51 protein-coding genes and 1 pseudogene (2 of these 52 running past the window's edge) are annotated in these 57385 nt (G+C 63.4%); 24 read left to right on the forward strand and 28 right to left on the reverse strand.

The window, feature by feature from the left end; translation table 11 throughout:
• Both AAC014_RS01755 and AAC014_RS01760 read left to right on the forward strand, forming a co-directional pair.
• Window positions 1-1145: the 3' portion of a parallel beta-helix domain-containing protein gene (locus AAC014_RS01755; RefSeq protein WP_339703445.1), read on the forward strand. Its footprint begins 58 nt before the window's first position; only the last 1145 of its 1203 coding nucleotides appear in the window; its start codon lies off the left edge, out of view; the stop codon is at window positions 1143-1145.
• Window positions 1142-2161 (forward strand): SO2930 family diheme c-type cytochrome, encoded by a 1020-nt coding sequence (locus tag AAC014_RS01760; protein ID WP_339703448.1) that lies wholly within the window; start codon window positions 1142-1144, stop codon window positions 2159-2161. Before AAC014_RS01755 ends, AAC014_RS01760 begins: the two co-directional genes overlap by 4 nt.
• Window positions 2162-2167: 6 nt before the next feature.
• Here AAC014_RS01760 and folE read toward each other — a convergent pair whose 3' ends face one another.
• Window positions 2168-2755: a GTP cyclohydrolase I FolE gene (folE, locus tag AAC014_RS01765; RefSeq protein ID WP_339703451.1), complete on the reverse strand. Its 588-nt coding sequence runs from the start codon at window positions 2753-2755 to the stop codon at window positions 2168-2170.
• A 47-nt stretch (window positions 2756-2802) separates the two neighbouring features.
• Window positions 2803-3303: an NUDIX hydrolase gene (locus AAC014_RS01770; RefSeq protein WP_339703454.1), complete on the reverse strand. Its 501-nt coding sequence runs from the start codon at window positions 3301-3303 to the stop codon at window positions 2803-2805.
• 98 nt (window positions 3304-3401) lie between these two features.
• Here AAC014_RS01770 and AAC014_RS01775 point away from each other — a divergent pair, with 98 nt between their 5' ends.
• Entirely contained in the window at window positions 3402-3815 is a 414-nt protein-coding gene (locus AAC014_RS01775) for a DUF4279 domain-containing protein (protein ID WP_339703457.1), read from the forward strand.
• A gap of 98 nt (window positions 3816-3913) precedes the next feature.
• Here AAC014_RS01775 and AAC014_RS01780 read toward each other — a convergent pair whose 3' ends face one another.
• The 3 genes from AAC014_RS01780 to AAC014_RS01790 all read right to left on the reverse strand — a co-directional run bounded on the left by AAC014_RS01780 (window position 3914) and on the right by AAC014_RS01790 (window position 7189).
• Window positions 3914-4642, reverse strand: a complete 729-nt coding sequence (locus tag AAC014_RS01780; protein ID WP_339703965.1) for a CsgG/HfaB family protein — start codon at window positions 4640-4642, stop codon at window positions 3914-3916.
• Window positions 4643-4833: 191 nt separating this feature from the next.
• Complete coding sequence (gene acs, locus AAC014_RS01785; RefSeq protein WP_339703460.1) at window positions 4834-6783, reverse strand: acetate--CoA ligase; 1950 nt, start codon at window positions 6781-6783, stop codon at window positions 4834-4836.
• Window positions 6784-6826: 43 nt separating this feature from the next.
• Window positions 6827-7189: a hypothetical protein gene (locus AAC014_RS01790; RefSeq protein WP_339703463.1), complete on the reverse strand. Its 363-nt coding sequence runs from the start codon at window positions 7187-7189 to the stop codon at window positions 6827-6829.
• A 102-nt stretch (window positions 7190-7291) separates the two neighbouring features.
• On the opposite strand from AAC014_RS01790, the gene AAC014_RS01795 reads away from it, so the two are divergent.
• Window positions 7292-8566 (forward strand): MFS transporter, encoded by a 1275-nt coding sequence (locus tag AAC014_RS01795; RefSeq protein ID WP_339703466.1) that lies wholly within the window; start codon window positions 7292-7294, stop codon window positions 8564-8566.
• Window positions 8567-8589: 23 nt separating this feature from the next.
• Here AAC014_RS01795 and argB read toward each other — a convergent pair whose 3' ends face one another.
• Complete coding sequence (gene argB / locus AAC014_RS01800; RefSeq protein WP_339703469.1) at window positions 8590-9492, reverse strand: acetylglutamate kinase; 903 nt, start codon at window positions 9490-9492, stop codon at window positions 8590-8592.
• A gap of 180 nt (window positions 9493-9672) precedes the next feature.
• Between argB and AAC014_RS01805 the strand changes: the two genes are divergently transcribed.
• On the forward strand, window positions 9673-10644 hold the full coding sequence (locus AAC014_RS01805; protein ID WP_339703471.1) for a cation diffusion facilitator family transporter: 972 nt from the start codon (window positions 9673-9675) through the stop codon (window positions 10642-10644).
• Here AAC014_RS01805 and AAC014_RS01810 read toward each other — a convergent pair.
• Complete coding sequence (locus AAC014_RS01810) at window positions 10641-11273, reverse strand: queuosine precursor transporter (RefSeq protein WP_339703474.1); 633 nt, start codon at window positions 11271-11273, stop codon at window positions 10641-10643. The genes AAC014_RS01805 and AAC014_RS01810 overlap by 4 nt on opposite strands.
• Before the next feature lie 82 nt (window positions 11274-11355).
• Between AAC014_RS01810 and AAC014_RS01815 the strand changes: the two genes are divergently transcribed.
• Entirely contained in the window at window positions 11356-12588 is a 1233-nt protein-coding gene (locus AAC014_RS01815) for a NupC/NupG family nucleoside CNT transporter (protein ID WP_339703477.1), read from the forward strand.
• Here AAC014_RS01815 and AAC014_RS01820 read toward each other — a convergent pair.
• The 3 genes from AAC014_RS01820 to AAC014_RS01830 are packed head-to-tail and all read right to left on the reverse strand — an operon-like array spanning window position 12585 to window position 15127.
• Window positions 12585-13448 (reverse strand): 3-hydroxybutyryl-CoA dehydrogenase, encoded by an 864-nt coding sequence (locus AAC014_RS01820; RefSeq protein ID WP_339703480.1) that lies wholly within the window; start codon window positions 13446-13448, stop codon window positions 12585-12587. The genes AAC014_RS01815 and AAC014_RS01820 overlap by 4 nt on opposite strands.
• Before the next feature lie 3 nt (window positions 13449-13451).
• Window positions 13452-14381, reverse strand: a complete 930-nt coding sequence (locus AAC014_RS01825; protein ID WP_339703483.1) for an FAD-binding protein — start codon at window positions 14379-14381, stop codon at window positions 13452-13454.
• The gene (locus AAC014_RS01830; RefSeq protein ID WP_339703486.1) at window positions 14378-15127 is read right to left on the reverse strand and encodes an electron transfer flavoprotein subunit beta/FixA family protein; all 750 of its coding nucleotides are present in this window, start codon (window positions 15125-15127) and stop codon (window positions 14378-14380) included. The genes AAC014_RS01825 and AAC014_RS01830 overlap by 4 nt, the downstream gene beginning before the upstream one ends.
• Window positions 15128-15293: 166 nt before the next feature.
• Between AAC014_RS01830 and AAC014_RS01835 the strand changes: the two genes are divergently transcribed.
• Entirely contained in the window at window positions 15294-17297 is a 2004-nt protein-coding gene (locus AAC014_RS01835) for a BTAD domain-containing putative transcriptional regulator (protein WP_339703489.1), read from the forward strand.
• On the opposite strand, the gene AAC014_RS01840 is transcribed toward AAC014_RS01835, so the two are convergent.
• The 4 genes from AAC014_RS01840 to AAC014_RS01855 all read right to left on the reverse strand — a co-directional run bounded on the left by AAC014_RS01840 (window position 17269) and on the right by AAC014_RS01855 (window position 19752).
• Window positions 17269-17976: a TfuA domain-containing protein gene (locus tag AAC014_RS01840; RefSeq protein ID WP_339703492.1), complete on the reverse strand. Its 708-nt coding sequence runs from the start codon at window positions 17974-17976 to the stop codon at window positions 17269-17271. The two genes, AAC014_RS01835 and AAC014_RS01840, sit on opposite strands and share 29 nt — an antisense overlap.
• Window positions 17967-19145 carry a YcaO-like family protein gene (locus AAC014_RS01845; RefSeq protein WP_339703967.1) on the reverse strand — a complete coding sequence of 393 codons (1179 nt, stop codon included), beginning with the start codon at window positions 19143-19145 and terminating at the stop codon, window positions 17967-17969. Before AAC014_RS01845 ends, AAC014_RS01840 begins: the two co-directional genes overlap by 10 nt.
• Window positions 19146-19164: 19 nt before the next feature.
• Window positions 19165-19437: a hypothetical protein gene (locus AAC014_RS01850; protein WP_339703495.1), complete on the reverse strand. Its 273-nt coding sequence runs from the start codon at window positions 19435-19437 to the stop codon at window positions 19165-19167.
• Window positions 19438-19521: 84 nt separating this feature from the next.
• Window positions 19522-19752: a hypothetical protein gene (locus tag AAC014_RS01855; RefSeq protein ID WP_339703498.1), complete on the reverse strand. Its 231-nt coding sequence runs from the start codon at window positions 19750-19752 to the stop codon at window positions 19522-19524.
• Window positions 19753-20101: 349 nt separating this feature from the next.
• Between AAC014_RS01855 and AAC014_RS01860 the strand changes: the two are divergent.
• A pseudogene (locus tag AAC014_RS01860) lies at window positions 20102-20670 on the forward strand (IS5 family transposase).
• Window positions 20671-20751: 81 nt separating this feature from the next.
• Here AAC014_RS01860 and AAC014_RS01865 read toward each other — a convergent pair.
• From AAC014_RS01865 to AAC014_RS01885, 5 genes are read right to left on the reverse strand one after another with little or no spacing between them, the layout of a single operon-like run.
• A complete protein-coding gene (locus AAC014_RS01865) occupies window positions 20752-21453 on the reverse strand; it encodes a TetR/AcrR family transcriptional regulator (RefSeq protein ID WP_339703501.1) in 702 nt (233 codons plus the stop codon).
• The gene (locus tag AAC014_RS01870; protein WP_339703504.1) at window positions 21446-23101 is read right to left on the reverse strand and encodes an AMP-binding protein; all 1656 of its coding nucleotides are present in this window, start codon (window positions 23099-23101) and stop codon (window positions 21446-21448) included. The genes AAC014_RS01865 and AAC014_RS01870 overlap by 8 nt, the downstream gene beginning before the upstream one ends.
• Complete coding sequence (locus AAC014_RS01875) at window positions 23098-24189, reverse strand: acyl-CoA dehydrogenase family protein (protein ID WP_339703507.1); 1092 nt, start codon at window positions 24187-24189, stop codon at window positions 23098-23100. Before AAC014_RS01875 ends, AAC014_RS01870 begins: the two co-directional genes overlap by 4 nt.
• Window positions 24190-25443 (reverse strand): acyl-CoA dehydrogenase family protein, encoded by a 1254-nt coding sequence (locus AAC014_RS01880; protein ID WP_339703509.1) that lies wholly within the window; start codon window positions 25441-25443, stop codon window positions 24190-24192. It lies immediately after the preceding gene.
• Window positions 25436-26314 carry an enoyl-CoA hydratase gene (locus AAC014_RS01885; protein WP_339703512.1) on the reverse strand — a complete coding sequence of 293 codons (879 nt, stop codon included), beginning with the start codon at window positions 26312-26314 and terminating at the stop codon, window positions 25436-25438. The genes AAC014_RS01880 and AAC014_RS01885 overlap by 8 nt, the downstream gene beginning before the upstream one ends.
• Before the next feature lie 309 nt (window positions 26315-26623).
• Between AAC014_RS01885 and AAC014_RS01890 the strand changes: the two genes are divergently transcribed.
• Genes AAC014_RS01890 through AAC014_RS01900 form a run of 3 tightly spaced genes read left to right on the forward strand, consistent with a single transcriptional unit; the run spans window position 26624 to window position 31406 of the window.
• The gene (locus AAC014_RS01890; RefSeq protein WP_339703515.1) at window positions 26624-28870 is read left to right on the forward strand and encodes a TonB-dependent receptor; all 2247 of its coding nucleotides are present in this window, start codon (window positions 26624-26626) and stop codon (window positions 28868-28870) included.
• A 23-nt stretch (window positions 28871-28893) separates the two neighbouring features.
• Window positions 28894-30552 carry an NAD(P)/FAD-dependent oxidoreductase gene (locus tag AAC014_RS01895; RefSeq protein WP_339703518.1) on the forward strand — a complete coding sequence of 553 codons (1659 nt, stop codon included), beginning with the start codon at window positions 28894-28896 and terminating at the stop codon, window positions 30550-30552.
• A 14-nt stretch (window positions 30553-30566) separates the two neighbouring features.
• Window positions 30567-31406, forward strand: a complete 840-nt coding sequence (locus tag AAC014_RS01900) for an SMP-30/gluconolactonase/LRE family protein (RefSeq protein ID WP_339703521.1) — start codon at window positions 30567-30569, stop codon at window positions 31404-31406.
• A gap of 14 nt (window positions 31407-31420) precedes the next feature.
• Here AAC014_RS01900 and AAC014_RS01905 read toward each other — a convergent pair whose 3' ends face one another.
• Window positions 31421-31834 carry a VOC family protein gene (locus AAC014_RS01905; RefSeq protein ID WP_339703524.1) on the reverse strand — a complete coding sequence of 138 codons (414 nt, stop codon included), beginning with the start codon at window positions 31832-31834 and terminating at the stop codon, window positions 31421-31423.
• Window positions 31835-31905: 71 nt separating this feature from the next.
• On the opposite strand from AAC014_RS01905, the gene AAC014_RS01910 reads away from it, so the two are divergent.
• The 5 genes from AAC014_RS01910 to AAC014_RS01930 are packed head-to-tail and all read left to right on the forward strand — an operon-like array spanning window position 31906 to window position 35658.
• On the forward strand, window positions 31906-32646 hold the full coding sequence (locus tag AAC014_RS01910) for an SDR family oxidoreductase (RefSeq protein ID WP_339703527.1): 741 nt from the start codon (window positions 31906-31908) through the stop codon (window positions 32644-32646).
• Between the two features lie 18 nt (window positions 32647-32664).
• Window positions 32665-33060: an EthD domain-containing protein gene (locus AAC014_RS01915; RefSeq protein WP_339703530.1), complete on the forward strand. Its 396-nt coding sequence runs from the start codon at window positions 32665-32667 to the stop codon at window positions 33058-33060.
• Entirely contained in the window at window positions 33047-33820 is a 774-nt protein-coding gene (locus AAC014_RS01920) for an SDR family oxidoreductase (RefSeq protein WP_339703533.1), read from the forward strand. The genes AAC014_RS01915 and AAC014_RS01920 overlap by 14 nt, the downstream gene beginning before the upstream one ends.
• Window positions 33821-33833: 13 nt before the next feature.
• Window positions 33834-34634, forward strand: a complete 801-nt coding sequence (locus tag AAC014_RS01925; protein ID WP_339703536.1) for an enoyl-CoA hydratase/isomerase family protein — start codon at window positions 33834-33836, stop codon at window positions 34632-34634.
• A gap of 1 nt (window position 34635) precedes the next feature.
• Window positions 34636-35658, forward strand: a complete 1023-nt coding sequence (locus AAC014_RS01930) for an NADP-dependent oxidoreductase (RefSeq protein ID WP_339703539.1) — start codon at window positions 34636-34638, stop codon at window positions 35656-35658.
• A gap of 141 nt (window positions 35659-35799) precedes the next feature.
• Here AAC014_RS01930 and traA read toward each other — a convergent pair whose 3' ends face one another.
• Window positions 35800-38667, reverse strand: coding sequence for a Ti-type conjugative transfer relaxase TraA (traA, locus tag AAC014_RS01935; RefSeq protein WP_339703542.1), 2868 nt, complete (start codon window positions 38665-38667; stop codon window positions 35800-35802).
• Window positions 38668-38841: 174 nt separating this feature from the next.
• On the opposite strand from traA, the gene AAC014_RS01940 reads away from it, so the two are divergent.
• The 5 genes from AAC014_RS01940 to AAC014_RS01960 all read left to right on the forward strand — a co-directional run bounded on the left by AAC014_RS01940 (window position 38842) and on the right by AAC014_RS01960 (window position 49453).
• Window positions 38842-39162, forward strand: coding sequence for a conjugal transfer protein TraD (locus AAC014_RS01940; RefSeq protein WP_339703545.1), 321 nt, complete (start codon window positions 38842-38844; stop codon window positions 39160-39162).
• A 16-nt stretch (window positions 39163-39178) separates the two neighbouring features.
• Window positions 39179-39562 carry a conjugal transfer protein TraD gene (locus AAC014_RS01945; RefSeq protein WP_339703548.1) on the forward strand — a complete coding sequence of 128 codons (384 nt, stop codon included), beginning with the start codon at window positions 39179-39181 and terminating at the stop codon, window positions 39560-39562.
• 146 nt (window positions 39563-39708) lie between these two features.
• Window positions 39709-45705, forward strand: coding sequence for a DUF3320 domain-containing protein (locus AAC014_RS01950; RefSeq protein WP_339703551.1), 5997 nt, complete (start codon window positions 39709-39711; stop codon window positions 45703-45705).
• Entirely contained in the window at window positions 45702-46829 is a 1128-nt protein-coding gene (locus AAC014_RS01955) for a DNA repair exonuclease (protein ID WP_339703553.1), read from the forward strand. The genes AAC014_RS01950 and AAC014_RS01955 overlap by 4 nt, the downstream gene beginning before the upstream one ends.
• Window positions 46829-49453, forward strand: coding sequence for a DNA-binding protein (locus tag AAC014_RS01960; RefSeq protein ID WP_339703555.1), 2625 nt, complete (start codon window positions 46829-46831; stop codon window positions 49451-49453). The genes AAC014_RS01955 and AAC014_RS01960 overlap by 1 nt, the downstream gene beginning before the upstream one ends.
• Window positions 49454-49710: 257 nt before the next feature.
• Here the strand turns inward: AAC014_RS01960 and AAC014_RS01965 are convergent, their stop codons facing one another.
• Window positions 49711-50634, reverse strand: a complete 924-nt coding sequence (locus AAC014_RS01965) for a nucleotidyltransferase and HEPN domain-containing protein (protein ID WP_339703558.1) — start codon at window positions 50632-50634, stop codon at window positions 49711-49713.
• Window positions 50635-50718: 84 nt separating this feature from the next.
• Entirely contained in the window at window positions 50719-51120 is a 402-nt protein-coding gene (locus tag AAC014_RS01970; protein ID WP_339703561.1) for a sigma factor-like helix-turn-helix DNA-binding protein, read from the reverse strand.
• Window positions 51121-51591: 471 nt separating this feature from the next.
• Between AAC014_RS01970 and AAC014_RS01975 the strand changes: the two genes are divergently transcribed.
• From AAC014_RS01975 to AAC014_RS01985, 3 genes are all read left to right on the forward strand, one after another.
• The gene (locus AAC014_RS01975; protein WP_339703564.1) at window positions 51592-51825 is read left to right on the forward strand and encodes an AlpA family phage regulatory protein; all 234 of its coding nucleotides are present in this window, start codon (window positions 51592-51594) and stop codon (window positions 51823-51825) included.
• A complete protein-coding gene (locus tag AAC014_RS01980; protein ID WP_339703566.1) occupies window positions 51812-51997 on the forward strand; it encodes a hypothetical protein in 186 nt (61 codons plus the stop codon). The genes AAC014_RS01975 and AAC014_RS01980 overlap by 14 nt, the downstream gene beginning before the upstream one ends.
• Before the next feature lie 97 nt (window positions 51998-52094).
• Complete coding sequence (locus tag AAC014_RS01985; RefSeq protein WP_339703568.1) at window positions 52095-53789, forward strand: recombinase family protein; 1695 nt, start codon at window positions 52095-52097, stop codon at window positions 53787-53789.
• Between the two features lie 22 nt (window positions 53790-53811).
• Here the strand turns inward: AAC014_RS01985 and egtD are convergent, their stop codons facing one another.
• The 5 genes in view from egtD to AAC014_RS02010 are tightly spaced (at most 55 nt apart) and all read right to left on the reverse strand, a layout consistent with a single transcriptional unit that may run on beyond the window.
• On the reverse strand, window positions 53812-54774 hold the full coding sequence (egtD, locus tag AAC014_RS01990) for an L-histidine N(alpha)-methyltransferase (RefSeq protein ID WP_339703571.1): 963 nt from the start codon (window positions 54772-54774) through the stop codon (window positions 53812-53814).
• 13 nt (window positions 54775-54787) lie between these two features.
• The gene (gene egtB / locus AAC014_RS01995; protein ID WP_339703573.1) at window positions 54788-55978 is read right to left on the reverse strand and encodes an ergothioneine biosynthesis protein EgtB; all 1191 of its coding nucleotides are present in this window, start codon (window positions 55976-55978) and stop codon (window positions 54788-54790) included.
• Between the two features lie 28 nt (window positions 55979-56006).
• Entirely contained in the window at window positions 56007-56567 is a 561-nt protein-coding gene (locus AAC014_RS02000) for a cob(I)yrinic acid a,c-diamide adenosyltransferase (protein WP_339703575.1), read from the reverse strand.
• A 4-nt stretch (window positions 56568-56571) separates the two neighbouring features.
• A complete protein-coding gene (locus AAC014_RS02005; RefSeq protein ID WP_339703577.1) occupies window positions 56572-56775 on the reverse strand; it encodes a twin transmembrane helix small protein in 204 nt (67 codons plus the stop codon).
• A gap of 55 nt (window positions 56776-56830) precedes the next feature.
• A protein-coding gene (locus tag AAC014_RS02010; protein WP_339703579.1) for a DUF481 domain-containing protein crosses the window boundary here: on the reverse strand, window positions 56831-57385 show its 3' portion. Its footprint extends 402 nt past the window's final position; only the last 555 of its 957 coding nucleotides appear in the window; the start codon falls outside the window, past its right edge; it ends in the stop codon at window positions 56831-56833.

The raw sequence follows: 57385 nt of genomic DNA on the forward strand, positions 1-57385 counted from the left end.
AGACGATAGCGGTCGCCCCCGGCGACAACGATCAGGAGGCGCTGCAGACCGCGCTGATCGAGGCGCAGCGCGGCGACGTGATCGAACTCGCCGCGGGCACCTACCGGCTCACGAACGGCCTCTCGCTCGATGTCGATAACGTCACCGTGCGCGGCGCCGGGCCGGGCGCGAGCGTGCTCAGCTTCAAGGGCCAGACAGGGGCGGGCGAGGGGCTGCTCGTCACGTCGGACCGCGTGCTGCTCACCGGCTTTTCGGTCGAGGACACCAAGGGTGACGGCATCAAGGCGAAGGGCGTCGACCGCATCACGATGGACAATCTACGCGTTGTCTGGACACGCGGGCCGCACAAGGACAATGGCGCCTACGGCCTCTACCCGGTCGAGGCGACGAACGTGCTCGTGCAGAATTCGGAGGTCGTCGCCTGTTCCGACGCGGGCGTCTACGTCGGCCAGTCCGAAAACATCATCGTCCGCAACAACCGCGTCAGCTTCAACGTCGCGGGCATCGAGATTGAAAACTCGAAGCACGCCGACGTCTATGGCAACCTCGCGCACCACAACACGGGCGGCATCCTCGTGTTCGATTTGCCAAACCTGCCGAAGATGGGCGGGCATTCCACGCGCATCTTCTCGAACACGGTCGTCGACAACGACACGCCCAATTTCGCCCCGCCCGGCAACATCGTCGCCGAGGTGCCGCAGGGGCTCGGCATCATGGTGATGGCGAACGAAAACGTCGAAGTGTCGGGCAACCGCATCGAAGGCAACCGCACCGCCGCCGTCATGGTCGTCTCCTACGTGCGGCCATTCGAGGATGCGAGCTACAACCCGCTGGCGCGAAACGTCCGCATCTTCGGAAATACGCTCGGCAAGAACGGCTGGGACCCCAAATTCCCCGGCGGTGCCGAGCTTGCCGCGGCGCTCGGCGGCGGCCTGCCGCCAGTTATGTGGGACGGTGTCACGCGTTTCGGCGACAAGCCCGACGACAGCACGACAACGCCCGCGAGCGACGTGCCGATGGTCTCGCTCGGCCTCGCCGTCGCGGGAACACCGCCCACGAAGGCGCAGCCCGCACCCGTCGCCCCGGCCGGCGCGTCCGCCGCGCTCGCGGCCGTCGTGCTTCCCGCCGATCAGCCGATGCCGTGACGCCGCGCGCAGCCGCCTTGCTCGCGGCCGCGCTGCTGGTCGCCTCCGCCGCGCCGCCGGCGGTGAACGACGCGGTTCTCGCAGGTGCGGCCGCGCCCGCGACGCTCGCCGAAACCGGCCTGTTCCTCGATAGCGGCGCGACCCGCCCGAAGGCGCGCGTCGTCCCATACGGCCTTGCGACGCCGCTGTTCTCGGATCATGCCGACAAGGCGCGCTTCCTCTATGTGCCGGAGGGGAAGGTCGCGCGGTACGATGGAGAAGGCCTGCTGGATATTCCCACGGGCAGCGTGCTCATCAAGCATTTCGGGTTCGCGCGCGCCGACGGCAGCCTCGATCTCATCGAAACACGGCTGCTCGTGCACCAGACGGATGGATGGAAGGCGTGGCCCTATGTGTGGAATGCCGACGACAGCGCCGCGACCCTGAAGCGCGCAGGCGCCCGCATCGCGGTAACGGGGCATGACGGGGCGGGAAAGCCGGTCGCGCTCGATTGGCAGGTGCCGAACGTCAATCAGTGCAAGGGTTGCCACGCTTCGGACAATGCGCTCGTGCCCATCGGCCCCAAGGCGCGGAACCTCAACCATGATTTCCAGGGCGAGAACAATCTCGCGCGTCTCTCGCGTCTCGGCCTTGTCACCGCCGTTCCCGGAAACGCGCCGCGCCTGCCCGATTGGAAGGACGCAGGTGAAACCCTCGAACATCGCGCGCGTGCCTATCTCGACGTCAACTGCGGCCACTGCCATAAGCCCGATGGTCCCGCATCGAATTCGGGCCTGTTCCTCACTTGGGAAACGCCTTCCGGTCCGCACATCGGCATCGGCAAGGGGCCGGTCGCGGCGGGGCGCGGCTCGGGCGGGCGCATGGTCTCGATCGATCCCGGGCATCCCGATCGCTCGATCCTGACCTATCGCATGGAATCAACCGAACCCGGCGTGATGATGCCGGAGCTCGGCCGCACGCAGCCCGACGAAGCCGGCGTCGCGCTGGTGCGAGACTGGATCGCTGCGATGCGGTGATGGGGCTTAAAGCCCCATCAGGCTCAGCACTTCCTTGCGGCTGCGTTCGTCGTCGCGGAACACGCCCATCATGCGGCTTGTCGTCATGGTGACGCCCGGCGTGTTGACGCCGCGTGCGGACATGCAGGCGTGTGCCGCTTCGATCACGACGGCGACGCCGCGTGGCTGCAGATGTTCCCAGATACAGTCGGCGACCTCGGCGGTCAGGCGCTCCTGCACCTGTAGGCGTGAGGCGAAGCCCTTGAGGACGCGCGCGAGTTTCGAGATGCCGACGACGCGGTCGCCCGGCAGATAGGCGATGTGCGCCTTGCCGATGATCGGCGCCATGTGGTGTTCGCAGTGCGACTGGAACGCGATGTCGCGCAGCAGCACGATCTCGTCATAGCCGCCGACCTCTTCGAAGGTACGCGAAAGGTGGCGCGCGGGGTCTTCGGCATAGCCGCGGAAATATTCGCGATAGGCGCGCGCGACACGACCGGGCGTATCGACAAGTCCCTCGCGGGCGGGGTCGTCTCCGGCCCATTCGATGAGACGGCGGACGGAGGCAAGAACGTCTTCCGGGATGCCGTTGTCGCGGTCGTTGGATGCGGTCATGGCACTCCCCTAGACGGCGACAGCGGTTTGCCGCAAGTCCCGCGCCCTTACAGAAGTGTCAGCGCGGCAAGCAGTCGAACGTCGATCATCACGCCTGCGCGGCGCTTTTCGGCGATGAAATCCGGCAATGTTCGAAGCGGAACGCAGTGAACGGTGATGTTCTCGCCGTCTACGCCGCCGCCCGCGCCGACCCGAACGAGCCCCGTCGCGCGGACCAGTGTGAAGTGCTCGCTCGTCATGCCGGGAGAGGAGGTGAACATGCCGAGGTCTTCCAGCGCTTCGGCGCGGAAGCCGGTTTCTTCCTCAAGTTCGCGGCGCGCCGCTGTCAACACCTCTTCGGGGCCGTCGTCACCAACAAGACCGGCCGGAAGTTCAAGGCACGTGGCGCCGAGCGGCACGCGGTACTGCTCGACAAGCACGAGCTCCCCAGCGTCCGTCACGGCAAGGATGACCGCGGCACCCATGCCGCCCGGGCGGCGCACATACTCCCAGTCGTTTTCGACGACAGCTTCGAGGAAGCGGCCTTTCCAGACGGTCTTTTCGGTCACGGGTATTTCCTGGTCAAAGAGAAGGCGACATTGTCGTTCGCAAATTGGAATCGCAGCCTCGATGTTGGAAGCTGCCGTTCGTTTGATACGAGGTGGTTATGGGGGAACTCTACAGAACCGAAGTTTCCTTGGGTTTCTACGGCGATGACCTTGATCCTGACGAGATTACTGAGCGCTTGAAATGCGAACCTACAGTTGGTGTCCGGAAGGGAGGAACTTGGCTAACCCCTCTGGGCAAGGAAAAGGTTGCTCACACCGGCTCTTGGCGCTTGAATGCCAAAACCAGCAGCCCCGGAAATCTTGATCACCAAATCAATAGCCTGCTCGATCGAGCCACGGGCGACGCAGCAACCTGGCAGTCTTTTGCAGGGCGCTTCCGAGGCGTGATCTTCTGCGGATTGTTCTTGGAAACCGAGAACGAGGGCATTGATATTCAGCCGGAAACACTTTTTCGCATGGCCGAGCGCGGGTTAAAGCTTGATCTCGACATCTATGGTCGGTCCGCCGATTGATAATCGGCCTGCGTAGAGGCCGCTTGCAAGCAATATGACCAATAAAGAAACAAGGGCGGCGTCATGGAGCGCCGCCCTCGCTCGGAACAGAGTTAAACTTACTGCGCGACCGGGGCCGCAGCGCTTGGGTCTACCGGCAGACCGCCGAGCTGCGTCACGAGCTGCTTGTAGGCATCGAGATAGGCGAGCGTGATGACCTGGCCGATCTCGGTGTTCGAATAGCCGCCGCCGCCGGCACCGCCGAAGCCGCCCCACCAGCCGCCGCCGCCGCCGGCCGCCCACGAAAGGTCCTTCTTGCGGAAGTAACCTTCGGTCAGGCGCTCCTGCTCCGTGGTGCGCGCGTTCACCAGCGTCAGCATGACGTTGGCTTCCTTGCTCTTCGTAGAAAGGCCGCCCGCGATCATGCCGAGCGTGCGGCTGCCGAGCAGGCCGCCCGCAATGGCGCCGAGGCCGCCGCCGCCCGAGTTCTCATTCTTCGAAACGAGATCGGGAACGATGAAATAGTCGGCTGCCTTCACCTGGCGCTTGCCGATATTCGAATTCGCCTGCAGTTCGCCGGAATCGGCAAGAGCGCGCTCGATGTTGCGGCTGGCGAGGCCCTTGCCGCGATCGACGAGGCCGAAGCAGCCGGATTTCATCACGAACAGCTTGATGATCGCTTCCGGGCTGCCGAGGCCAAGCTGCTGCCACCAGTTGGTGTCGGGCTCGACGATCGAAACCGTGCCGAGCCGCTTCTGGCAGACCGGGATTTCCTGCATGCTCTTCGTCTGCGCCTTGCGCCCCGAGGACTGGGATTGCGCGGATGCCGTGCCTGAAGCAACGGCCATGGCGGCTAAGGCAACGCCGAAGCCAAGTGTTTTCAGGATCTTCATAAACTTCCCCATGTTCAAATGTGCTGGTTAGCGAAACCCCTGTCGCCGTTTCCGGCGCCGCCCGCAGCCGGGACGCATATTGCCGGAGTTGGGCGGTTCCGGCAATCGGTCCCGGATAGTTTGCGGACGTTATGATTTGGTTGCAGCTAGCGGTTTTTTCGTCCCGCGATCAGGCTGTCGACCACCGACGGGTCGGCGAGCGTCGTCGTGTCGCCGAGCGATCCGAAATCGTTCTCGGCGATCTTGCGAAGGATGCGCCGCATGATCTTGCCCGAGCGCGTCTTGGGCAGCGCGGGGGCGAAGTGGATCTGGTCGGGTGTCGCGATCGGTCCGATCTCGCGCCGCACCTCCGCCTTCAACTCGGCTTCGAGCGCGGCGTCGCCCTCGACCCCCGCGATCGGCGTCACGTAGCAATAAATGCCCTGTCCCTTGATGTCATGCGGGTAGCCGACGACCGCCGCTTCGGCGACCTTCGCGTGCCCGACGAGCGCGGATTCGACTTCGGCGGTGCCCAGCCGGTGGCCCGAGACGTTGAGCACGTCGTCGACGCGGCCGGTGATCCACCAATAGCCATCTTCGTCGTGCCGCGATCCGTCGCCGGTGAAATAGAGGCCCTTGTAGGCGGAAAAATAGGTCTCGATGAAGCGCTGGTGATCGCCGTAGAGCGTGCGCGCCTGCCCTGGCCACGAGCGCGTGAGCACGAGGTTGCCCGAGGCCGGGCCTTCGACGAACTTGCCGTCGGCGTCGACCAGCGCGGGTGCGATGCCGAAGAACGGCTTCGTCGCACTGCCAGGCTTGGTCGGGATCGCGCCGGGCAGCGGTGAAATCAGGATGCCGCCGGTTTCCGTCTGCCACCATGTATCGACGATGGGCAGGCGCTCCTTGCCCGCAACGCGGTGATACCAGAGCCAGGCTTCCGGGTTGATCGGTTCGCCGACGGTTCCGAGCAGGCGGAGCGAGGAGAGATCGTGCTTCAGCACGGGTTCGTCGCCCTCGCGCATTAGCGCGCGGAGCGCGGTCGGCGCGGTGTAGAAGGTCGCGGGCTTGTGCTTTTCGATCACGGCCCAGAAGCGGTCGACCGCCGGATAGTTGGGGACGCCTTCGAACATCAGGGTCGATGCCCCGTTCGAAAGCGGGCCGTAAACGATGTAGCTGTGCCCGGTCACCCAGCCCACGTCGGCGGTGCACCAGTGGAGCGCGCCCTCGTCGCGCCAGTCGAACACGTATTTGAAGGTCAGCGTCGTCCAGACGAGATAACCGCCGGTGGTGTGCAGCACGCCCTTCGGCTTTCCGGTTGAGCCCGACGTGTAGAGGATGAACAGCGGGTCTTCGGCGTTCATCGGCTCGGCTGGACAGTCGGCGGAGACGGTTTCGCGCTGCTCGTGCCACCACATGTCGCGTTCATGCGTCATCGGCACGTTGGCGCCGGTATGGCGCACGACGAGGACGCCTTTGACGTCATGCCAGGCGTGGCAGATGGCGTCATCGATGGTTTGTTTGAGCGGGATCGTCTTGCCGCCGCGGCGGCCTTCGTCCGCCGTGATGATGAAGTCGCTTTTCGCGTCGTCGATGCGTCCGGCGACGGCTTCGGCAGAAAAGCCTGCGAAAACAACGCTGTGTACCGCGCCGATCCGCGCGCAGGCCAGCATGGCGACGGCGGCTTCGGGGATCATCGGCAGATAGATCGTCACGCGGTCGCCCTTGGCAACGCCCATCGCCTTCAGCACGTTCGCGAACCGACACACCTCTGCATGAAGCGCGGCATAGGTCAGCGTCACGGACGCAGCGTCCGGGTCGTCTGCCTCCCAGACGATCGCAGGCTGATCGGCCCGTGCGGGCAAATGCCGGTCGACACAGTTGGCGCAGGCATTCAGCACGCCGTCCTCGAACCATTTGATATTGACCGGCGCGTAAGACCAGTTGCCCATCACGTCCGGCGTCTTGATCCAGTCGACGATGCCGATCTGTTCGCGCCAGAAGCCGTCCGGGTCCTTAAGCGACCGCCGGTACATCGCCTCGTAGGTGTCGGCGTCGCAGATCGTCCGCGCGGCGGTATGCGCGGGCACGGGATACGTCGCGGTCGCGGCGTCGCTCATCGGTCAAACTCTCCCAAGGACATTTCGCGGCGCTTTGGCCGCATTACCACAAATACGTATTCGGATCAGGCATCGGCTCGTGGCGCTGCGCCTTCGCGATCGAAACGACGGCGCGCACGACAAGCCAGATCGAGATCACCGGAAACAGAAAACCGGCCAGCCCCAACGTGAGGAGCGTCAATACGGCCAATACGATCACGCAAACCACCGTGATCCAGAAACCGCGGATGTGATAAGCGTAGTGGCTGTCTTCCCACGCCGCGTTCTCCGCCGCGCCCCGCCACACGTATGCGAGGATCGCTCCCACCAGTGTCGGCACGCCTGAGACGGCGCCGACGAGGATCAGCAGCGCCACGATGGTCGGCCGGTTGAGATCGAAACCCTGTGTTTCCGGTCTGCTCGCCATGGTCCACACTCCCTGTTTTCAGGCGACAATTCTGGCCTGCGAAGAGCCATTCCGCAAGGATGGGCTTTCGCAGGTCAACGCGGCGCGCTAGCGTCCGACGCCGTGGGCATCCCTCTTCTCGCCGCGCGCCGGTTCGGGCCGCTGTTCGCCACCCAGTTTCTGGGCGCGTTCAACGACAATTTCTACAAGACGGCGATGCTGTTCCTCATCACCTACACGCTGCTCGCGGGGGATACAGCAGCCTCGGCGCAGATCGTTACTGTGGCGGCGGGTGTTTTCATCCTGCCCTTCGTGTTGTTTTCGGCGCTTGCTGGGCAGATCGCCGACAGTGTCGACAAGGCGCGGCTCGTCCGCATCATCAAGGCGGCCGAGATCGCCATCATGCTTGTCGGCGCTGCGGCGCTGACGCTCGGTTCGATGTCGCTGATGATGCTGGTGCTGTTCGCGATGGGGCTGCACTCCACCTTCTTCGGACCGATCAAGTACGCGATCCTGCCGCAGCATCTCGCGCCGAAGGAACTGCTCACGGGCACGGGCCTTGTCGAGGCCGGCACGTTCATCGCCATTCTTACCGGACAGGTCGCCGGCGGCCTCCTCGCGCCGCAGGTTTCGGCGTGGGCGATCGTCGGGGTCGCCGCGCTCGGCTATCTCACCGGGCGGCAGGTGCCAGCAGCGCCGCCAGCCGGACGTGCCCGCATCGAATGGAATATTGTTGCAAGTTCGCTGCGCATCACGCGGGAGGTCACGCGCGATCCACAGCTCGGCCGCGCCGTGCTCGCCGTCTCGTGGTTCTGGTCGGTGGGGGCGGTATTCACCAGCCTGTTCGTGCCGCTGGTGAAGGGCGATCTCGGCGGCGCGGAAACCGTGGCGACGCTGTTTCTCACCATTTTTTCGATCGGCGTCGCAACCGGATCGCTGGTGGTCGCGCGTCTCCTAAAAGGTGCGATTTCCGTTCGCTATGCCCCTGCGTCCGCTGTGCTCATGACGGCGTTCATCGCCGACCTCTATTTCGCGATCCGCGCGTTCGACGTGCCGCACGCCGAATTGATCGGCGTGGGTGAATTCCTCACCGATCCGGGGAGCTGGCGAATCGTGCTGGATCTTTTCGGGCTTTCCGTCGCGGCGGGCGCGTTCATCGTGCCGCTCTATGCGCTGCTGCAAACCGCGAGCGATCCTTCGGCGCGGGCGCGGACCATCGCGGCGAACAACATTATCAACTCGGGCTTCATGGTTGCCGCCGCGCTCGGTTCGGGCGTGCTGCTGAAGGCGGGGCTCGATGTGCCGCAGATCCTGCTCGCCGTCGGGCTCGCGAATCTAATGATCGTGATACCCTGCCTCGGGATTCACCGCATCCAGCGCGCGCTCGGCACTGCCTGAAAAGTTGCGCGGCGCAACTTTTCTTAAGCGCGAACGAGCGTTCCCACGCCCTTGCGCGTGAAGATTTCAAGCAGCAGCGCGTGCGGCACGCGCCCGTCGAGGATCACGGCGGCCTCGACGCCACCGGTGACGGCGGAGAGACAGGTTTCCAGCTTCGGGATCATGCCGCCCGAAATCGTGCCGTCCGCGATCAGCTCCCTGATGCGTGCGGGCGTAAGATCGGTGAGCAGTGACTTGTCCTTGGCGAGCACGCCGGGAACGTCGGTCAGCAGCATCAGCCGCGCCGCGCCCACGGCGCCCGCGATCGCGCCCGCCATCGTGTCGGCGTTAATGTTGTAGGTATGGCCTTCCGCATCCTCGGCGATCGGCGCGATGACCGGAATCACGTCGGAACGCGTCATCAGATCGAGGATCTTGGCGTTCACCGCCACGGGCTCTCCGACGAAGCCGAGATCGACGACACGTTCGATCGCGCTGTCGGGATCGCGCGCCGTGCGCGTCAGCTTGCGCGCCGTCACAAGGCGTGCATCTTTGCCGGAAATGCCGACGGCGGTGCCGCCTGCGCGGCCGATCCAGCTGACGAGATCCTTGTTGATTGCGCCCGCCAGCACCATTTCCGCGACCTCGGCGGTCGCGGCGTCGGTGACGCGCAGCCCGTCGACGAACTCCGACTTGATGCCCAGCCGTCCGAGCATGTTGCCGATCTGCGGCCCGCCGCCGTGCACGACGATCGGGTTGATGCCGATCGCCTTCAGGAGCACCACGTCCTCCGCGAAATCGATCGCGCGCTCGGGGTCGCCCATGGCATGGCCGCCGTATTTCACCACGAAGGTCTGGCCGACATATTTCTGGATGAAGGGCAGCGCCTCGGTCAGCGTTTCGGCCTTGGCGAGCATGGCCGGATCGGGCGTATGGTCGACAGACATTCGGCAGGGCTCCTCAGTGATCGTGCGCCGCTATAAAGGCTGGGCGTAAAAGGGGAAGAGAAGATGATGGGCGCTCGCGCCGGTCGATTGCGAACGGCCTCCGCGTGTCGTTCGCGGGGTGATATCTCGTAACATACTGTTTTTATTGACGTGAATGACAAAGGGGGTCAGAGTTTCAGCATGAGCCGCGACCATGACCTGCATACAGATCACGACCACGACCACGACCACGACCACGACCACAACCACGGGCATGGCCACAGCCATGGCCATTCGCACGCACCGACGGTGAGCGCGGGTAACGAGCGCCGCGTCGGCTTCGCTGCGCTGCTCACGGGCGGCTTCATGCTTGCCGAGGTGGCGGGCGGGATCGTTTCCGGCTCGCTGGCTCTGCTCGCGGACGCGGGCCACATGCTCACCGATTTCGCAGCGCTCGCGCTCGCCTGGTTTGCCTTTCGGCTGGCACGGCGGCCGGCGGACTGGCGACGGACGTTCGGTTTCGATCGCTTCTCGGTGCTCGTCGCCTTCGTGAACGGACTCAGTCTGTTCGCAATTGCCGCAGTCATCATCTGGGAAGCCGTGGAGCGCCTCCAGAACCCGCCCGCCATCGCGGCGCCGACGATGCTGGGCGTCGCGGTCGCCGGTCTCTTCGTGAATATTCTCGCCTTCTGGCTGCTCTTCGGCGCGGATCGGGGGAACCTCAACGTGCGCGGCGCACTCGCGCACGTGGCGGGCGATCTTCTTGGATCGGTCGGAACCATCACCGCCGCGATCGTCATCCTGTATACCGGATGGACTGCTGCAGACCCGCTGCTTTCGGTGTTCGTGGCGCTCATTATCCTTCGCAGTGCATGGGCGGTGACCCGGGATGCCGCGCATATCCTGCTCGAAGGCGCGCCGGCGGGGCTGGAGGCGGACACGGTTTCTGCCGATCTCTCTGCGAACATCGACGGGGTGGACAGCATCCATCACGTCCACGTCTGGTCGATCAGCGAAGAGCGGCCGATGGCGACGCTGCACGCGCGCATTCGCCCGGATGCCTCCTCGGCGCTGGTGAAAAAGGCCATTCGCGAACGGCTGCAATCGCGTTTCCATGTCGATCACGCCACCGTCGAGATCGAAGACGGCGATCACGCGCCGATCTGTCGCTAGCGCGAATCGAGTTTCCGGCCGATCGCGACGAAGCCGTGGATCAGCGGCGGCACCAGAACGACCGAAAGTACCACCTTCGTCAGCATCTGGCCGATCATCAGATCGAGAATCGGGAATACGCCGTAGAAGGCGAGCGTGATGAAGATCAGCGTGTCGACGATCTGCGAAAGGACGCTCGCGAGCGCGCCGCGCAGCCACAGCAGCCCGCCTTCGCGGCGCATCAGGCTGAACAGGCCCACGTTCAGAAACTGAGAGATGCCGTAGGCAACGATTCCGGCGCCCATCAGGCGCGGGCTCTGCGCCAGCACGAGCTGGAAACCGGCCAGCCGATCCGGGTCCATCTCTGGCGAGGCGGGCAAGGCGAGCACGGTGAGGATCAGCAGCATCGAGACGATCAACGGCACGAAACCCAGCACTACCAGCCGGTTCGCGGTCTCGCGGCCATGAAGCTCGGCGACCGCGCTCGACAGCACGACGAGCAGCAGAAAAGCGAAGATGCCCGCCTCCACCGCGAGCGGCCCCAGCGCGACCTGCTTGTTGCCGAGAATTCCGGCGATGCAGGTCATACCGCCGTAAAGGATCGAGAGCGCGAAAAGCGAGCGGGATATTGGCGGCGCGGCGGTCGACATCGTGCACGTTGCTAACGGCTTTTCGCTGTCTGAGAAAGCTATATAGCTTGGCGCTCGGGAGCGGACATTCGCCGGGGGAACAATGCGCATACTGATCGGTCTTGGCGGTATTGCGCTCATCCTCGCCATCGCCGTTCTGTTGTCTTCCAATCGCCGCGCTATTCGCCTGCGCGTCGTCAGCGCAGCCTTCGCGCTTCAGGCCGGAATTGCCGTGCTGGTGCTGTATGTCCCGGCCGGGCGACGGGTGCTCGCCTGGTTGTCGGGCGGCGTCGGGGAACTGCTGGGCTACGCGCGTGCGGGCTCCGAATTCCTGTTCGGCAGGCTGCTCGGCGATCCCCTCGGGCAGAGCTTCGCGTTTCAGGCGCTGCCGACGATCATCTTCTTCGCCGCGCTCATCGCCATCCTTTATCACATAGGCGTGATGCAGTTCGTCATCCGCTGGATCGGCGGTGCGCTCGAAAAGATCACCGGCATCAGCAAGGTCGAATCGCTCTGCGCGGCGTCCAATATCTTTGTCGGCCAGAGCGAATCGCCGCTTGTAATCCGGCCCTATCTCGCGGGTCTCAGCCCCGCGCAACTGTTCGCGGTGATGTCGTCCGGCATGGCCGGCGTCGCGGGCACCATCCTTGCGGCCTACGCCTCGATGGGGATCAGCATCGATTATCTGCTCGCGGCGAGCTTTATGGCGGCGCCGGGCGGCATCTTGATGGCGAAGCTCATCATGCCCGATGATCCTGCCGACCTCGCGCGCACGCGGGGCGAGGTCGTGGAGATGTCCGACCACGACGAGGAAAAGCCCGCGAACATCATCATGGCCGCGGCGCAGGGCGCGCAGACCGGCGTCAAGCTCGCGGTTGCAGTGGGGGCGATGGTGTTGGCGTTCGTGGCGCTGGTTGCGCTCGCGAACGGGCTGCTTGCAGGCGTTGGGGCCTGGTTCGGGCTCGAAGGCCTCACCTTCCAGCAGCTCATCGGGCACGTCTTTGCGCCGATCATGTACCTGCTCGGCGTGCCATGGGACGAAGCCGGGATCGCCGGCGGCCTCTTCGGCACCAAGGTCGTGCTGAACGAGTTCGTCGCCTACATCGATCTCAGCGCGCAGCAGGCGGTGCTGTCCCCCGCCACGGTGGCGATCGTCACCTTCGCGCTGTGCGGATTTGCCAACTTCAGTTCGATCGCGATCCAGATGGCAGTGACCGGCAGCCTCGCGCCGAGCCAGCGTCCGATGATCGCAAAGCTCGGCATCAAGGCGCTCGTGGCGGGCAGCCTTGCCAATCTGATGAGCGCCGCCCTCGCAGGGCTGCTCCTCTCGGTCTAGCGGGTGGGAACCGGCGTCTCGCCCGAATAGTCGTAGAACCCCTTGCCGGACTTGCGGCCGTACCAGCCCGCCTCGACATATTTCACGAGCAGTGGCGCCGGGCGATACTTGGGATCACCGGTCGCTTCCTGCATCACGTGCATGACGCTGAGCAGCGTATCGAGACCCACGAAATCGGAGAGCGTCAGCGGTCCCATCGGGTGATTGGCGCCGAGACGCATACCCTGGTCGATATCGACCACCGAGCCGACACCCTCGCCGAGCGCGAAGATCGCCTCGTTGAGCATCGGGCAGAGCACGCGGTTGACGATGAACGCCGGGCTGTCGAGCGCTTCCACCGTGGTCTTGCCGATCGCCTTGCAGAAGGCGTGCATCGCCGCCGTTGTGGCGTCCGAGGTCGCGAGGCCGCGGATGATCTCCACGAGCTTCATCACCGGCACGGGATTGAAGAAGTGCAGGCCGACGAAGCGGTCAGGCCGGTCCGTTGCCGCTGCAAGCCGCGTGATCGAGATCGACGAGGTGTTGGAGGCCAGAAGTGCCGAGTCTTTCAGGGCGAGGCCCTTGAAAATCGCCTTCTTGACTGCCTCGTTCTCCGTCGCGGCCTCGATAACGAGGTCGCAATCGGAAAAGGCGGCAGGATCGGTGGTCAGGCGGATGCGCGCGAGCGTGGCCTCCACTTCGTCCACTTGCATCGTGCCCTTGGCAACGGCGCGGCCGAGATTCTTCTCGATCACCGCCTTGCCTGCCTCGGCGCGCGCCAGCTCGACATCCGAAAGGATGACGTCGAAACCGGCGAGCGCGGAGACGTGCGCGATGCCGTTGCCCATCAGGCCTGAGCCGATGACCCCGATCGTCTTCATGGCCTAGAGCTTCTGCGTGAGTTCGGGGACGATGGTGAACAGGTCACCGACGAGGCCGAGATCCGCGACCTGGAAGATCGGCGCGTCCTCGTCCTTGTTGATGGCGACGATCACCTTCGAATCCTTCATGCCTGCGAGATGCTGGATGGCGCCCGAGATACCGATGGCGATGTAAAGCTCCGGCGCGACGATCTTGCCGGTCTGTCCGACCTGGTAGTCGTTCGGCACGTAACCAGCGTCGACCGCGGCGCGCGACGCGCCCACCGCTGCGCCGAGCTTGTCGGCGAGCGGGAAGATGACCTGCTGGAACGTGTCGCTATCCTTTAGCGCACGGCCGCCCGAGACAATGATCTTGGCGGAGGTGAGCTCAGGACGCTCGAGCTTGGCGATCTCGGCGCCGACGAAGCTCGAAAGACCAGCGTCGCCGCTGCCGGAAACCGCTTCGACGCTGGCCGAGCCGCCGTCACCGGCCTTCTCGAACGCGGTGCCGCGTACGGTGATCACCTTCTTCGCGTCGCCCGACTGCACCGTGGCAATCGCGTTGCCCGCATAGATGGGCCGTTCGAACGTGCTTGCGTCGACGATGCCCGTGATCTCGGAGATCTGCTGTGTGTCGAGCTTCGCGGCGACACGCGGCGCAATGTTCTTGGCCGATGTCGTGGCGGGCGCGACGAGCGCGTCGTAGTTCGCCATCAGGCCTTCGATCAGCGGCGCAATGTTTTCGGCAAGGCCGTTGGCATAGGCCGCATCGTCGGCGAGCAGCACCTTCGAGACGCCAGCGATCTTCGCGGCGGCGTCGGCCGCACCCTGTGTGCCCTGGCCCGCGACGAGCACATGCACGTCGCCACCGAGCTTGCCGGCAGCCGTCACTGCGACGCGGGTCGCGTCCTTGATCGAGGCGTTGTCGTGTTCAGCGAGGACGAGGACGCTCATGCGATCGCTCCCATTTCCTTGAGTTTGCCGATGAGGGCGTCGACCGAATCGACCTTGATACCCGCCTGCCGCTTCGGCGGCTCGCTGACCTTCAGCGTCTTCAGGCGCGGCGTGACATCGACGCCGTAGTTGTCGGGCGTCTTCGCGTCGATCGGCTTGGACTTCGCCTTCATGATGTTCGGCAGCGAGGCATAGCGCGGCTCATTGAGACGAAGGTCGGTGGTGATGATCGCCGGAGCCTTGAGGCTCAGCGTCTCAAGACCGCCATCGACCTCGCGCGTGACGTTCACCTTGTCGCCCGCGACCTCCACCTTCGAAGCGAAGGTGCCCTGCGCCCAGCCGAGCAGCGCGGCGAGCATCTGACCGGTCTGGTTGGCGTCGTCGTCGATCGCCTGCTTGCCGAGGATGATGAGTCCCGGGGCTTCGGCTTCGGCGATCTTCGCGAGGATCTTCGCGACCGCGAGAGGCTCGGTGGTGACGTCGGTGGTGACGAGAATGCCGCGGTCGGCGCCCATCGCGAGCGCGGTGCGGAGCGTCTCCTGGCACTGCTGAACGCCGATGGAAACCACGACGATCTCGGTCGCTGCGCCCTTTTCCTTCAGGCGGATCGCTTCCTCGACGGCAATCTCGTCGAAGGGGTTCATGCTCATCTTGACGTTGGCGAGTTCAACGCCCGACTGATCGGATTTCACGCGCGCCTTGACGTTGTAGTCAATCACCCGCTTCACGGGCACTAGGATCTTCATCGGCATCCTCCGGAAAGCTGGCCCGGCCCCCTGGAGCCGGATCGCGCGACGGACTGCGGCAACCGGGCGTGTGTGTCAACGCCCAAGGCACGCAACTCACCGTTTGACGTGAAGAATTCGCGTGCCAGAATGGTGCAACTCTAAAAAGAAGCAGTCGGGGTTGGTCGTGAACAGGGAGACATCGCCAAGCGGCGATGGCGTGCATTTGCGTTTGCAGCTCCTGGGAGAGGTGCGATTCAGCGTCGGCAGCGCGGATGTCACGCCGCGTTCCAAGCGTGCGCGCGCACTCGTTGCCTATCTTGCGCTGTCGCGCGGCTATACAGCCACGCGTGCTCGGCTTGCAGACCTGTTCTGGGGGGATCGCGGGGAAGCGCAGGCGCGCGGAAGTCTGCGGCAATGCCTGCTCGAGGTGCGCAGCGCTGCGGGCGATACCGGCATCGAAATTCTCTCTTCGGACCGGGAAAGCGTTTCTCTGGGCCCTGGCTGGACAAGCGATCTCGCCGAGATTGAGGCGGGGATCGCGGGGTCATGTGCCAGCATTGCGGATGCGATTGAAACCGTGGGGCGGGAACAACCGCTCGGCGGGCTGTTCGTCAGCGATGAGTATGACGAGTGGTTGACGCTCGCTCGCGCCGATTTTGACGCACGGCTCGCCGACGCGGCGCGGCGCGGACTTACCCGGGCGATAGAAACCGGCGATGCGGAGTCGGCCCGGCGCATTGCCGATCACTATCTGCTGCGCGATCCGGGCGACGAAGAGGTCACGGTGCTTGCCATGCGCGCGGATGCGATGCGCGGCGCGGCGCCGATTGCCCACCGCCGCTTTCAGAAACTGCGGGACTATCTCGCTGCCGAACTGGGCACGGCGCCCGGCCCCGCTGCGCTCGACGCGCTTGCCGCCGTTGCCAGCACGCCCGTGGCTGAGCCGGTTGCGCCGACAGCGCCCACCCTTCCTGTGCTTCCCGCACACGACGGGCCACCGCTGCTGCTGGTGTGCCCATTCGTCGAAACGGGCTTCGCGAGCAATCTGATGCACCTAGCGGATGGTGTGCGCGAGGAGGTCCTGTCGGGGCTCTCCCGCTTCAAGGATCTCCGCGTGCTTGTGGAAGACCGTATGCCTTCGTCGGATGAGGCGACGATGTTCGGCGCGGGAACGATCGCCTATGCGCTCACCGCGACGCTCCGGCAATCGGGCACGCACATGCGCGTGACGCCGGTGCTCACGCGCCTTTCCGATCGTTCTGTCGTCTGGTCGAATCCCGTGTCGATCGAGGTGAGCGACCTTCAGGAAGCGATCGATGCGATGGTGGACCGCATCATCGGTGCCGTAACGCCGCGCGTCGAACGTGATGCGGTTCCGCGCGCGCAGCCGAGCGCCGTGTACGACCGCTACCTCGTCGCCCGACACCGCGCCCGAACGGCGACCACGCTCCATGAAGCGAAAGCGGCGGCCGACCTTCTCGAAGGCGTGATCGCAGACGCGCCGGAGCTTGCGGTGGCCTATCCGCATCTCATCCGGCTTTATAACACCAACTATTTCTACAAGATCGCAGGCATCGATCCAGCGCCGAACCGGGTACGTGCCTTCGAGCTTGCGAAGACCGCGCTGTCGCTCGATCGCGGTCATATCCACGGTTACACGGTGATGGGTTGGTGCCAGCTTTGGCGCGGCGGATGGGACGCCGCGCGCGCGCATTTCGAAAAGGCGGTGGAGCTCAATCCCTACCATTCGGAGCGGATCAAGGAGGCCGCATTCGGCCTCATCTTCCTTGGCGAACATGCGAAGGGCGGCGACTACCTGCAGCGCTGTCTCGATCTCGATCCGCTGCCTAACGACAATTTTTTCGAGGACCTCGGCTTTCTGAAGCTGATGCAGCGGAAGCCCGACGAGGCCGTGGCCTATTTCGACCTTATCGTGGAACCGACGCTGTTTGCCGATCTCTACGGCGTACTGGCAAGCTGTGCGGTCGGGCATCCCGCCGGGCCGACGATGGCGGCGGCGTGGCGTCGGCGTATTGCGGCGATCTGGTCGCCCGATGTGCCGATGACGGACGGGAACATGGTGTCGTGGCTGCACACGCACCTGCCGTTCCGGAAACCCGAACACTGGTCGCTGTTCTCGTCCTACCTCAATCCCGTACTCAGGGACGCTCATCCCGAAGCCGCTTGAGAAACAGCGTTTCGGGTGGCGGCTCGTGGCGGCAGGCCGTGAACGGAGCATCGACGGCGGCAGTGATGGCGCCTTGTGCGTCGCGGGCCTTTTGCGACACGAAGCCTGTCGGCAACCATGCGATGAAACGCTCGGGGGTCGGTAGCAGATCTGCGGCGGCGGTGATCAGCGCCGGTATCGTGCGGTCCTTGAAGAAGAGCCCGTGCGACACGGCTCGAATGCGACGAGCCTCGTCCCCGGCCAGCACGCGGACACGGAGTGCTGCGGCGAGCGTGGCACGCACGTCGACCTGCGCGAGCGAAAGCGCGCGGTGGCCGAACTCAGCCGGGGCGTGGGCGACGGCGACCTCATCGTCGCCGATGATTCTTCCGGCGGCATAAGCCTCTGCGATGGCGCCTTGGGGGCGCATACCGAAAGGATGAAGCTCGGCGGCGCGAAGTGCGCCGAGGCTGGCGGCACCCCAGACATCGAAGCCCTCGGCGAGGAGCACGAGGATCTCTTTGTGCCACGGCGCTCTCGCGGCTTCGAAGATGCCGTCGATCAGGAGGACGCGGTGCGGCGGCTGTTTGGCAAGCGCGAGCAGGTCTCCGGCGGTGGCGGGGGGGAAGTATATGATGTTGTCGGCGGCGGGGCGATTTTCGGGGGGGAGCGTGGGGCCGATGTAGACGCTTAGAGGCATTGTTCGGCGCCCAGCAGGCCTGGAATCCAGAGCCGCACGACGCTGACGCCGGGCGGCGAGAGGTCGCATCGCAGCATGTTTCGCACGCCGTCTTCCGCAAGGCGCGTGCAGAGCGCATCGAGCGAAGGGCGCGTCGAATAGGCATCGCGCACGCGGCGCCAGTCCGTGCTTTGACCGGTCGGCGCGCCGAGTGCGCGGTGGCCGGCCTGCGTGGGTTCCTCGGGCGTGATATCGTCGCGCGCGCCGCTGATGATGGTGAGGCGCGACTGCGCTGCCTCTGCAAAGGCGCGGAACAGCGCGTCGTCGGGATCTGGGCGGCACGCGGCGCCGAGAAACGAGGGCGCATAACCGGGATCGTCGAGGCGGCACATCACGACGGGCAGCCGGCCGACGCCTTCGACGACATAGACGGCAATGGCGATGCCGAGGTCCGCGAGATGATCGACCAGCGCGTGGAACCACGGGACTTCGATCGTCTGCGGATCGACGCGCGCGCGGGCCTGCCCGGCCATGCCGCTCTTCAGCCAATAGGCCTGCGCGTCGCGTTCGATGCGTTCGAAAAGCGCCGCGCGCGTGGCGTCCTCAAGGGTCGCCCCGGCACCGAGGCCGAGGCTCGAGCGCGCGAAGGGACTGTCGCCATCGAAGGTGAAATCCACCGAAACCGTATCGAAGGGCACGAAGACGCGGCCGCCTTCGGGGAAGCGTTCCGCCGCGTGCCAGCGGATCGGTGCGTCCGGCCACTGCGTGCGGCTCGGCCGCACCTCGCCATAATCGAGGAAGCGGGGCAGGCGCACCTCTTCGGGAAGATCGTCAAAACGGCAGAAAGGCCCGTCGGCCTGCACGGACTCCGCGCAGGCTCCCTCGATTGCTTCCATCGCTGCAGAAATGCGCGCGTCGGCCTCGCACCGCCCCTTGCCCTGATGCACGGCGAGCGACCGGCTCATCGGCCGCACCGCCTGAAACACCGGCAGACCGATGCGGTCGAGGTGCGTCACCTCGCCGATCCGGGTAACGCCGCCCCAATCGAGCACCGGGCCAAGGCGTGCCAGCATTTCGGCGGCATCGACCTGCCGCCAGCGGTCGGAGGGCGGCACCAGCGTCAGCCATGCGGGCGCCGTCGGGCCATAACGAACCGCGCGCTGCCGGGCTCCGGCAGCGTCTCCGTGCATCACGAACCGGTGGCCCGTTTTACTTGCCGCCGCCCCAGGTCTGCTGGAAGGCCATGACGTTGTTGGACTTCGGCAGCTTCACCGCCTCAACCGAATCGCCGGCCTTCTTCGCGGCCTCGAAGATGCGGACGAGATTTTCGACGTCGGTCTTTTCCTGCGCGGTCTGGGCTTTCGCGAGATCGTAAGTCGCGACCGACTGGGTGACGTAATACGTCTCGCCATCCTTGATGATGAAGGTCGGGTCGCTGGAGCCGCCGAGCTCAACGCGTGTGATCGTCGGGGGTATGCTCATGGGTTTCTGCCTCCTGCCTGCTGGAATCAGGGCTTTTGCCTACGTCCAGCGGCGTGAAAGCGCCAGCGCTAAAGACGGCAAACGTCATATTTCCACAAGGCTGGTGAAAGGAACGCCATCCTCCTCAGCGCACTTTCCGATCCTGATGCGGCTCGGCCGGTGCTCGGCGATGAGCGCGGGCGGAGCCATTTCGGCGACGGCAGGCATGGGCGACGCGGCGGGCATGTGGGCAGCACGTCCGGCGGGCGCGGTGGCGTTGAACGCGGCGGCGGCGAGCGCGGCGGCAATGAGGATGCGCTTGAGATCGGACGGCATGGTTTGGTGCTTTCGAAGAGAACAACGTGCCGGCAGCGGCTGCGACCACCACCACCGACACGTGCCCTTCTAGGCCGCCAGCGTCAGCGGCCGCGCGAACGCTCCGTCAGATCATCGTCAAATCTGGGGTGTGTGGGGATTCGGCCTATGTCGGGCTGCAAACGGCGGCTTTCTCCGCTTGCCTTGGCTCACGTACCTTTAGGGACGCTGCGCTCCGGTTCCCCAGCGTACCTTTATCATAACGGTTTGGCGATCCAGATTTAATTTTCTGAGGCTCTAGGGATGGTGACATTTTAGGGATTCACGGCGTGGAAGATTTCTGATTCAACACTGGCTTTTGGAGGCTGGTGTGAAAGGCGAGGTTCTTCGGGACGATCAGTGGGAGCGGCTGCGGGCTTTTGTACCTGGTGGGCGCAAGGGCAAGCGCGGTCCACTCAGCGATGGGCGCCGGTTTCTCGATGCGTTGTTATGGTTGGCCCGTTCGGGCGGTCGCTGGCGTGATTTGCCCGAGCGGTTTGGTCCTTATCAGACGGCCAAGCGTCGCTATTATCATTGGGTCGAGCAGGGTGTGATCGACCGGATATTCGAGGCCGTGTCGGAGGATCCCGACATTGAGTGGCTGGCGATCGATGCGACCGTGGTCCGTGCCGAGGCCCAAGCGGCCGGGGCGCGGATAAAAAGGAGGGCGCTCAAGCCCAGGCTCTTGGCCGATCGCGCGGCGAGCCGGTCATCCCGCCCCGCCGCCATCGCAAACATCAGCACCGCTATGACCGCATCGCCTACAAGCAGCGTTGGGGCATCGAAGGCTTCTTCGCCAAACTCAAAGAATGGCGCCGGATCGCTACCCGCTACGACAAACTCGCCGCAAATTTCCTCGGCTTCCTCAAACTCGCAAGCATCATGCTTTGGATCATATAATTAAATCGTCACTACAGCCTAAGCCTGATGAGGTCTCTGTGACGAGTGCGCTCTTGCCGCGCAGCGGTCTGGAGGCGTCTCTCATTCCGCGTCCTGATCGCCGGCGACCGCGGCCTGGCCGAATCCGCCCAGGCCATGAGAAACAAACTTCAGATAAACCTCAAGCTTACCCGGCGGTAGCGAAGTCACTGTATTGTTCACAACTCCGTAGCGCATCAGCAGATGGGTGCGGGCACCAATTAACATTGTCGCGATCGTCTCCAGCTCTTCATCTGGATAATCATCAATATAACGTGAAAAGCGACTGCGGCGCAGCGAGCGGGCGTAGCCAGTCACCATTTTGTCCATATGTTGCTGAAATGCCGCCGGCGCGTAAAGTTCAGCCTCGGTCAGCACGCGGTACATATATGGATGCTTGGTCAGGTAATCGAAGTTCGCTTCGAACCCGCGGCGTTCCAGGTCGAGAATGTCCTTCGGATGCCGAATGGCCTGGCCGATGATTTGCAGCATCGACGCGCCCAGCGTTGGCAGCACCGTATCGAACAGGTCCTTTTGCGACGAAAAGTGCAGGTAGAAAGCGCCGTGTGCAATCTTGGCACGGGCCGTCACGCGGGCGATCGAACAGCCGGCATAGCCATATTTGCCGATCGTTTTGCCGGCCGCTTCGATCAGCTTGATCCGAGTTTGCTCGTTGCGCTGCGTTTTCGCGAGCGACGGCTCACGCTTCGCAGGCCGCGAACGGACGCGGGGGGCTGTGCCTGCAGCGGCTTCGCTGTTACGCATGTCTGGCTTGCTCCGCTAAGTGCTCACGTTCATCTGCAATCGCCGATGCGATTTGAGATCGCAACACGTCTTTGCGGACCTTTCCCGAAGCCGTTCGGGGCAATTCTTCCAGAACTTCGATCCGTTCCGGTGCTTTCTGGCGGGCCAAGCCACGCTCGGACAGGAAATGCTGCAGGTCCGGGATGGTTGGGGAAGCGTCGCCGCGAACAACCACGAACGCGCAAATGCCTTCGCCAAGGCGGGGGTGCGGCATGGCGACAACGGCAGCTTCCGAGATATCGGGATGATGAAGCAGTACGTCCTCGATCTCCTTGGCGCTGATATTTTCGCCGCCGCGGATGATCAGATCCTTCTTGCGATCGGTGATGATGAGCGCGCTACCATTTACATGCCCAATATCGCCTGTCCTAAAATAGCCGTCGGCCGTGAAAGCCTCGGCGTTCTGCGCGGCGTCCGCATAACCCATGAATAGGGCGGGCCCTTTGGCGAGGATTTCGCCGTCGGCTCCGCTTGGCAGCGGCCGGTCATTCTCGTCGACGATGCGGACGTCATAGTCCACGACTGCGCCGTCCGTGGTGGCGGCGAGTTCGCGCGTGTTTGTGCCAAGAAAGCCGAGCGTCACGAACGGCGCCTCGGAACTCCCATAAACGCGGAAGGCCGCTGATTCCGCGAAAACCGCGTTGGCGCGGCGGATCAGTGACGCCGGGATGGCCGCGCCTCCGCAGGCAAAACAGCGCATCGACGGCAGTCGCGAGCCGGCCCGCTCCGCTGCTTCGACAAGCTCTTGCAGAAACGGCGTTGCCGCCACCGTCATGGTCGCACCGTGAAGGTCAATCAGTCGCACGGCCTCGTCGGCATTCCACTCATCCATAAGTACCGTGCACGTGCCGCCAAGGAAAGGCCGTTCGAGGCCGTTTGAATAGCCGCTGACATGCGTAACCGGGGACGGCATCAGCACGACGTCGCCGATACCTATTCGCCAGTGTTCAGCGCTCGCCGCGACGGCTCTGGCGAGCGTCTCATGACTGTGCAGAACGGCCTTGGGGCGACCGGTCGTGCCCGACGTGTACATGACCATCTTGAGCGCGGCGGGATCGACTTTCGGAAACCTGGCTCGCGTGCTCCGCGCGCCAGCCAGCAGTTGCTCATAGCTCAGAGCATTGTCGGTACGGCCGCGCACGGTGACGAAGTGGCTTAGTGAAGGCAGTCGCGGTTGAATTCGCGCCATCATGCCCACGTAATCAAAACGCCGAAACAGCGTTGGCACGAAGATCAGCCGGCTTTCACAGTCCTCCAGAATGAGCGAGGTCTCCGCCTCGCGATAGATGGGGACGATCGGATTGATGACGAAGCCGCCCATTGCAGCGGCGAGGTTGATTGTTGCGGCTTCCAGCCAGTTCGGCAACATCATGCTGATAACGTCGCCGGTGCGCAGCCCCAAGTCGAAAAGTGCTGCCGCCAGGTTCTCGGCTTCGCTGACGAGAGTGCCGATGCTGCTGGGACGGTCTCCGCCCAGGAAGATGTCCTCATCGTCGCCGGAATCGGCACGACGCCACGCATCATCCGCGATTGTCCGGGAAACCCAAGCTCCGCTGGCGCGATACACGTCCGCTTCGGGCACTTGGCGCATCGAGAAGATACGCGTCACAAATCCTGTCCCAGCCGGCCAAGATGCCACTGGGCATCTCCGAACATGGTCATGTTCAACATGAGCCGCTTTACATAGTGCCCAACCATCAGCTCTTCCGACATGCCGACGCCGCCGTGAAGCTGGATCGCCTGCTCACTGACAAAGCGCGCAATCCGGTCCACGCGCGCCTTTGCGGCCGAGATAACCCGCCAACCCTCGGCGGCGCCATCGTCGAACGCGAATTGCGCGCAGCGGGTCACGGCCCAACCCTCCTGTTCTGCAGTCATCATGTCTACCAGTCGGTGTTGGACCACCTGGAAATCGCCGATGGCGTGGCCGAACTGCTTGCGCGTCCGCGCGTATTGCAGTGTGGCCGCGTTCAGTTCAGCTACGATCGCCATGCTCTCCGCACACAATGCCGTTGTGGCCAGATCGAGAAACCTGTCGATAGCGGCGCTGGCGTCGCCGGAGCCTAAGGGCTCCGCTGGCACATTATCAAGGCGGACATCGGCCGCCGGCCTGCCGTCAAGAGAAGGGTAGGTTTCGAAGGACACCCCCGGCATCCCCGCGTTCAATAGGTAGAGACCAAGCCCTCCGTCCGCGCGGCGGGCCGAAACGAGCAAAAGATCGGCCTCAGCGCCATGCAGCACGAAACGCTTGTCGCCGGTTAGTCCACTCTCCGTCGCACAAGCATTGACGACCAGCCGTTCATGACCTGCATTCGGTTCGGAATGCGCAAAAGCAAGAGCGATCTCGCCCGCAGCGATCCGGGGCAGCAAATCCGCCCGTTGCGTTTCGCTGCCGAGCAGGGAAATCAGCTGAGCGCCGAGCGCCAGCGTCGGCAGCAGCGGCTCCAACAGCAACGCGCGCCCGGACGCTTCGAGCAGCACACCCAGCTCGACCGCGCCGCCGCCCGCCCCGCCTTCCTCTTCGGCCAACGAAAGTGCAAGCCAACCAAACTCCGCATAGCGCGACCACATGGCCCGGCTATAGCCAGGCGCCTCAAGAGAAAAGGCGAGGCGCTGCTCAGGCGTATAGTTCTCCGCCACGAATCGACGCGTCATCTCCGCGAACTGGCCGAGTTCCTCATCTGCGAAAACGGCCACCTAGAGCTCCAATACTGTTTTGGCGAGGATGTTGCGCTGGATTTCGCTGCTTCCGCCATAGATGGTCGCCGCGCGACCATAGAGATACTCGCCGACGATACCGGCGCTCGCCCGGTCTGAGCGATGAGGCGCGGCCAGCCCGCCACAGCCGACTGCATCGGTCAGCGCGACTGCGATCGCCTGGATAAGCTCGGCGCCGATCAGCTTCAGGACAGACGCCGTTGCACCGGGGTCGCGGCCTTGCGCCGCGCTGCGAAACAACTCGTAGCATAGCGCTTCGAGGGCGATGGTCCGGGCGCCGAGATCGGCGACGCGCTGGACCCAGGCGGCATTGCTTGCCAGCGGCTGCCCTCCGGCGCCGGGGGTTGTGCGGAGCAGATGCTCCAGCTGCGCCATCATCCGCTGGCATTTGCCAATTTCCGCAGCCAACAGCCGCTCATTGCCAAGCAGAACCTTCGCATAGGTCCAGCCACGCCCCGGCTCACCGACGAGATTTTCGTGCGGAACCCGCACATTGTCGAGGAAGACCTCGTTTAGATGATGATCGCCATCGATCGACGCAATCGGCCGTACCGTCACGCCCGGGCTCTTCAGGTCGATCAGCAGGAACGAAATGCCGCGCTGCGCTTGTGCGTCCGGACTGGTGCGCACGAGCGTGAACATCATGTCCGCCCACTGCGCCATCGTCGTCCAGACTTTCTGCCCGTTCACGACATAGGCGTCACCCACATCGACGGCGGTCGTGCGCAGGCTGGCGAGATCGGAGCCCGCATTGGGCTCGGAATAGCCCTGCGCCCACCAGATTTCCGAGCGCGCGATCGGCCCAAGCCAGCGCCGCTGTTGTTCGGGAGAGCCAAACGAATAAAGGATTGGCGCAACATAGGTAATGCCGAACGGAACCAGCCATGGTGACCCGGCGCGATATACTTCGTTCTCGAACACCCAACGCTCGAGGCGCGTCCAACCGAGCCCGCCCATTTCGCGCGGCCAATGGCCGGTCAGCCAGTTGCGGGTGGCGAGAATGCGATGCCAGCGAACATGATCGGCTTTGTCCAGCAGACGACCATTCAGCACCTTGTCGCGAATGTCCTCCGGCAAATGATCGCGGCAGAAATCGCGCACATCCTTGCGCAGCGCGGCCAAACCGGCATCACGTCGCGTCGCCACGTCCATCACCGTGTCAATGGCAAAAATCGAGCGCCTGGGCACTAGAACCGGTTCCACGCTCGATTGATGATGGCTGGATTCATTCAAGATTGCCCCCCACCAGCTTGCTCAGCCCACCGGCTTTGCGCACCGTTTCGGGAATGCCGCTTGGATCAATCACCGAGCCGAACTCGACACGATTATGAGCGTGGCACAGCTGGTGGAACAGGAAGGCTTTGTCGATCGCGTCGGTTTGACCCTGCGACTCGATGGATGCGTTGACCGACTCTTTCACCATCTTCAGTGCGAACGCCGGCTTGGCCGCGATCTTTAGCGCAAGCGCAAGTGTAAAACTATCTAACTCAGCGCGCGGCACGACATGGTTCACCATTCCCCAGTCATGCGCTTCCTGCGCAGTCCAGCGATCAGCGGTGAACAGCATTTCCTTGGCCTTGCGCGCGCCCAGTTCCCATGCGTGTGCGAAGAACTCGACCCCGTTTGCACCGATATTGACAACGGGATCCGAAAAGAAGGCGTCGTCGGAAGCAACAATGAGGTCGCAGACCCAGGCCAGCATCAATCCGCCGCCGAAGCAGGCGCCCTGCACGGCCGCGATCATCGGCTTTGGGATGGAGCGCCAGCGGCGGCAGGTGTCCAGATAGACTTCGCGCTCCCAAGCATAGTAACCGGACACGGTCGCGGTATCGATGTCACCGTAGACGCCCATGCGATCACGATCGCGCACGACGGCGTCATGCGCCTGGTCCTTGAGGTCGTGGCCAGTCGAAAAATGCTTACCGTTGCCAGCCAGGATGATGACACGGACCGAATCATCATGCGCGGCCTGCATCAGCGCCGCGTTCAGATCATATGTCATGCGCGTATCCTGCGCGTTGCCCTGGCTCGGCCGGTCGAGCGAAATCCGGCATATGGCCGGCGCCACAATGTCATATCCGATGACTGATTGCACTTCGCTCATTGGTCTCTCTCGTTCAAATTGGATTTCATTTTTGTATGACTGATGACTCATCAATCGTAAAGTCAAGATACGTTCGGCGTCAATCCGGCATCAAGTTGAAAACAATTTTCTCATTTTATTTCAATTATATAAATCGACAACGTTGAACACTGGCGTGTGAGGAGGACGTGTCTTTCAAATCTCGTCTTGACGAAAACGCACGCGGAAATCATCATGATCAGTGAATCATAAATCACGACTGCGGCGGCTCGATGCTCGCTGTGAAATACGGGGAGGATTATAATGGTCAGTGGATTGTACAAAGCCCAGGTGCGGCTGCTGAGCGGCGCGGCGACAGTGCTGCTCGGCGGCTGGACGGCGCAAGCTTCAGCGCAGGAGGTGGCCAGCCCCGCTGCGACACCTCAGGCGCAGACCGCCGAAGTCTCATCGAGCTTCAGCGATGGCGAAATCCTCGTCACGGCAAACCGCCGCGCGCAGAATATTCAGGATGTTGGCATCGCGATCACGGCGATCGGCGGCAACGAACTGTCGCGCATGGCGGTCAGCAACGCGACTGACATCACCACCGTTGTGCCCAATCTTCGATTCATCACCCTGGGCGGCGCCATCGTCAATTTCAACATCCGCGGCATTTCGCAGAACGACTATGCCGACCACCTCGAGCCGCCCGTGGCTATTTATTCCGACGACGCCTATCTGAGCACGACATCGCAGTCGAGCCTTCCTGTCTTCGATCTCGATCGGGTTGAAGTCCTGCGTGGTCCTCAAGGCACGCTGTTCGGGCGCAACTCCACAGGCGGCCTCATTCATTTCGTCAGCAAACAGCCGACAGAACATTTTGAAGGCTATGTCGATGCGACCATTTCGGACGACGTATGGGGGAAGCTTGAAGGTGCCGTCAGCGGACCTTTGGCCGATAATCTGCAAGGCCGCATCGCGTTCAGTGCCTCGACGCGCGAAGGCTACGTCAAGAACGCGACAGACGGAAGCCGCCTCGGGAGCGAGCATTATGTCGCGCTCCGGACGATCCTTGCCTATCAGCCCACACCGGATATCAATGTAAACCTCAATCTGCGTTACGCGCGCAACTTCGATCAGAGCGGCGCCGCATACACATTCGCGCCCACGATCGCCGGTCCTGATGGACTAGGGCGTTTCGTCGGACCGGACGAAAACCCCTATGGCACCTGCAACGGCTGCGGCCCGGCCTATTATGAGGGCTACACGCAACCAAATCCGTACAAAGGGGCATTCACTGACAGGGGAAATTACGCGCGGAGTGCTTACGGCGCCACGCTGAAGATCGAAGCGGCACTCGGGTTCGGCAGCCTGATCTCGATCACCGACTATCAGAAGGTGAACAAGACGTATTACGAGGACGTCGATGCAGCGCCTCAATACATTGCGGATGACCTCCACACCCAGAAGCTTGACCACCTGACCCAGGAACTGCGTCTCGTGGGTTCAAGTGATCGGTTCGACTGGACCGCCGGCCTTTACTATTTCCATCAGAAGAATCAGTCAGTGACCGCCTATGTGCTTTTCGACGGTGGTGGTCCTGTGCCGATCAACTATGCGACGTTCCGGACCGACAGCATCGCTGCCTATGCGCAGGGCGAGTATCGATTTACGGACACGCTGAGCTTCATCGCGGGCGGCCGGTACACCTACGATCGTAAACGTGACAACTATCTGGCGACGGACGCGAATTTCGCCGGTCCCCCGCTCGCCTTCAATCCCACGACATACCCCGATCTCGCCGATCGCAAATTCGACCTTTATTCGGCCAAGGCTGCGCTGCAGTGGTCGCCGAGCGACCGGCTGATGCTTTACGCCAGTTTCAACCGCGGAACAAAGGGAGGCGGCTTCAGCAAGCCCGGATATCTGCCGATCGACCCACAAACCATCCCGTTTGACGACGAAACGCTTTACGCATACGAGGTTGGTCAGAAATGGACATCGGATGATGGTGTTATCCGCCTGAACAGCAGCTTCTTCTACTATGACTACAAAGACTACCAGGCGTTTGCGTTCCGAACGCTGAACGGCAATCCGGTCGGCACGATCATCAATCGGGATGCGACAGTGAAAGGCGCAGAGGTCGATTTCACGCTCGAGCCGGTTGACGGCCTGACCATCAACATCTCGCCGTCTTACCTGGATACAAAAATCAAGAACGTGCAGTTGCCGAGCGGCAGGATCGTCACTCGTCCGTTGCCGCAGGCCCCGAAATGGTCCGGAAACGCCATGATCCGCTACGAATGGCCGGTGCTTGGCGACAAGACGGCAGCGCTGCAGTTCGACGTGAATTATAACTCAAGTCAGAACTTCACGGTGCTCGCTGCCTTCAACGAACGTGAAAAAGCCTATGCAGTTGGCAACCTGCGTGCCAGCCTGGCAAGCGGCAACAGCTGGGAGGCAGCGATCTTCGCCAAGAATCTGTGGAACCAGGAGTATCGCATTTTCGCGTTCGATCTGAGTTCGCTCGGTACGATCGCACAAAGCTATAACCGGCCCCGCACGATCGGCGCCCAATTCCGCTACAATTTCAATTAGGGGTTGCGAGAGGACAGTAGATGATGGGTGAGATCGACCTGAAGGCCGCGCAAGACGCCTGGACTCAAGCTGAATTCGCGCGAATCATGACGGTCGATAGCCAGGAAGCGGCGCATTTGGCAGAGCGCCAGCATGAACTCGAAGCCTCGCTGATCGCCGCTGCCAAGACGCTCGGCCGGTCAGCAGGCGATGGGCGAGCCGCGCATCGCTGGTGGGAACAGGAGCGGCCGCCCCGGCGGCCGCTCCGCATTGCCATCGTCGGCGGCGGCGTCGGCGGCCTCGCCATGGGCGCGCGGTTGCGAGAGGCCGGCTACGACGATTTCGTGATCCTCGAGAAATCTGACGATATCGGCGGCACATGGCATCATAACAATTACCCGGGCGTGGCCTGCGACGTCGCCTCCTACTTCTACAGCTTTACCTTCTTCAAGAACCCGGGCTGGTCGCAGATGTTCGCGCCGGGGAGCGAGATCAAACGCTATCTTTCGGAACTTGCCGACCATTACCGGCTGCGGGAACATATTCGGTTCGGCGCGACTGTCACCAGCTGTCATTACGACAATGGCGTCTGGACGATCTCCACTGCCGAGGGCGAGACGTTCGAGGCGAACATCTTCATACCCGCCACCGGCTTCTTGCACATCCCGATCCTGCCAGCGATCGAAGGACGCGATCGTTTTGCTGGAGAAATATTTCACAGCTCCGCCTGGCGCCCGGATTTCGACTCCTCCGGCAAGCGGGTTGGAATTATTGGCAATGGGTCGAGTTCGGTGCAGATCGTCTCCAACATCGTCGACCGGGTCGATCATCTGACCGTATTCCAGCGCACCGCCCAATGGGTATTTCCGGCACCGAACGATTATTATTCGGAGCTTCGGCAGCAAATGCTGTCCTACTATCCGGAGCTGACCCATCGGCTGTTCCAGTTTTTCATGGATTGGTACAATGACGGCTTCGGCAATGCTGTCACCGGCGACGCCGCCGCGCAAAAACGCTTCGCCGACGCCTGCCAAGCCAATCTGGATTCAATCGCCGACCCCGAGCTCCGCGCGAAGCTGACACCGGATTATCCGGTCATGTGCAAGCGGCTCATATTCTCCAGCACCTATTTCGACGCGCTGCAGCGTTCCAACTGCGCGCTGGAGACACGCAGTATCGCCCGCATCGAACCCAGCGGCGTGCGGTTGCACGACGGCAGCCTGGTGGAGCTCGACGTGCTCGTGCTTGCAACCGGGTTCGATACCCACGCTTATTGCCGCAGCCTCAACATCTCGGCCGCCGGCGGGCAAACGCTGAATCAGGCTTGGCAAGATGGTGCGCGCTCGTTCGAATCCATCGGACTGGCTGGCTTTCCGAACCTGTTCTTCATCGGCGGCCCCTATTCGACTGTCGGCAACCTTTCGACCATGACGTGCGCTGAACTGCAGGTCGATCATGTCATCCGCTTGCTGGACGAAATGGACCGAACGGGCGCGCGCGAAGTCATGCCGCACCGCGACGCGGAAGACGCGTTCGTCGACGAGATGCAGGGCGCTGTCGCCAATACGGTCTGGGTCTCGGGCTGCAAGAGCTGGTATCTGGACGCGAAGGGCGGGATCGATATCTGGACCAAGTCGCCGGCCGCCTTCATGGACCGAATGGTCACGGGACCGGACCTCGCCAAATATCATTTCAAGGCCTGATCGGGACGCAAGCCATGGCTGGGATTAATCTTCTGCTTGATGGGCTGGTTTTTCCCGAAGGGCCGCGCTGGCGCGACGGCCGGCTGTGGTTCTCGGACATGGAAGATATGTGCGTGAAGGCGGTCGATCTGACCGGCCGCGTCGAAGAGATCGTTCGCATCGACGACTATTGCTCGGGACTCGGCTGGCTGCCGAATGGACGGCTGCTGGTTGTGGCGGTGAAAACGAGGCTCCTGCTCGCCGTTGATTCCGCAGGCAAGGTGTCGTTACACGCCGATCTGACGCCGGTCACCCTCAGCTACGCCAATGACATGGTCGTGGATACAGCAGGCCGCGCCTATGTCGGCAGCATGGGTTACGATATCTGGAGCGACCCGGAAGCGAAACCCGGCGCGCTGGCGATCGTCGAGCCGGACGGGCGCGCACGCCTGGCGGTTGGCGATATGATGTTTCCAAACGGCAGTGTCATTACGCCTGACGGCAAGCGGTTGATCGTCGCTGAAAGCCTGTCCAAGGCACTGACCGAGTTCGATATTGAAGAAGACGGGTCCCTTTCTGGCCGCAGGTTGTGGGCGGAGACGTCCGGTGTGATGCCCGACGGCATTTGCCTGGATGCAGAAGAGGGCATCTGGATTGCGTCCATCGATGACGGCGCCTTCATACGCATCGAGCGAGGCGGAAAGAGCACGCACCGGATCGAGACTCCAGAGGGCCGACAGGCGTGGGCGGTCGCACTCGGCGGCGACACGCTGTTCATGCTCACGTCGTCACCGCTCGGCGACACAAGGGAGAACCGGCTCGCCACCCGGCCCGGCCGCATCGAAACGATGCGAGCGCCGGTCCCGGCGGCATGACGGCGCAAATTTCTTCAGGGCAGCGTGCCGCTGGTGAACAGCGTGTCGCGCGCTGCAAAGCACAGCGGGTTTCCCGAGGGATCACGCGTGTAGAACGATCGCTCCCCCCACGGCCGTGTCAGCACTTTGCCGAGCGCGCCAACGGTTGGAACGTCGGCTTCATCGAGTGGCGCACCGGCAGCGCGCGCGCGTGCGTACACCGCATCAATGTCATCGACGGCGAAGTAGATGTAATCCTCATTGGCGCGCGGCGCGCGGGCATCACCATTCGCAATCGCATCGTAGCAGCTAATGATCGTGCCTTCGCAATCGAAATAGTGCCGCCCAGGAGAAATGCGCGAGCCCGCAACCTCTAGCAACGTTGCATAAAATAAAACGGAAGCCTCTATGTTATCGGATGGAATCGTTATTCTGTACACTTTTACCACAATTCTCTCCTTTATTAAATAATTCTGCACAACTTCTAAAACTATTCAAGTATTATGACAAGGAAGTGCTTGTGTCGAGATTGACAGACAAGGTCGTACTGGTCACTGGCGGTGCAGGCGGTATCGGCGAAGCGTGTTGCACGGCGATGGCGAAGGAAGGTGCCAAGGTTATCGTCGCGGATATTGCCGCAGAGGCGGGACAGGCACTGGCGGCGCGGATCGGCGGCAATGCCTGCTTTCTTCACCTGGACGTTACCGACGAGGTGGCCGCGGAAGCTGCGGTCGCCTTTGCCGCCGATCGTTTCGGGCGTCTCGATGTACTCGTCAACAATGCCGGCGGCGGCAAGCTGATACCGACGCACGAACTTGATTTCGAGTTGTGGCAGCGCCTGCTCGCGCTCAACCTGGACGGCTATTTCCTGATGGCGCGCGCTGCATTGCGGCACATGGTAAAGCGGAGCGCCGGGGCGATCGTTAACATGGCATCGGTGCATGGCCATGTTGGCTTTCCGAACCACGCCCCCTACGCCGCCGCCAAAGGGGCGATCGTCAACATGACCCGCGCGCTCGGCGTCGAATATGCGGTGCGGGGCATTCGCGTGAACGCCGTCTGCCCGGGCTTCGTCAATACCCGCTTGATCGCGGAGGAAGTGCCGCCCGAGGATCTGCCGCCAATGATTGCGCTGCATCCCATCGGCCGCATGGCAGAACCGCACGAGATCGCTGCCGCTGTCGTCTTCCTCGCATCCGACGAAGCCAGCTTCGTGGTGGGAACGAGCCTGATGGTCGATGGCGGTTACACAGCACAGTAGCAACCAGGAGAGAGCGAGATGGCGATCAAGATGATTTACTGCCTCACCCGCAAGGAGGGGATGAGCCGCGAGGAATTTCAGCGCTATTGGCGCGAAATCCACTGGCAAAAGGTACGCCAGCACGCACGCACCATTCGCATGTTCCGATATGCGCAGAGCCACAGCTACGATACGCCGATCAACGACGGAATAGCCGCTGAGCGCGGCGGCCTGCCAGGCTATGACGGCGTCATGGAAGGCTGGTGGGAAAGCGAGGAAGATGCGCTGGCAGCGATGGGCAATCAGGCGGGGCTTGACGCGATGGCCGACCTGCTCGACGATGAAGGCCGCTTCATCGATTTTTCTCGCTCGCCGCTGTTCATGACGCATGAGCATGTCCTGATCGACGAACGGGGCGATCGTGGCCCGGCTTGAAGGGAAAGTTGCGATCGTCACGGGCGGAGCTGGCGGCTTTGGCGAAGCGATGGCACGGCTGTTTACGGCCGAGGGCGCGAAGGTCGTTCTAACAGACCTGGATGAGAATCGCCTGCAGGCAGTGGCGCAGCGGCATGGCTGTGATGCGCTGGTGCAGGACGTCGCGGATGAAAACCGCTGGTCCGAGATCGTCGCGGTATGCGAGGCGCGGTATGGCCGGCTGGATGTGCTCGCCAACAACGCCGGCTTTGAAGGATCGATGGACGCGGTTGATCCGGAGACCACCGGCCTGGAGGACTTCCAGCGCGTACAGCGGGTCAATGTCGAGAGCGTCTTTTTGGGCTGCCGCGCGGCAATCCCGGCGATGCGGCGCGCTGGTGGGGGATCGATCATCAATATCTCGTCGCTCGCCGCGCTGATCGCAACGCCGTTCCAAACGGCTTATGGCGCGAGCAAAGCTGCGGTGCGCCACTTGACGATGACGGTCGCGGCTTACGGCGCACGCGACAATATCCGCTGCAATGCCATCCATCCCGGGCAGATGCGTACGCGCATGATTGAGGATATCTATGCCGGGACCGCGGCCCGGCTTGGCATCGCGGCGTCGGAAGCCGAGCGCGACTTCACCGCGATGATCCCGATGGGCCGGCTTGGCACTGCCGAGGATATCGGCTGGGCCGCCGTTTATCTGGCATCCGACGAAACGCGCTACATGACAGGCGCCTCCCTCGTAGTGGATGGCGGATCCCATATCGTCTGAGAAAGGAAGCGTTATGGCGCTTTGGAACGTCACGATTGACAACGGCGTGGTGACCGCCGCGCACGATAATCCGCCGATGAACTACTTCACGGCTGAGGGCGCAACGGAGCTGGCGGATTTGATCGCGCGATGGGCCGATCCGGCGGTGCGTGCAGTGGTGCTGACAGGGGCCGTGCCGGGCCGCTTCATCACGCATTACAGCGTCGAGGAATTGGCCACGCTTGCCGGCGACCCGCACGCACTCGCTGCATTGGGCACAGGGCTCAACACGGGCTACTATGATTTGCTGCGACGGCTTCGCGGGCTGGCCAAGCCAGTGATCGCAGCGATCAACGGCGACGCAATGGGCGGCGGTTTCGAGCTTTGCCTGTGGTGCGACATCCGCATCCTGGCACGCGGCAACTATCGCGTTGGCCTACCGGAAACCCGGCTCGGGATCATCCCCGGCGGCAGCGGCACGCAAATGCTGGCCCGACTGCTTGGCGCTGGCAAAGCGATCGAAATGGTGTTGCGGGGCTGCGTCGTCGATCCTGAAGCCGCGCTCGCCATCGGCCTGGTCCACGAGCTGGCAAACAATGCGCTTGATCGTGCCCAGGCGATCGCGCGAGACCTCGCCGAACAGTCGCCAGCGGCAATGGCAGCTGCGAAGATTGCGATCTATGACGGTATAGACCTGACCTTGGCTGAAGGGCTCATGGTCGAAGCCAACGCCTCGATCGGTGTGATCGGCTCTGCCGAGGGCCATTCGCGCATGAATGCCTATCTCGCCCAGCCTACCGACAGGCGGCGCGATTGGCTCGACAGTGCAGTCTGACATGGCCGAACGAAACCGCCAATGGTTGCTCGCGCGACGCCCGCAAGGGCTGCTCAGTCGCAACGACCTCACTTATCGCGAAACGACAGTGGACCCAGCGCGTTTACCGCCCGGCCATATCCGCGTCCGCAACCTGGCGTTTCTGTGCGCGCCAACCATGCGCAACTGGATGGAAGACAAGGGCAATAGCCTCTACCCATCAATGCCCCTGGGAATGCCGGTGATGGCGCCGGCCGGCGCCGAGATCATCGAATCAACCGATCCGCGCTTCCCCGTCGGCGCAAAGGTCAGTCTGCTCAGCAGCTGGCAGGACTATGAAACAATCGACAGTGCCAGCCGCCCGATTCAGCGGCTTCCAGACGAACTCGGCATCGTCGATGCGATTGGCAGATTCGGCCTCAATAGCGTGACCGCCTATTTCGGCTTGCTTAGGGTTGGCGAACCGCGGGCGGGCGAAACACTGCTTGTATCGGGCGCTGCCGGATCGACAGGGGCGGTCGCCGCGCAGATCGGGAAGCTAGCAGGCTGCCGGGTCGTAGGCATCGCTGGCGGCGAGACCAAATGCAGTTGGCTCACCGAGGAGCTCGGACTTGATGCGGCAGTGGATTACCGCGCGGGTAATTTGGTCGAGGCAATCCGCAGTGCGGCACCCGAAGGCATCGACGTTTTCTTCGACAATGTTGGCGGCGAAATCCTGCAGGCGGCTGTCGAGGTCATGAACCGCTTTGGCCGCATCGTATTATGCGGTCAGATCGCCGGCTATAACGACGGGCGCCCTGTGCCCGGCCTGACCAACATGATGCGACTGATTTACGGGAGCATACGCCTGCAGGGATTCCTGATGGGTGATTATCGCGAAGACGTTCCTCAAGCATTGTCCAATTTGCGAAAATGGGAGGCTGAAAGAAAGCTTACGCTTCGCGTCGACACACGGCATGGATTTGAAAACTTGCCTGACATTTTCAATTTGCTCTTTTCTGGGACTAATAGCGGTACGCTTGTTGCCGATGTAGCAAGTGGCTGACGCAAATCCGCTTGCAGCAACAAGCAGGCAATTTCTTCTGGTTCCAGTCGGCTCGAGTTTGACCATCGGTGCCTTTTGAAGTGGGCGCCGCGTTATTCGAATGCCGCCTTCTGTTCGGCGGTGAGGCCTTCGAGCGCGAGCCTAGCGGCTGAGTCCCCGCCCGCGCGAGAGGCCGAACCAGTCTGAGAGCTCCCGGGACAGCCCGCGCGCCGGTTCCATGCCGATGCCGAGCCCGAGCTCGCGGGTGCGAGGACGCAGCAGCGACTCCATCTGCGCATCGCGCTCGAGGCTCTTCGCGAGCCCCGCCATGCCCGCGTTGATCTTCGGGAGCTTGTGCTCCTCGCCCCAGAACCGGGCGTGCTCCTGCTGCTTCCTGAGCTTTGTCCATTCCGCGACGAACCGGTCGGCGCGGTAGGCGGGGTCGCTGCGGACGCGCTCGGCCTCGTCGAGCAAGGCGCGGGCCTGCCGCACGTCGCCGCGCGCCATCGTATCGAGGAGTTTCAGGTCCGCGCGCCAGGCGTTCCTGAGGTCGCGCGCCGCGCCGGGCCGGATCGCATCGAGCGCGGCCTCGTCGCGTTCGTGCATGGCGCGAAGGCCGTCGCTCATCGGCACGCGCGCGAGCCCCATCTCGCGGACCTTGTGCACGGTACGCGCGTACTGCTCGACCGCCGGCTCCAGTTGGGGCCTCGGTGTCTGGATGGGGGTGCTTTTCAGTTGCAGCCCCTCGAACATGTCGCGGACCTTGACCGTGATCTCCTTGACCCGTTCCCTGAGCGTGATGCCGCGCCGGGCGGCGAACGCCTCGGCTTTGTCTGCGACCGGTCCATAGTCACCGACCATGTCCTTGCCGCGGTCGCGTGCCAGTGTGCGGACAAGCTGCTGCTCGGTTTTGAACGTCTCCTTGCCGTAGTGGAGATCGACCCGTTCGCGGTGGCGCGACAGCGCCACATAGGCGCCGTGACGGTCCATGCCGCCTGTCGCGAGCACATAGGACCGATCCACGGTGACCCCCTGCGCCTTGTGGATCGTGGCAGCATAGCCATGGTCGATGTCGGTGTAGAGCTTCGTGTCGAAGCTTATGGCTCTACCGTCATCGAGCATGATGGCCATACGTGCCTGGCTCACGCTCTCGACCCTGCCGAGCGAGCCGTTCTTCACCCCCATGCTCTTCTCGTTCCGCAGGAACATCACCCGGTCGCCGCGCGCGAACGGCTTGGGGCCTTTCCTCGTTTCCACACGGACATCATCGCCCAGCTGCTTGCCGAGCCGCAGGCGCTGGCGGGCGAGTGCATTGAGCCCGGCAACGTCGGCGCGTGTGTGCGCGAGGATCAGACGGCTCTTCTGCGGCTGCGCCTTCCGGTCCCTGTCCCAGCGGTCGATGAGCTGCTTCTTGGCGTCGGCTTCGGTCGGCGCTGCGTGGATGCGGTCATGCTCTTTGAGCGCATGGACCGCTTCTGCGGTTCTTCCCGTGGCGAGCTGGCGCACGGCGTCGCGCTGCCAGGCGTCGTGCTGACGGCGGATCTCGGTCACCTCAACCCCGCCGTGGCGCTCATGGATGCTGCGGAACGCCGCGCCCGCCTCGATCGCCTGCAGCTGCTCGGGATCGCCGACGAGCACCACCTTCGCGCCCACCTCGCTCGCATGGCTCAGCACACGCTCCATCTGCCGCGTTCCGATCATCCCGGCCTCGTCGATGACGAGCACATCGCGGCCGGTCAGACGATCGGTGCCGCCCGCCCAGGCGTGCTCCTGAGCTGCGATCGTTCGCGACGCGATGCGCGACCCTGCTTCGAGGTTCTCGGCGGCAATGCCGGAGAGTGCGAGCCCGCGTACGCGGTAGCCCGCATCCTCCCACGCTTCGCGCGCCACGCCGAGCAGCGCGGACTTGCCGGTTCCGGCATAGCCGACAATGACGCCGAGGCCTTTGGGTTCGGTGACATGGTCGAGCGCGGCGCGCTGTTCCGACGAGAGCACAAGCCCGTGCCGTTCGGCGCGCGCCACGGCATGGTCGCGGAACAGGTCGCGGACGGCGTGTTTGTCCTGCATCTGCAGGCGCTCGGTCGCCTGTTCGAGCCGCTGCTCAGTCTCCAGCATCGCGCGGGATGTGAACCGCTCCTGTTCGCGTCCGTCCTTGCCGAGCGCGACAAGCGCGGGCGAAGCTTCGACTGCGGCAAGCACGCGGTCGAACTGCTCCTTGCCGTCGCTATGCCGGTGCACGAACATCGCAAGCTCGCGCCGCGTGAACGTTGCCTGTTGGTGGGTGAGCGCATCGAGCGCCACTTCAGGCTGCTTGAGGATACGCTCGCCGTTGGCGCGCGCGATGGCACGGTGCTCGTCGAGACGCTCGCCGCTAAGCCCCACGTCGGCCATGCGCGATGCGGCCGGGCCGATCTTGTTCTGGGGCTCGAGCTCGATGCCCTGCGCCGCGAGGCTGCGGTGGTCGACGGTGATGTCTATGTCGCGCTCGGCAAGCGCGCGGCTCTGGTGCTGTGCCCAGGCCTCGCGCCAGTGTTCGAGAAGCTGCGTGCTGTTCCAGTCGCGCACCTTCGCGCCGAAGCCGTTCTCATCAACCTCACGCATGGTCAGCATGACGTGGGCATGGGGCTTCGCCATGCCGTCGGCGTCGATGTCCCAGTGCACGTTGAGATCAGCGCACATGCCGCGTTCGACGAACTCGCGTTGCACAAAGTCGCGCGCCACCGCAATCGCGTCAGCCTGTTCGAGTTCGCGTGGCAGGGCGAACTCGACCTCACGGGCAAGCTGCGCGTCCTTGCGCACCTCCGCCGCCTCGACACTGTTCCAGAGCGCTTCGCGGTCTCGAAGCTGCTCAGGGGCATGTTCGGGGAGCATCACTTCGGCGTGGATGACGCCGGCCTTGTTCGTGAAGTCGTGATGGCGATCGAGGCGCTGGTCGTGCAGCCGCGAGGCGGAGCGGTACGCGGCGGAGGCGAGCGCGCTCGCGCCGGTACTCCGGCTGATGACCTTCGCGCTGAAGTGATAGATCGCCATGAGGGCTATCCATCTACACCCCGAAAGCCACGTCGGCACGACGTATAAGCGCGCCCTCACAAGATCGAATCTCGCGAGGGACCGGGTGATCTCACACAGGTTCGGCCTCTTTACCGCGCGCCAGAACGACTCGTAGCGTCGGGCACATCACCGCAAACCGAAGGACTACATTCCATGCGCAGGCCCCGTGACTATGATGCCGAGATGAAGCTGCTCGCCGAAAAGGCCAAGGCGCTTCAGGACCGGAAGCTTCGTGAGCTCGGGCAGCTGGTCACGGCAACCGGTGCCGATGCACTTGGGGCCGATGTGCTTGCGGGTGTGCTGGTCGCTGCCGTCGCCACGACAGACATGCTGCAGAGGGAGGAATGGCGCACCGCGGGCGCGGCGTTCTTTCTGCGCGGGAAACTTGCGACAAGCGCTGCGAAGGACACTCCGCGCCGAGCGAAGGCTCCGAGCTCTGCGCAACCGGCTGCAGGCACGGAGGGCGCGGGCTGATACGCGGGACTGGGTGGTGAAGCGCCGCGAGCGGACGCGCCGGCTCATCGAACTCGGCGGGCTTATCGTCAAGGCCAGGTTCGATGCGCTCGTCGAGGATGATCGGGCGGCGATCTACGGGGCGCTGCTCGGGCTCGTGCAACAGGCGGATGGCGAGCAGCGCGACGAAGTCATCGCGCTCTGGCGACGCAGAGGGAAGCGGGCGTTCGCAACGGAGGCAATGGAACGGGATTCTCAATGGCGGTTTTGTCGGCCTCGTCGGACGCTCCGGAACGGCTCCTTTAAGGAGCGCCGATCGGATAGCGGACGTTCCGGAGGCGGCTGGCGCGTCAGTGTCAGCGCAAGAAAAATCGACCTTCGAAGCAAGCCGGCGGTAATTCCGAAAACTGCCACTCGCTAGGCCGCGGCTAGTGCCGTCAGCAACAAACGTTCCTCGCTCGTAGATAAAACCGGATAGGACCTTCTCGACTAGTAACTACAAGCTTCCAAATTTCGGCTTTGTTAAGACGATCTGCTTAGCTAGCCTCCAATTATGGGGGATAGATCATGGATGATTCGGCCAAGCGTTCCGTAGCTAATCTATCGAATGATCCGAACGGAGGCCGCAAGCCTGCCATAGTCGCCGATGTCGCTGGGAGCTTCACCTACGCGTCTTACCAAAACGCTATCCCGGTCCTGCGATCAATTCAGATCGACAACGCCGATGGCCAAAATTACGAAAAATGCCGTCTCGAGCTCACTTCTTCGCCGGCCTTCCTACGGCCAAAGTCTTGGGCGATCGACCGGCTTGTGACTGGCGACACTCTGCCGCTTGCGGACCGCAAGGTAGAGTTGGACGCCGACTACCTTGCCGGGTTGAACGAGGCAGAGCGCGGGGAGGTTACACTCCGGCTATCAGACGGCAATACTGTACTTGATGAACAGCGCTTCCCGGTCCGGTTGCTCGCGCGGGATGAGTGGGGCGGAGTTGCCGACATGGCACAACTGCTCCCCGCATTCGTCATGCCGAACGATACCGCCGTCGCTCGCGTCCTGCGGAACTCCGCCGAACGACTGGCGGAGCATGGCCACCCGAGCGGGCTGGTTGGGTATCAGTCGAGCGATCCGGGCCGCACTTACCTAGTGGCAGCCGCCATCTACTCGGCCATCGCCGGGATGGGTATCCATTATGCCGAACCACCGGCCAGTTTCGAGGATCGAGGCCAGAAGGTGCGGCGTCCGGCAACGATCGCGGAAGATCGATTGGGCACCTGCCTCGACTTAACTCTATTATTTGCTGCGGCACTGGAGGGCGCAGGCCTGCATCCGGTCATCCTGATGTTTCGCGGTCATGCGGCGGCGGGCGTTTGGCTGACCAAGCGGACCTTCGGCAACACGATCGAATCGGATCAGATTGAAGTGCGTAAGGCGCTGGCTTCGCGCGAGTTGATCATATTCGAAACGACGGGCGTTACGCACCGTCCGGCGATGGCGATGGATGTCGCTCAGCGAGCTCTCGATCAGCGGATGGGCGAAGAGGAAGCTCCCGACTTCGTAGCGGCAATCGACGTTCGACGCGCACGAAGCGGCGGGGTCACGCCGCTTGCATCGCATGAAGCCCGCCGCGCTGGCTCCGACGCTGACGAAGGCGCCGCAGTGGTATCGGGGTTGTCTCTGCCAAGCGCGCCATCTTTCGACGACCTGCCGGCGCTTTCCGTGGAGCAAAAGCCAACTACCGCGGCGGGACGGATCGATCGCTGGCAGAAGAAGCTGCTCGATCTGACATTGCGCAATCGATTACTTAACTTCCCCGTCACAAAGAAGACAATTCCGTTTCTCTGCACCGACGTCGCCTATCTGGAAGACCGGCTGGCGGATGGGGCGGCGATCCAGATCGTGTCGTTGCCCCAGCAGAACCCGCTCGGTGAGCGCGACGCCGCGCTCTACCGAGACGTTCATGGTCGCGATCTTCAGCGCAGCTTCGCGGCCGAGGCACTTCAACGCGATGAACTTCCCTCCCCGCTCGATCAACAGCCGCTTGAAGCACGGTTGATCGAGCTTCATCGCCAGGTGAAGAATGATTTCGCAGAGGGGGGCGCGAACACGCTGTTTCTGGCGGTCGGCTTCTTGCGCTGGAAAAAGAAGCCCGAAGATGAACGCAGCTATCGAGCGCCGTTGCTGCTCGTTCCGGTCAAGCTTGAGCGGCGCAGTGCCAGTTCGCCCTTTCGTATTCTGTTCCACGAGGACGAGCCACGCTTCAATGCGACGCTGTTACAATTCCTGGAACGAGAATTCGAACTGAGATTGCCGCAGTTTACCGGAGAATTGCCATCCGACGACAACGGGATCGACGTCCCTCGCGTGCTGGCGATGATGCGCCAAGCCGTGCGCGACGTGCCGGGTATGGAGGTGATCGACGAGACTGCACTATCCACCTTCAGCTTTGCCAAGTTCCTGATGTGGAAGGATCTTGTCGAGCGGACCGAGGCACTGCGCGAGAACCGCGTCGTTAGACACCTGATCGACACGCCCGAACAGGCATTCGCTGCCACAAGTGGGCAAGCGGCTTTCTGCGAAGAGCGCGAACTCGATCACGCCTATGCGCCCGCCGACATCGTCTGCTTGCTGCCCTCCGATTCATCTCAAACTGCTGCAAGCTTGGCTGCCGCGGAAGGGCGGGACTTCGTGATCGTAGGCCCGCCCGGTACCGGAAAAAGCCAGACCATTGCTAATATGATCGCCAATTGTCTGGCGGTCGGGAAGACGGTGCTATTCGTCGCCGAGAAGACTGCCGCGCTAGATGTAGTGTATCGGCGGCTGCGCGAGCACGGGCTGGGAGATCATTGTGTCGAACTCCACTCGAACAAGGCCGACCGACGGCATTTCCTGACTCAGCTCAAGGCCGCTTGGGAGCATGGCAGTCGCAACGATCAAGCGCAGTGGCTCGCGGTGAATGATAGGCTAAAGCTGCGGCGCGACACTTTAAATGCCTATGTCGAAGCGCTGCACAAACCGTATTCTAACGGCTGGACGCCATATTTGGCGCTTGGCATTGCGCTGCGTGCGAAGGACAAGCCGGCACCAGAATTGGGCTGGCCCCGTGAGCAGGCACATGACGCGGAGGCATTGGCGCGGCTTGAAGAGCTTGCCCATGAGGTAGGGCTCGTTTTCACTTCTGTCGAACGAAGGCCGGCACTCGACCTGATCAATATCGACGAGTTGGGTGCGGCGCGGCAAGAAGCGGTGCTCACAGCGGGGCAGTCCCTGCGCAACGCTACCGAGTTGCTTGTCGGCGCACTTGCTTCCTATCGCACAGCGCTGGGGATTGCGCCTGCCGATCTGCCGGCAGATTCCGAGATCGCGGCTCTGACCGCCCTTGCACAGGCGATCGAAGGCGGCCGTGAGCGTGATCTCTCGATCACGTTCGACCCCGATTTCGCCAAGTGCGCGGGCGAACTTTCAGCATTGGAGGCCGCAATCACCGCTTATCGCGAGGCTGAGCGCGGATTTGGGGCCAGCTTCGCGCCCGCCGCAGTGCGCGATCTAGATCCTGAAGCGCTTGATCGCCAGTGGCGCGAGGCGAATTCTTCCTTCTGGCCGATGTCAGCGCTCGGGCGGCGCAAGATAACGCGGCTATTGCAGAGCTATGCCGATGCCGGCGCGACGCAGCCTGACCAAGACCTTTCGCGTTTGCGCTCCATGAAAGCCCAACTGGCGGTGATCGACGCTTCGCCGTTGCATACCCGTCCACTGCCGTTCGCGGGGCTGGATACCGACCTTGCAGCAATGGCCGAAATATTGGAGCGGGCCCGCGCGCTAAGGAATGCGCTCAAACTTGACGGACGCGGGCCGGAGGTAGTGGCGGCGGTCACGCAGCGTGTCGCCGCTGCCCTGCGCGAGCGCGATGAGGACGGCTGGATGTGGCAGGCCGGCCCGAAACTGCTTGCCGCCGCAAGCGGGTTCGAGGAAGCTCGAACCCGCTTTGCCGAAGCGGCCGGGCGCGTCGTCACGATCGACGCAAGGCCAGACTCGCTCGTCATTCTGATCGAAACGCTGGGAGAACTGGCGGAGGCGCGTCATCTGTTGCGCGACTGGACGGCGTGGTGCCGGGTTCGAAACCGTGCTGTCGCTTTCGGACTCGACGCGCTGGTCGAGCAGGTCGAAAGCGGCATGATCCCAGCTGAGGAGACGTGCGCTGCGTTCCGTCTGGGCTATGCCCGTTGGTGGCTGCCAGGGGTGCTTGATGGTGATCCCATACTGCGCGACTTTCGCCGCTTTAGCCATGAGAACGCAATCGCCGAGTTCCGGGAGATCGACGATCTGGTGCGCACCCATGCGACGGCCCGCGTGATAGGTGCGATTGCGCACGGCCTGCCGCCGGTGCAGAGTGTGCCGCGCAACTCCGAATTGGGACTGCTGCGCCATCAGATGGAGTTGCAGCGTCCCAGCCAATCGATTCGCGACATGATCGCCAAGATGCCGGAGAGCTTTTCCAAGCTCGCGCCGTGCATGCTGATGTCGCCGCTGTCGATCGCGCAATATTTCCCGCCGAACCAGGCGCTGTTCGACGTTGTGATCTTTGACGAAGCATCGCAGATCACCACTTGGGACGCCGTCGGCGCGATTGCGCGCGGACGCCAGACGATCATCGTCGGCGACCCTAAGCAATTGCCGCCTACCAACTTTTTCGGGCGCAACGAGGAAGATGAAGAGGTCGCCGACCATGAGCGCGATCTGGAAAGCATCCTCGATGAGGCCAAAGCGTCGGGCATTCCGGTGCGCGACCTGCGCTGGCACTATCGCAGCCGCAGCGAGTCGCTGATCGCCTTCTCCAACCATCATTATTATCAGAACCGCCTCGTCACCTTTCCTTCGCCCCAGGTCGAGGATCGCGCAGTGCAGCTACGCAAGGTGCCGACTGGCGTCTATGATCGTGGCAAGAGCCGCACCAACCGCATCGAGGCCCAGGCCGTTGCCGACGAAGCGGTCGCCCGGATGCGCGCGTGGCTTGCTCTGCCCGAAAAGAGCCGCCCGACGCTGGGCGTCATCACCTTCAATGCCCAGCAGCAGTCGCTGATACTGGACCTGCTCGACCTGGCGCGCCGCGACGAACCCGAATTGGAATGGTTTTTCGCGGACGAACGGGTCGAGGCGACGATCGTCAAGAATCTGGAGAATGTGCAGGGTGACGAGCGTGATGTGATCCTGTTCTCAATCACGTTCTGGAAGGATGCTGCAGGCAAGACGACCATGGATTTCGGCGCTCTCAACCGGGACGGCGGCGAGCGGCGGCTAAATGTTGCCGTCACGCGTGCGCGGCAAGAGCTGATCATCTTCTCGGGCTTCACCGCCGATCAGATCGACCCGACCCGCACCAAGGCGACTGCGGTCCATCATCTCAAGACCTTCCTCGATTATGCAGAGCGTGGGTCCATCGCGCTGCCGGCACAGACGATGGGATCGGTCGGCGGGTTCGACTCGCCCTTCGAGGAAGCGGTCGCCGAGCAACTGGAGCGGCGTGGATGGCAGATCGTGCCGCAGGTCGGCATCTCCGGCTTCCGCATCGATCTCGGCGTCCGCCACCCGGATCTTCCGGGGGCCTATCTTGTGGGTGTAGAATGCGATGGGGCATCCTATCACAGCGCTGCTACCGCGCGTGACCGAGACAAGGTTCGCGAACAGGTTCTGACCGGGCTAGGCTGGAACATCCTGCGCGTCTGGTCGACCGATTGGTGGTATGATCCGGCGGGTTGTTCGGAGCGACTGCACGACGCATTGCAAGCCTTGCTCGAGGCCAGCCGTGCCACCGATGCCGAGCCAGCAATCGCTCCGCATTGGGATATGGGGCACGGGGTCGAGGGGATCGAAGAAATTCGCGATGACGAAGCCGCCGGGCGGGTGGAGGCAGAAGCGCCGCCGCCGGTTTTCGCGACGATCGAACTTGTATCCTCGGAAGTGCCGCCAGCTGGCGGGGCCGTGATCGCCGAGGATATGGCCGGTGCAACCACAGCGCCTAGCGCCGCGCCGGACGATCTTTATCGCCTGACGGACCTGACCGGCTTTGTTGCCGAACCAGACCGCTTCCATGACTTCGCCTATCGCGACACATTGCAGGCGATGGTTGCCGCGGTGATCGAAAGAGAAAGCCCGTTGCGCACGGATATATTGTGCCAGCGCATCGCCCGCGCGCATGGCTGGCTGCGCACAGGCGGCAAGATTCGCGAGCGCATCGACATTCATCTGCGCGATTTCGATCGCACGCAGGAATCGAGCGGCGAATTTATCTGGAAAGCGGGCGATGTAACCGACACCCGCGTCTATCGTGCGCCGGCAAATGACGACGCGCGCCGAGCCATCCCAGACATCCCGCTCGCCGAGCTGGCGGCAGTGGTGCGGGCAAACCCCGATCTGCTCGACGAACCCGATCCCGCGCGCGAACTCGCACGGCTGCTGGGCGTCGAAAGACTGGCAGCCGGGTCGCGCGGCCGACTGGAGGAAGCGATCGCACGTGTGCGTGGAGATGAAGCCTTGCCGACCGCGCCAATCATCCCGGAGATAGAATGACGATGTTCCGCTTTATCCATTCGAGCGATCTGCATCTGGGCAAGCGTTTCGGCAATTTCGAAGGTGACCTGCCCGGTCGCCTGCGCGAAGCGCGTCATGCAGTGATTGCGCGGCTAGCCGATCATGCGCGGGCGCAGGGCGCGGGCACCATCCTGCTTGCCGGCGACACGTTCGATACCGAAACCCCCGCTGCCGAGGTGCGACGCCAGGCGCTTACCGAAATGGCGCATCACGCGGCGATCCGCTGGATTATCCTGCCCGGCAACCACGATTCGTTGCAGGCGAGCGAACTCTGGGCGCTGCTCGCCCGGGAGGCGCCGAGCAATGTGGTGCTTGCGTCCGCAGCCAGCCCTATCGAACTCGCGCCCAATGTCGCGCTGCTGCCCGCGCCATGTACCACGCGTCGGCCGGGTCGCGACCTGAGCGCCTGGATGGATGCCGCCGCGACGCCCGAGGGTACGATCCGTATCGGCATAGCGCACGGCCCGATCCAGAGTTTTTCTGAAGACTCAGGCGCTTCCGAAGTGATCGCGCCGGATCGCGCCCGTCGGGCTGGCCTCGATTATCTGGCGCTGGGCGACTGGCACGGTGCAATCGAGGTCGATCCGCGCACGCGCTACAGCGGCACACCGGAGCAAGACCGGTTCAAGCATGATCGTCCGGGTGAGGCTGTATTAATCGAGATCGCCGGCGCCGGGGCGGTGCCACAAGCGACTACGCTTCCGACCGCCAGTTTCGTGTGGCGCTCGCTCGACCTCCATTTGCTCGCCGACGATGATTCCGCCCCCGCACTGGCGGAACTGTTGCCCGAACTGCGCGATCGTCGCCAGACCATGGCGCGCATCGTGGCGACCGGACGCGCGGGGCTGGCGGCACGCACCGCTCTGGCGACTATGGTGGCGGAGGCTGCACCCGATTTCGGCTGGCTAGTGCTGGATGATAGCGGACTTGCGACCGATTGCGCGGTTGAGGATCTGGACCAGATCGATCGCGCGGGCGCCTTGCGCGAAGCGGCGGATGCCTTGCTCGCCGAAAGCGAGGACGATAGCCGGTCAGCAGCGGAGCGGGCCATTGCCGCGGCCGCTCTGACGCGCCTCTACGGCTTCGCCAAGGAGATGGCGTAATGAAGCTCGCTGCGCTCCGCCTGCATAATGTCAAGCGTTTCGCCGGGCGCGGTATCGCGATCGAGGGGATTGGCGACGGCGTTAATGTCCTGTGCGCCGCCAATGAGTTCGGCAAGTCAACCAGCTTCGAGGCTTTGCACGGGCTGTTTTTCCAGCCCTATGGCAGTACTGCAGGCGATGTGCGCAACCTGCGCCCCTATAGCGGTGGGAGCCCTCTGGTCGAGGCCGACATCATCGTTGGTGACAGTCGCTACCGCATCACCAAGCAATTCTACAACGGTCGCTTCGCCAAGGTGGTCGATCTCGGTTCGGGGCGGCTTCTTGCACAAGCAGACGAAGCGGAGAATTTCATTGCAGGGCTGATCAACGGCGGCGCGGGCGGGCCGGCGGGGCTGTTGTGGGTGCGTCAGGGCATCACCGGAATCGAGCAGCGCAGCCGGGCGGCTGAGGACAGCGATCGGCTGGCGCGTACCAGCCTGCTCGAATCGGTGCAGGGTGAGGTCGAGGCGATGACCGGCGGGCGCCGCATGGCCGAGATTCTGGTTGCGACCATCGAAGATAGAGACTCTCTGGTCACCACCACGGGCCGCCCCAAAACGGGGGGACGTTACGCAGCCGCGATCGCGGAGCGCGATCGACTCGCGGGGGATGAACATCGGCTGAGGGACGAGGTCTTGGCGCTGCGCGGTGAGCTGGACCAGCGGGCCGTAGCGCAGGGGCGTCTCGCCGAACTGGAAAATGCCGACGAGCGCGATGACCGGCGACACGCCGTGGTGAAAGCCGGGGCCGCATTCGACGCTGCCCGCGCGCAGGCCGATAAACTCAAGGCTGCCGAAGCCGAACTCGGCCTGGCGCGCGAGCGCTGGGATGTCGCCGAACGCGAACATCGCCAGTTCAGCGAAGCACTGGTGGAGACGAGCCAAGTGACGGAGGAAAGCCGCGACGTCCAGCGCCGTCGCGAGGATGCGGTGGAGCGACGTCGTGCCGCGCTCGAAGCAATTGCCCAGGCGCAGGCCGAAGCAGACGCCGCAGAAGCGGAGGAGACCTCCCTGCGCTCGTTGCTCGACACGCTCACGGCAGCGACCCGGGCCAAAGAGGCGGCCGAGCGGCGTTCGGAGGTCGAGGAGCGTCTTCGCCACGCCGAAGCGGCGCGAACGATGATTGAGAGCAGTGAAGCACGGCTCGCCCAGCTTCGCCTCCCCGCTGGGGCAATTGATGAACTCGCCGGGTTGGATGTCGAAATTGCCCGCATCCGCGCGATACACGAAGCCGGGCGACCGTCGGTGACGGTCGCCTATGAAAACGGCGTTAAGACGCGCATGACGCTGGGTGGAGCGCCGCTCGGCGAGGGTGAGGAACGCAGCTATGTTGGGCACGCCCATCTGGTCGCTCCCGGCATCGGCCACATCACCCTGCGATCCAACCGGGTCGAGCAGGATGATGGACGCCTCGCTGCAGCGGAGGCTCAGCGGGGCACCTTGCTGACGTCGATGGGGGTCGCTGATCTGGCCGCCGCCCGGGCACAGCAAGTCGAAGTCCAGGGCATCGAGGGGCAAGCGATCGAGGCTCGCGCCCAGCTTGCTGTGCTCGCGCCGGATGGGCTTGATGTCTTGCGCGAAGCAGCCGCTGCGCTCTCGGCGGTCGATCCTGAGCTGCTCGAACTCAAGGCTGACCCCGACGAAACGCGCGCCGCCTGCGATACGGCGCAGCAGCGACGACGGCAGGCGACCCAGGCGATCCGCACTGCTGAGCCCGCCCGCGATCATGCCTATACAATGTTTGTCACCGCCGAGACGACGCTGGCATCCCTCCAGGCGCGCGAGCAGCAGGCAAGCGCTGTGCTCGGTCCGGTCGAATCCCGGGAAGAACGGGGCGAAGCGCTTTTGGCGCGCCTGAACGAGCGCAATGGCGTGCTCGTGGAGATGCAGGCGCAGGTTGATGGGTTACGCAGCGTCACGCTCGATCTGGACGCTGCCGAAGCAACGCTTCGTCGGCTTCGCTCTGTCGAGCAGGCCGCAGAAACCGAAATCCAGCAGCTTCGTGAAACCATCGCAGGCCTGAACGCTCGAATCACCGCGCGATCCGACGATGCCGTCGAAGAAAACTGGCGTCAGACTGCAGATTCCCTTGCCGCCGCCGAGGCGCGGGTCGCGGCATTTGAGCATGAGGTCGCAGTGCTCACCAGGCTTGCCCAGGCGCTGGAAACCGCCCGGTCGAGCGCGCGCGACCTCTACCTCACACCCGTAATGAACGAACTCCGCCCCTTGCTTGGGCTGTTGTTCGACGATGTCTCGATCAGTTTCGACGATCGGACCCTGCTCCCTCAGAAGATCGTCCGCGCAGGCTTGGAGGAGGATGTCGATCGGCTGAGTGGCGGTATGCGAGAACAACTGTCTGTCCTAACCCGCCTAGCCTTCGCTCGCCTCCTCGCGCGCGATGGACGGCCCGCGCCCGTCATTCTCGATGACGCGCTGGTATATTCTGACGATGATCGCATTGAGCGCATGTTCGACGCGCTTCACCGACAGGCTCGCGACCAGCAGATTATTGTGTTTTCCTGTCGCCAGCGAGCATTTCAACGGCTGGGCGGGAACGTGCTTCAGATGCAGGATTGGCAACCATAAAATTTGATCCAGCTGAGTACCAGCAAAGATCGCGATGGACGGCAACGTTCTTCATCGCGTCCTCGATAGCTGCAGGCCCGCAGTCGACCAGAATTCGTCGTTGACGGCACCATGAATGACGGGTGGATTTGGACGTCGGGATTTGGGACCAGCAAGGGCAGCTATGTTGGCGGCTATCGACTTAGTCGAACTGCATTGTCACCGCCCGCATAGCCACAATTGAGTCCTGAGGCTCTACATACCGCTTGTAGCCTAAATCAGCCCTTCGCCGAGGCTTCAAGCTCGGCGATCCGCTCGCTGCACACGGCGTGGACGACGCGGCCGAGCTCCTCCACCTGCTCACCGAGCCACGTGAGTTCTTCCTCGCTGATGCGGTAATGCTTCGAGTAGCGGGCCTTCACATAGGCTTGCTTCAGCTTCTCGAACATCGCGCGCTGCTTGCGGTTGTCCTCGGGCCAGACATACATCAATCGGCGGTCGATAAGGTTGGCCTGAGAGCGCAGAAAACCCAGGTTGTGAACGTGAGGGGTATAGAACGTGCAGACCAGAAGGACGCAGTGGTAGAGGCGTTCCGTTGCCTGATGTAAGTCGAAAACCGCTTTTTTCCGTTTACCGCGTGCTTCGGCGTCTTTGTATCCATCGAAGAAATCGACGGAGCTGGTCATCCACTCATCGAAGTATTCCCGCGCCATTTTGAGCGCATCCTTCGGCGTCTTGGGCTTTGGCGTGTGAAGCACGCTGTCGTCACTCTGGTAGAGCGCGATGCCGTCTTTCGCGACGTCCATGAAGAAGTAGCGGCCATGTGCGAGGCCATCGTTCACCTCCTGCAGCGTGTGCACGATGAAGTTGACCGGGGTCTTGATGCTCTTCGTGATGCCGTACTCGCGGTGGAACCTCTCCTCGGCCTTCACCCAGTATTTCACATAATCGGTGAGCCGCTTGTCGTTGACGATGACAAGGAGGTCGAAGTCTGACTTGTAGCCCTTGGCGGTGTGCGGCTCATCGACCCAGCCGCCGCGTGCATAGCTGCCGTAGAGGATGACCTTGGTGATACGGCCCTTCTTCTTCCACTGGTGCTGGGCAAGCGCGAGGGTATCGTTGAATTCCTCGAACAGAATCTCGACGACACGCTCAAGCTCGCGTTGCTTTGCGGGCGGAAGATGATCGAGGCTCGTGCGCATAGGAGACCTTCCTAGCAACTCAGGCATGACTTTGCACTGCAAGAACAGGCTGTTGCTGTGGGCAATGGCACCGCAACCCCCTGATCAGAGGGTTGCGGCCTTGTGGAGCGCCACCAGTGCCGCCGCCATGCGGGTTTCCACGTCGCGGACCGAGAGGCCCAGCCGCAGCGCGATGCGGTCGTTGAGCAGCCCGTCCCAGGCAAGCTCCATGACCTGCTGCGATACCGGATCCAGTGCCGCGAACGCTTCCCGGTAGGGCTTGCCGATCTTCATGATGTGCCGGATGGCCTTTCGCATGTGCCAGCGCACCCGGCATTCACCGATCCCGAGCTCTGCGGCGATCTCGGCGTAGGATTTGCCTTCGACCCTGTGGGCGATGAACACCATCAGCGTTCGCTCGGGGAGCTTCCGCAGCCATGCCCGCATCACCGCGTGACGATCCCGCTCAAGGGGCACGCTGGGTTCAGATACAGATTTTCCGTTCATCATGCTTCTCCCTTCCAACAGCCGCGGCCCCGGCCGGAGGGCGGGGGCGGGCGGCAGGAACGGGATCAGGCGGGCCGCATGAGGCGGCCTGCACCCGAAGGGCTGGAACGAGAGTGGAAGACCTGCCGCAGGCAGGTTGCAGGCCGGCGCGGCCCGCCTAAAGCCCGTGACGCCCGCTCCCCGCCGGAACAGACGGATCAAACACGCCGCCGGGCAAAAGCCCGGCACCTGATTCGCGCGCCGATCCGGCGCGCGGGACATCATGAGACACCAGCTCAGCATCGCCGTGATCTGCCGCAAAAAATCTTTGGCGGCGAACTGACGTGCGCTGACATCCGGTGACGTCCTGGGCGATCCCACGGGACCGTTTGCGTTGAGGTGGCACCATTTCCGCCACTCTTGACGCCAGTACCGGACCCGGCATCCTGACCCGACTGGGGAAGCTGACAACCGCTGAAGGAAGGACCAGCCATGTCCCATGACCGCATCCTGCGCCTCAAAGCCGTGCTCGACCGCACGGGGCTCAGGCGCTCGACACTCTACCGGAAGATGCAGGCCGGGAGTTTTCCGAAGCAGGTTCGGATCAGCACGCGCTGCACCGGCTGGCGCGAGTCCACCGTCAGCGCATGGATGAAGAACCCCATGTTCTACGAGGCCGGGAACGACAATGAGGACATCTGCGGCGCCGGCCATGACCGGGGATGAGACGCCGGAGCCGTTGGCGCCTGCCGTGGCGAATGACAATGCCGCAGCGCTCGACCCTGCCGGCGTCGATGCCGCGCTCACTCGCATTGCCGAGGCGGTCGGACGTCACATCGCTCGCGAGCATATGCGTGTCCGCAAGGCCGCCAATGACAATGACGGCGACAGCGGGTAGGATGCACGCAGCGGCTCGCCGATCATATGTCCCCGTCCTCTTGATGCGACGGCGTCTCCCGGCTGGGGCCTTTATCTCTTTTCGAAGGTGATGACGCATGACCCGCGCTGCGCTTTATGCACGCTATTCCTCCGACCAGCAGAGTGCGGCCTCGATCGAGGACCAGCTTCGTATCTGCCGCGAACGCGCGGGCCGCGAAGGCTGGACCGAGGTCCATGCCTATGAGGATGCCGCCATCTCCGGCGCCAGCGTCACGCTCCGCCCCGGCATCCGGCAGCTCCTGCGGGACGCCGAGCGCGGAACCTTCGATGTCGTTCTCGCCGAGGCGCTCGACCGCGTGTCGCGCGATCAGGCCGATGTCGCGACGCTCTACAAGCATCTGCAGTTTGCAGGCGTGACCCTGGTCACGCTCGCCGAAGGCGAGATCAGCGAGCTTCATGTCGGGCTCAAGGGCACAATGAACGCGCTGTTCCTCAAAGATCTCGCGAAGAAGACGCACCGCGGCCTGCGCGGGCGTGTCGAGAAGGGGCTTTCCGCAAGTCGCGCCGCCTACGGCTACAGGATCGTGCGCCGCCTGACCGCCGACGGCGAGCTGGTGCGCGGCGAGCGCGCCGTCGATCCGGCCGAAGCCGAGGTCGTGCGACGCATCTTCAAGGCGTTTTCTTGTGGCACGAGCCCGCGCGCGATTGCGCGCGATCTCAATGCCGAGGGCATACCTGGACCCCACGGGCGGACATGGCGCGACACGACGATTCGCGGTCGTGCAAGCTGCGGCACGGGAATCCTCAACAATACCCTTTATGCCGGTGTCCTCTCATGGAACCGCAAGCGCTACCTCAAGGACCCGGCCACGGGTCGGAAGGTGGCCCGGCTCAACCCCGAAGCAGAATGGGTGGAGGTCCCGGTTCCACACCTTCGCATCGTTGACGATGCGCTCTGGCAGGCGGTGCGCGCCCAGCAGGCGGTCCTGACGCAACGGTTCGAAGCGGCGACGGCGGGGATGGTCGCGGCGCGCGCGCGGAAGTTCAATGAACTGCGCCGCCCCGTGCATCTGCTCTCGGGGCTTCTGGAATGCGGGGTGTGCGGCGGCGTCTACGGCATCGTGGTCAAGGACCGCTATGGCTGCATCAACCGCAACCGGCACGGCACCTGCACCAACCCGCGCTCGATCCGGCGCCCTCATCTTGAGGAACGCGCGCTGGCCGGCATCCGCGACCGGCTCGTCTCGCCCGAGAAGGTCGAGGCGGCTGTCAAAGCCTATGCGCAGCAGATCAATGAGGCGAATCGCGAGCGCCGGGCAAAGGCCGAGGCCGACCGGCAGGCGCTAGGCAAGGTTGAGCGGGCCATTGCCGGGATCATGGCGGCGATCGAGGACGGTATGTATCAGGCGACCATGAAGGCGCGGATGGCGGAGCTGGAGCGGCAGAAGGTCCGTCTCAAAGAAAAGCTGTCAGAGGCCCCGGCGAGCGTGCCTGACATCCATCCCGGCATCGCCGAGGTCTACCGGCGCAAGGTCGAGCGACTCGTCGAGACGCTCGAAGACCCCGCCACGCGCGCCGAGGCTGCGGCCGATATCCGGTCGCTTGTCGGCAAGATCGTGCTGTTCCCCGGCGACAAGCGCGGCGAGGTCCATGCCACGCTCCACGGCGCGCTCATGGGCATCCTCGACTTCGTCGGAGGCGATGGATCGGGCGGCGCGCGCCCTCGCCATGTTACGCAGAAGGCGGTATCGGGTTCTCAAAATCCACCATTTTCGCATCGGCCTGAACCGAATCGCCACACACCCCAGTGAAATGGGGCAGTGAAATGGATCGTCATGGCTCCATTTCGTCTGCGCCGCCCCGCCAGAGGTGCAGGCTGAACAGGCCGCGCGCGTCCGTCCAGTAGCGGACGGGTCGCCACCCGGCGGCGCGGGCCAGCAGGCGCGCCTCCTCGATCGTGTATTTGTGGCTGTTTTCGGTGTGGATTGTCTCCTCCTCGCGGAGGCTGAATGTTTCGCCGGCCGCATGGAAGCGGACATCGCGCGTTGCGGCGAGGTGCATTTCGATGCGCCCCAGATCGTCGTTCCACAGTGCGCGGTGTTCGAAGGCATCCAGCGGGATATCGCCGCCGAGTTCGCGATTGATGCGTGCGAGCAGGTTGAGGTTGAACGCGGCGGTGACGCCTGCCGAATCGTCATACGCCGCCTCGATCAGGCGCGGGTTCTTGCGCAGATCGATGCCGATGGCGAGCCACGGCGCCTCCCCAAGCGTGGCACGGAACGCGCGCAGCAGATCGACGGCGGCAGCGTGCGTGAGGTTGCCGATCGTGGAGCCGGGGAAGAAGCCGATCATCGGGCGACCTTCCACGGCGCCGGGAAGTGCGATCGGCTTGGTGAAGTCTGCCGCCACCGGCAGGATACGGAGCCGAGGCAGCGCCTGTGCCAGCCGGGCAGCGGCATCGCGCAGGAAGTCCGCGGAAATGTCGATCGGCACGTAAGTGGCGGCGCGCACAGCCTCCACGAACACGGGGGTTTTCGTCGAGGAACCGGAGCCGAACTCGACAACCACCTTGCCGGTGCCCGCGATCCGTCCGATTTCTGGTGTGTGCGCATCCAGAAGGCCCGTTTCGGTACGGGTCGGATAATATTCGGGAAGCTCAGTGATCTCTTCGAAAAGCTCGGAGCCGCGACGGTCGTAGAGGTAGCGTGCGGGGATCACCTTGCGAGGCTGCGACAGGCCCCGCACCACGGCGTCCGCAAAATCACTTTTCGGCAGGGTATCCGCAACTGACGTCATGACGCATCCGTTCCTAAATGTCCTTCGCCAGCCGCACGCCGGTGAATTGCCAGCGCTGGTGGGGATAGAAGAAGTTGCGATAGGTGGGGCGGGTGTGGCCTTCGGGCGTCGCGCACGACGCGCCGCGCAGGACAAACTGCCCGCACATGAACTTGCCGTTATACTCCCCCACCGCGCCTGCGGCCGGGCGGAAGCCGGGGTAGGCGGCGTAGGCGCTCTGGGTCCATTGCCAGCAGGTGCCGAACATTTGGGAAAGCGCCGCGTTTTCGGCCATCGCTTCCCATTCTGCCTCGCGCGGCAGGCGCGCGCCGGCCCAGCGCGCGAAGGCATCGGCCTCGAAGTAGCTGACATGCGTCGTCGGCGCTGCGGGATCGACCGGCTGCCGCCCGGCGAGGGTCATGGTGGACCAGCCGTCGTCTTCGCGCCGCCAGTAGAGCGGCGCCGTGACGTCATTCTGCTCGGCCCATGCCCAACCGTCCGAAAGCCAGAGCGTCGGCGTGCGGTAGCCGCCGTCGTCGATGAACGCGGCCCATTCGGCATTCGTCACGAGTCGCGATCCGAGCGCGAAGGTCTGCAGCAGTTCGGGATGGCGGGGCGTTTCACAGTCGAACGCGAAGCCGTCTCCGGCGTGGCCGATGGAAACGATGCCCCCGGGATGCGCCAGCCAATCATGGGCATCGGCATCCGCCGCCGGGAAAGGGGCGATCTTCGCATAGACGGGCGCGACGGGGTTTTCCGAGAATAGGTGCAAGATGTCGGTCAGCAGCAGTTCCTGATGCTGCTGCTCGTGGTGGCAGCCGAGCGTGACGAGCGCTCGCGCGGTTTCCGGCAGTTCATCGATCGCGCGGTCGAGCGCAGCATCGACGTGGGCTCGCCAGGCGAGGATTTCGGTGAGTGCCGGCCGCGTCAGCATCCCGCGCCGGTCGCGGCGTAGGCGCGGCCCGGCCGCTTCGTAGTAGCTGTTGAACAGGAAGCCGTACGCCGGATCGAACACGCGGTAGCCCGGCACATGCGGGGTCAGCACGAAGGTTTCGAAGAACCATGTCGTATGCGCGAGGTGCCATTTCGCTGGACTTGCATCGGGCATCGACTGCGCGCTTGCGTCGGCGTCCGAAAGTGGCGCGGCGAGATCGAGGCTGTGCTGCCGTGTGTCTGAAAAGAGACGGCGGAGCGCGGCGTGCACAGAAACCGTTTTTGAAGCCATGCGTCCTCCCTGTTCGGGAAGGCCGCGTTCAGCCGTCCCGGTTGGCGCCCGGAACCCAGAGCACGTCAGCCCTGCCCTTTTCGTTACAGTGACGTGCCATGACAAACAAATGATCCGACAAACGGTTCAAATATTTGATCGGCAGATCGCCGAGGGCATCGGTTTCATTGGCTTCCACGGCGATGCGCTCGGCGCGGCGAACGACGGTACGCGCGACGTGAAGGTGCGCGGCAAGCGCCGATCCGCCGGGCAGGATGAAGCTGGTGAGCGGTTCCAGATCAACGTTCATCGCGTCGATTTCGCGCTCCAGCCGATCGACCTGGGCCTGCGTGACGCGGAGCGCGCCCGTGATCTCTCCGGGCGTCGCGAGGTCGGCGCCGAGGTCGAACAGGTCGTTCTGGATGCGCGCGAGCATCGCATCGTCCGCGCCTTCGGCATGGAGCCGCGCGACGCCGATCGCGCTGTTCGCCTCGTCTGCGGTGCCGTACGCGGCGACCCGCATATCGTGCTTGGCGCGGCGGCTGCCATCGACGAGGCCTGTCGTGCCGTCGTCGCCGGTGCGCGTGTAGATCTTGTTGAGCTTGACCATGAAATCAGCCGCCGTTCCGGGTCATCATGATGAGAATGATGACGAGAAGGACGGTCACGCCCTGCAGCAGCACGCGGTAGCTCATCAGCTTGTTCGACTGCTGGCCGGTGATGTCCTTGCCGCGGGCCATCACGATGATGCCGCGCACGAGGACGGCGGCGGTCGCAAGCGCGCCGATAACGATGAGGGCGATGACGAGTCCGGTCATGGGGCAAGACTAATACGGGTTTCGGCGCCCATGTCACGCCGCAGCGTGCCGGCGATCAGAATTTGTAGACGAGGCTGGCGCGCGTCACCGTATCGGTCTTCACTTTGTCGTCGGGCGGATCGGTCTCGTGCTTCACGTCGAACGACAGCCGCGTCGAAAGATTGCCGATGAGCTTGGTGGTGAGCGCGCTGTTCGCGAACAGTGTGTCATTGCCGTTGCCGACGATGAAGCCCGCGTCTTCGGTGAAGACGAGATCGCCGACGATCGTCCAGCGCAGATTGGTCTTGCCGCGCACGCTGAGTTCGCTCCGGCTGCGATCGGCATCGGGTTCCAGCTCATCGAAGGCGAAGCGTGTCTGGCGGAGCGCCGGACCGCCTTCGAGCACCAGCCGCAGACGCGGCGTTTCGGCGGCGATCCAGCCGAAACCGGCGGATTCGGTGAAACGGCGGCTGAAACCGGCGAAACGATCGCTTTCCCAGCCGACGAAGCCGAACGTGTAGAAGCGCGGGCTGAAGCGGTGGTCCCCCTGATAGGAGGCACCATAGCGTTCGCGCGTGCGTTCGCCGTCCGATTCCTGGAAATCGGCCTCGGCGAGCAGGCGGTGCCGCCA

Source organism: uncultured Sphingosinicella sp., assembly GCF_963974575.1.
Taxonomy (GTDB): Bacteria; Pseudomonadota; Alphaproteobacteria; order Sphingomonadales; family Sphingomonadaceae; genus Sphingosinicella.

Coding starts and splice junctions, on each gene's coding strand:
- AAC014_RS01885 (WP_339703512.1), bottom strand. CDS start 26,314: ATGAGCGAAGTGCAATCAGTCATCGGATATGACATTGTGGCGCCGGCC.
- AAC014_RS01970 (WP_339703561.1), bottom strand. CDS start 51,120: ATGAACGGAAAATCTGTATCTGAACCCAGCGTGCCCCTTGAGCGGGAT.
- AAC014_RS02000 (WP_339703575.1), bottom strand. CDS start 56,567: ATGGTCAAGCTCAACAAGATCTACACGCGCACCGGCGACGACGGCACG.
- AAC014_RS01815 (WP_339703477.1), top strand. CDS start 11,356: ATGCGCATACTGATCGGTCTTGGCGGTATTGCGCTCATCCTCGCCATC.
- AAC014_RS01820 (WP_339703480.1), bottom strand. CDS start 13,448: ATGAAGACGATCGGGGTCATCGGCTCAGGCCTGATGGGCAACGGCATC.
- AAC014_RS01955 (WP_339703553.1), top strand. CDS start 45,702: ATGACGATGTTCCGCTTTATCCATTCGAGCGATCTGCATCTGGGCAAG.
- AAC014_RS01805 (WP_339703471.1), top strand. CDS start 9,673: ATGAGCCGCGACCATGACCTGCATACAGATCACGACCACGACCACGAC.
- acs (WP_339703460.1), bottom strand. CDS start 6,783: ATGAGCGACGCCGCGACCGCGACGTATCCCGTGCCCGCGCATACCGCC.
- AAC014_RS01975 (WP_339703564.1), top strand. CDS start 51,592: ATGTCCCATGACCGCATCCTGCGCCTCAAAGCCGTGCTCGACCGCACG.
- AAC014_RS01925 (WP_339703536.1), top strand. CDS start 33,834: ATGGCGCTTTGGAACGTCACGATTGACAACGGCGTGGTGACCGCCGCG.
- argB (WP_339703469.1), bottom strand. CDS start 9,492: ATGTCTGTCGACCATACGCCCGATCCGGCCATGCTCGCCAAGGCCGAA.
- AAC014_RS02005 (WP_339703577.1), bottom strand. CDS start 56,775: ATGACCGGACTCGTCATCGCCCTCATCGTTATCGGCGCGCTTGCGACC.
- AAC014_RS01850 (WP_339703495.1), bottom strand. CDS start 19,437: ATGAGCATACCCCCGACGATCACACGCGTTGAGCTCGGCGGCTCCAGC.
- folE (WP_339703451.1), bottom strand. CDS start 2,755: ATGACCGCATCCAACGACCGCGACAACGGCATCCCGGAAGACGTTCTT.
- AAC014_RS01960 (WP_339703555.1), top strand. CDS start 46,829: ATGAAGCTCGCTGCGCTCCGCCTGCATAATGTCAAGCGTTTCGCCGGG.
- AAC014_RS01895 (WP_339703518.1), top strand. CDS start 28,894: ATGGGTGAGATCGACCTGAAGGCCGCGCAAGACGCCTGGACTCAAGCT.
- egtB (WP_339703573.1), bottom strand. CDS start 55,978: ATGGCTTCAAAAACGGTTTCTGTGCACGCCGCGCTCCGCCGTCTCTTT.
- AAC014_RS01840 (WP_339703492.1), bottom strand. CDS start 17,976: ATGCCTCTAAGCGTCTACATCGGCCCCACGCTCCCCCCCGAAAATCGC.
- traA (WP_339703542.1), bottom strand. CDS start 38,667: ATGGCGATCTATCACTTCAGCGCGAAGGTCATCAGCCGGAGTACCGGC.
- AAC014_RS01865 (WP_339703501.1), bottom strand. CDS start 21,453: ATGCGTAACAGCGAAGCCGCTGCAGGCACAGCCCCCCGCGTCCGTTCG.
- AAC014_RS01965 (WP_339703558.1), bottom strand. CDS start 50,634: ATGCGCACGAGCCTCGATCATCTTCCGCCCGCAAAGCAACGCGAGCTT.
- AAC014_RS01825 (WP_339703483.1), bottom strand. CDS start 14,381: ATGAGCGTCCTCGTCCTCGCTGAACACGACAACGCCTCGATCAAGGAC.
- AAC014_RS01790 (WP_339703463.1), bottom strand. CDS start 7,189: ATGGCGAGCAGACCGGAAACACAGGGTTTCGATCTCAACCGGCCGACC.
- AAC014_RS01985 (WP_339703568.1), top strand. CDS start 52,095: ATGACCCGCGCTGCGCTTTATGCACGCTATTCCTCCGACCAGCAGAGT.
- AAC014_RS01830 (WP_339703486.1), bottom strand. CDS start 15,127: ATGAAGATCCTAGTGCCCGTGAAGCGGGTGATTGACTACAACGTCAAG.
- AAC014_RS01980 (WP_339703566.1), top strand. CDS start 51,812: ATGACCGGGGATGAGACGCCGGAGCCGTTGGCGCCTGCCGTGGCGAAT.
- AAC014_RS01775 (WP_339703457.1), top strand. CDS start 3,402: ATGGGGGAACTCTACAGAACCGAAGTTTCCTTGGGTTTCTACGGCGAT.
- AAC014_RS01780 (WP_339703965.1), bottom strand. CDS start 4,642: ATGGCCGTTGCTTCAGGCACGGCATCCGCGCAATCCCAGTCCTCGGGG.
- AAC014_RS01915 (WP_339703530.1), top strand. CDS start 32,665: ATGGCGATCAAGATGATTTACTGCCTCACCCGCAAGGAGGGGATGAGC.
- AAC014_RS01950 (WP_339703551.1), top strand. CDS start 39,709: ATGGATGATTCGGCCAAGCGTTCCGTAGCTAATCTATCGAATGATCCG.
- AAC014_RS01900 (WP_339703521.1), top strand. CDS start 30,567: ATGGCTGGGATTAATCTTCTGCTTGATGGGCTGGTTTTTCCCGAAGGG.
- egtD (WP_339703571.1), bottom strand. CDS start 54,774: ATGACGTCAGTTGCGGATACCCTGCCGAAAAGTGATTTTGCGGACGCC.
- AAC014_RS01810 (WP_339703474.1), bottom strand. CDS start 11,273: ATGTCGACCGCCGCGCCGCCAATATCCCGCTCGCTTTTCGCGCTCTCG.
- AAC014_RS01930 (WP_339703539.1), top strand. CDS start 34,636: ATGGCCGAACGAAACCGCCAATGGTTGCTCGCGCGACGCCCGCAAGGG.
- AAC014_RS01855 (WP_339703498.1), bottom strand. CDS start 19,752: ATGCCGTCCGATCTCAAGCGCATCCTCATTGCCGCCGCGCTCGCCGCC.
- AAC014_RS01845 (WP_339703967.1), bottom strand. CDS start 19,145: ATGCACGGAGACGCTGCCGGAGCCCGGCAGCGCGCGGTTCGTTATGGC.
- AAC014_RS01940 (WP_339703545.1), top strand. CDS start 38,842: ATGCGCAGGCCCCGTGACTATGATGCCGAGATGAAGCTGCTCGCCGAA.